Below are 57000 nucleotides of genomic sequence, written 5' to 3' on the forward strand. Positions count from 1 at the left end.
GGTTGATCAACGCGTCTGGACGGGTGTCGTCGAGCAGCTGCGTCAGGCTCGCGGCATCCCAGCCGTCTTGCGGTGGGCGGGGGGCGAGGAAGCCGATGTCTTCCTCCGCACCGAGGCGAATCAGCGCCTGCCCAAGGGCATTTCCGCCGCCCAGTAACATAAGGCGCATTCGCATAGAGTCAGCAGGCCCAGTCTGATTGAAACAATGGCTTTATCGACACCGCTCGCGGGCGATGCCGTCGATCGTTGCCGGAATCGTTGCATTTTGCGGGTTTAGTGCGCAACCGTCATCCGTAAAGTGTAGATACCTGAGTTCTGCGGCGCCTGTTCTGGCCCCTTCGCGAGCAAGCCCGCTCCCACATTGGATCTCCTGTGTACTCATAATTTGTGACCGACACCGTTCAAATGTGGGAGCGGGCTTGCTCGCGAAGGGGCCCTAAGGACCACCAGAAGTCTTGAGCGGTACTTGCAACTTCCCCGACTCGCCCGCATAAATCAGGGCATGAATCTGCCAATCCCGACGGACAGCGCCCTGGCAGGCTTCCACCCCGCCGTCAGCGCCTGGTTCAGCAGCACCTTCCCGACGGTCACCGCCGCCCAGGCCCGGGCGTGGCCGTTGATCCGCCAGCAGCGTTCGACCCTGGTCGCCGCACCCACGGGCTCCGGCAAGACCCTCACCGCGTTCCTCGCGGTCATCGACGACCTGGTCCACCGCGCAATGGCCAACGGCGGCCATCTGCCGGATGAAACCCTGGTGGTCTACGTTTCGCCGCTGAAGGCCTTGTCCAACGACATCCAGATCAACCTGCAAAACCCGCTGGCCGGCATCACCGAGCAATTACGCGCAATGGGCCTGCCCGAACTGCAGATCAACACCGCCGTGCGCACCGGCGATACGCCGCAAAAAGACCGCTCGGCGATGCGCAAGATCGCCCCACACATTCTGGTGACCACCCCGGAATCCCTTTACGTGCTGCTCGGCTCCGACTCCGGCCGGCTGATGCTCAGTACCGCCCGCACGGTGATCGTCGACGAAATCCACGCCATCGCCGCCAGCAAGCGCGGCAGTCACCTGGCCCTGAGCCTCGAGCGACTGCAAGCGCTGTGCGCGCAACCGCTGATGCGGATCGGCCTGTCTGCCACGCAAAAACCCATCGAAGCCGTCTCGCAGTTTCTGGTTGGCCGTGATCGCGCGTGCGAAATCATCGACATCGGCCACGCCCGTCCGCGAGATCTGGACATCGAGGTGCCGCCCGTGCCGTTGTCGGCGGTGATGGCCAACGACATCTGGGAACTGGTCTACGACCGACTCGCCGTCCTCGCCCGCGAACACCGCACCACGCTGATTTTCGTCAACACCCGACGCCTCGCCGAACGCCTGAGCCGTCACTTGAGCGAACGCCTCGGCAAGGACGCGGTGGCCGCCCACCACGGCAGTCTGGCCAAGGAGTTTCGTCTCGACGCCGAACAGCGCCTCAAGCGCGGAGAGCTGCAAGTGCTGATCGCCACGGCGTCCCTGGAACTGGGGATCGATATCGGTGACGTGGACCTGGTCTGCCAGATTGCCTCGCCACGCTCGATTGCCGGGTTCCTGCAACGGGTCGGCCGCTCCGGGCACCAGGTCGGCGGCACGCCCAAGGGCCGTTTGTTCGCCACCACCCGCGACGACCTGATCGAGTGCGCCGCCCTGCTCGACTGCGTGCGGCGCGGCGAACTCGACACCTTACTGATCCCCAAGGCACCGCTGGACGTGCTGGCGCAGCAGATCATCGCCGAGGTCAGTTGCCAGGAATGGCAGGAGCAGGCGCTGCTGGAGATGTTCCGCAACGCCTCGCCCTACAGCGAGCTCGACGACAAACATTATCAGGCGCTGCTGCACATGCTCGCCGAAGGCTACAACGGTCGCCTGGGCATCCGCAGCGCTTACCTGCACCGCGACGCCGTGACCCGCACCCTGCGTGGTCGGCGGGGCGCCAAGCTGACGGCCGTGACCAGCGGCGGAACGATCCCGGACAACGCCGACTACAGCGTTTTACTCGAACCCCAAGGGCTGAACATCGGCAGCGTCAACGAAGACTTTGCGGTGGAAAGCATCGCCGGGGATGTCTTCCAGTTGGGCAACACCTCCTACCGGATTCTGCGGGTCGAAACCGGCAAGGTCCGGGTGGAAGACGCTCAGGGCCAACCGCCGACCATTCCCTTCTGGCTCGGCGAAGCGCCGGGGCGCAGCGCTGAACTGTCGTTCGCGGTGGCGCGCCTGCAAGCGCAACTCGATGCGCTGCTCGGCGCCACCCCCGGTGACTTGCAGCCCGCGACTGACTGGCTGACCGACACCCTCGGTCTGAACCTGGCCAGTGCCGAACAATTAGTCGATTACCTGGCCCGCGCGCGCCTGACTCTCGGCGCCCTGCCGTCACAGGACACGCTGCTGATGGAGCGGTTTTTCGACGAGTCCGGCGGCACGCAATTGATCATCCACACGCCGTTCGGCAGCCGCATCAATCGCGCCTGGGGCCTGGCCCTGCGCAAGCGTTTTTGCCGCACCTTCAACTTCGAATTGCAGGCCGCCGCCAGCGAAGACGCCATCGTCCTGTCACTGTCCACCGGCCACAGTTTTGAACTCGATGATGTCTGGCGTTACCTGCACAGCAACAGCGCCGAGCACACCCTGATTCAAGCCGTACTCGAGGCCCCGCTGTTCGGTGTGCGCTGGCGCTGGAATGCCGGGGTCGCGCTGGCGCTGCCACGCTACAGTGGCGGGCGCAAAGTCCCGCCGCAGATCCAGCGAATGAAAAGCGAAGACCTGATCGCCAGCGTGTTTCCCGACCAGATTGCCTGCGTGGAAAACCTCGCCGGCGAACGGGAAATTCCCGACCATCCCCTGGTGGAACAAACCCTCGACGATTGCCTGCACGAAGCCATGGACAGCGAAGGCTGGCTGGCGTTGTTGCGGCGCATGGAACGCGGTGAGATCCGCCTGATCAGCCGCGACCTGCCGGCGCCCTCGCCGCTGGCAGCGGAAATTCTCAGTGCCCGCCCCTACACCTTTCTCGACGATGCGCCGTTGGAAGAGCGCCGCACTCAGGCAGTGCTCAACCGCCGCTGGAGCGATCCACAGTCCACCGACGACCTCGGTGCGCTGGATGCTGACGCGATTCAAGCCGTGCGCGAGGAAGCCTGGCCAACGCCGACGGGTGCCGATGAAATGCATGAAGCGTTGATGAGCCTTGCGTGCATCTCCGACGCCGAGGCCTTGGCTAATCCAGACTGGCTCGAATGGCTGAATGCCCTGGCCGACAGCGGTCGCGCCAGCCGCTTGCAAGTCAATGCCGGGCAAGCGCTGTGGTTGGCACTGGAGCGGCTGACCTGCCTGCAAGCGATTTATCCACAAGCGATTTTGCAGCCACCGTTGGAGGCGTTGCCCGGGTTCGATGAAGTCTGGTCGGCGGACGAAGCGGTGCTGGAAGTGATTCGTGCGCGGCTCAGTGCCTTTGGCCCATTGCCGCTGAGCGCGATTGCCGAACCGCTCGGTTTACCGACGACTCAAGTCACCCAGGCGTTGGCGCAACTGGAACGCGAAGGCTATGTGCTGCGCGGTCAATTCACCCCCGGCACGGCGGAGGAAGAATGGTGCGAACGGCATTTGCTGGCGCGGATTCACCGCTACACCGTCAAGCGTCTTCGGCGGGAAATCGAGCCCGTAGCGTTACAGGATTTCATGCGGTTCCTGTTCGATTGGCAGCATCTGTCTGCCGCGGGCCAAGGCCAGGGCAGCGCAGTATTGCCCGCGATAGTCGGTCAGTTCGAAGGCTACCCCGCCGCCGCTTCAGCCTGGGACAGCGATATTTTGCCGGCGCGAATAAAAGACTATTCAGCGAGTTGGCTGGATGACCTGTGTCGCAGCGGCAAACTGGTGTGGACGCGACTGACCGCGCGCAACAAGAGCGCCAGCACGGCGCTGCGCAGCACACCGATTCTGCTGCTGCCGCGCAGCCAGGTCGGGTTGTGGAGCGGATTGACCGAACAGACACCCGCCAGCGAGCTGTCGCCCAAGACGCAAAAAGTTTATGAAGCACTCAGCCAACACGGTGCGCTGTTTTTCGATGAGCTGACTCACGAGGCTCATCTGCTGCGCTCGGAACTGGAAATCGCCTTGCAGGAATTGGTCGGCGCCGGGTTGGTGAATGCCGACAGCTTCGCCGGGCTGCGTGCACTGATTACGCCGGCCAGCAAACGCCAGAATCGCAGCAGCCGACGCGGGCGCGGAGCGTTTGTCGGCGGCATGGACGATGCCGGACGCTGGGCCTTGCTGCGACGCGGCGCACAAGCTCCGGTTGTGGAGAATAAACGTCCGGCACCGACGCCGACCGACACCCTTGAACACATCGCCATGACCTTGCTCCGGCGTTACGGCGTGGTGTTCTGGCGCTTGCTGGAAAGGGAAGCGGATTGGTTGCCAAGCTGGCGGGAATTGCTGCGCACTTTCCATCGGCTGGAAGCTCGAGGCGAGATTCGCGGCGGAAGGTTTGTCAGTGGCTTGGCCGGTGAGCAGTTTGCGCTGCCCGAGGCCATACCATTGTTGCGCGAGGTGCGGCGACGGCCGCATGACGGGAGTTTGATTGCCGTGTGCGGAGTTGATCCACTGAACCTCGCCGGGACGCTTTTACCGGGCGCAAAAGTACCGGCATTGGCGAGTAATCGATTGGTGTATCGAGATGGGTTGCCCGCCGCTGCCGAGATTGCCGGAAAGCAGATTTTCTGGCTGGAGCTGGATCAGCAATCGACTGCCGAGCTGCACAACAAACTCACCCGACACTGATCGTTCCCACGCTCCGCGTGGGAATGCCTCAAGGGACGCTCCGCGTTCCAGCTCACGAAAGGGACGCAGAGCGTCCCGGGCTGCACTCCCACGCGGAGCGTGGGAACGATCAGCTGTGTGGGGCTATTGGGTGCGCGGCTGATCCGGCAGGAACACCGATGAATGCTCCGATGCAAGCTCATCGCCTTGCAGCGGCTCGACAGCTTGCCGGGGCATCAACACCTGCTGTGGATAAGTCTGCGCGAAATGCACCCACGGGCTGTTATCCACAAGCTTTTTCAAACGCTGGTTGAACGCTCGACTCACTGCGTATTGCCCTCCCGACACGGTGCGAAACTGTGCCGTCAGCACCACGCCGTTGAGGTCCATCTTGTCGACACCAAACACATCCAGCGGCCCTTGCAGGTTGTACTTGAGGAACGCATCGTCGCGGATGGAATCCCCGGCCTCGCGGATCAACTCGATAGCCTTGTCGACATCGGTGTCGTAAGTGAATTGCACCGAGAAGAACGCATAGGCGAATTGCCGCGATTGATTGGTCACGGCCTTGATCTGACCGAACGGCACCGAGTGCACAAAGCCCTTGCCGTCGCGCAAGCGCAAGGTGCGGATGGTCAGGCCTTCGACGGTGCCGGCGTGGCCAGAGTCGAGGACCACCCAATCGCCAATCGACAACGTGTCTTCAATGATGATGAACAAGCCGGTGATCACATCCTGCACCAGCTGCTGGGAACCGAAACCGATCGCCAGCCCCACGACACCGGCACCGGCCAAAAACGGTGCAACGTTGATCCCCAGGTTAGCCATGGTGGTGATCGCGCAGATCACCACCAGAATGATTTTGATCGCGTTGCGCAGCAGCGGCAGGATGGTTTTGATCCGGGTGCTGGGCTGGCGCGCCGAGCGTTTGCTGACGGGTGGCTTCAGGGCTTCTTGAATCGCCGTGTCCAACACCACCCAGACCATCCAGGTCACCAGGAAAATCAAACCGATGCGGCTCAGGGAATCACTGATCGCCCGGCCGACCGAATTGCTCACCGCAAATTCGAACAGCGACACCCCCCAGATGCGCCCCAGGACATCGATGAACACAATCGCCAGGGCGATGCGCAGCAACGCGTGGGAAAGGCTGAGAAAGCGTTCCTTGTAGGCACTGCTGCGACGCACTGCCAACTCACTGCGCGACTTGAACAAATGATGAAGCGACGTACTGAGAAACACCGTCGCAATCAGCAAGACAGTAGTAAACAGCGCGCAGCGAAGCACTTCCTGGTTGTCATCGCCGATGCCGATCAGGTTGATCACCGACACCAGCACCATCAACAGAATCGGCCAGTACCAGAGCCCGGAAAAGATCCGCAGCATTTCACGCAAGGCCGGCTGACTGAGGCGCTGGGCCAACGGCAAAATGCGGATCAGATGGGCGACCGGACGGCGCATCTTGATCACCAGAATGCCAAAGGTGACCGAGGCCGCCACCCCGGTGAACACCGCGACGCTGCTGGTGAGATTGCCGCCAAGCAGACGGGCGATCTGCGGGCTGGTCAAGCCGTCGCTCAGCGCCACGAGGAAGCCCATCAAAATCAGCGGTCGTGGGCTGTACTGATGAATAAGCTGCACCGCCCGGCGCTTGTGGCCAGCGTTGAACAGCACCACCAGCGACAACAGCAACGACGCGGCGAAGATGCCGCTGCTGGTGGCATAGGCGAAACACAATGCCAGCGCCCGGCCGGCGGACACTTGCAGGAAGTGGCTGACGTACAGCGTCAGCGGCAGGCTGATCAGCGCCGGAACCGTGTAGGGCAACACATAACCGAGTAACGCCTGACCGCGCTCGCGAGTCAGCAACAGGCGGTTCTGGCATAGACGTTTGGCGAGCAGACCGCCAAGCAACCAGAGCAGCGCGAAAACACCCACCCACACACCGGACAACAGCAGGAAATCCCCCGCCACGCTCCAGCTCGAACGGGACGATGGATGATTGACCAGTCGATCCACCTCAACCGCTGCCCGGTCTGCCCGCAGACGCCAGGCATCCAGCAGGTCCTCGTTGAGATCGAGTTTTCCCTGGACTTGATCAATGCTCGAACTGATCGCCCCCAGCAAACCACCCTGTACCAGCGGTTCGGGGTGGGCCAGTGGTGTCGCGGCGGTGGCCGGCACACCCGGCACTGCGGCGGCAGCCTCCAGCTCGTTGCTGCCCAGAATCGCCAATGCCCCCAGTAGTATCGCGGTCTTGAACTTGAACAAACGCGGTGCTCCTGCAAAAGGGTCTGTAAGGAACTGATCGGGGAATTGTAGGCAAGTTCGGTTTTGGCCGTGAGATTGCAAGCCAATGCGACTCCCTGTGGCGAGGGGGCTTGCCCCCGTTCGACTGCGAAGCAGGCGTAAACCCATTGTTCGCGGTGTATCTGGAGAATACCGATTGACGGGTTTTGGGGCCGCTCCGCAGCCCAACGGGGGCAAGCCCCCTCGCCACAGGTAATTTTCAGCCCGAGGTGATCTTTGCGCGCAAGGCAAATATCAAATGCCCATCCCCCTATTTTTCCGCATAACCCAAACCCCGACACTGCGCTCCATCAATCAATCCACCGGAGTTGCAGTCATGCCCATTGCCTTGCTCGCGCTGACCCTCAGCGCCTTCGCCATCGGGACGACCGAGTTCGTCATCGTTGGCCTGTTACCCACCATCGGCGCCGACCTTGGCGTCAGCCTGCCGTCCGCCGGCCTGCTGGTCAGTCTCTACGCATTGGGCGTTGCCATTGGCGCCCCGGTGCTGACCGCCCTCACCGGCAAAGTCCCGCGCAAACTGCTGCTGTTGTCGCTGATGGTGCTGTTCACCCTGGGTAACCTGCTGGCCTGGAAAGCGCCGAGTTACGAGTCACTGATCATTGCGCGGATCGTTACCGGTCTGGCCCACGGGGTGTTCTTTTCGATTGGCTCGACCATCGCCACCAGCCTCGTGCCGAAAGAGAAAGCCGCCAGCGCGATCGCCATCATGTTCACCGGCCTGACGGTGGCCTTGGTGACCGGCGTGCCACTAGGGACGTTCATTGGTCAGCATTTCGGCTGGCGTGAAACCTTCCTCGCGGTGTCTGCGCTGGGGGTGATTGCGTTCATCGGCAGCCTGCTTTACGTGCCGAAAAACATTGCCCACAGCAAACCCGCTTCACTGTTGCAGCAATTGCAGGTGCTCAAGCAACCCCGTCTGCTGCTGGTGTACGCCATGACCGCGGTCGGTTACGGCGGCTCATTCATCGCGTTCACCTTCCTGGCACCGATTCTTCAGGACATTTCCGGCTTCAGCGCCAGCACCGTCAGCTTGGTGTTGCTGGTCTACGGCATCTCGGTGGCCGTCGGTAACATCTGGGGCGGCAAGCTGGCGGACAAACGCGGCCCGATCAGCGCCCTGAAAATCATCTTCGCCCTGCTCGCTGCCGTGTTGTTCGTACTGACCTTTACCGCTGGCAGCCCATGGCTGGCCCTGGCCACCGTGCTGGTCTGGGGCGCGGTTGCATTCGGCAACGTGCCGGGCCTGCAGGTTTACGTGGTGCGTCAGGCCGAACATCACACCCCGCATGCGGTGGACGTAGCGTCGGGCCTGAACATCGCCGCGTTCAACCTCGGCATCGCCGGTGGCGCGTGGGGCGGTGGCTTGATCGTTGCTCACATGGGCTTGATCCACACCGCGTGGATCGGGGGTCTGGTGGTGTTGGTGGCGTTGGCGCTGACCGCGTGGAGCGGTCGTCTTGATCGATTAGGTCCGGCATATGCCGAATCGGTTGAAGGTTTAACCCGAGTAGTCACAGGCCACTGATGCCCCTGTGGGAGCGGGCTTGCCCGCGATGGCGGCGGCACATCCAGCGATGATGTGACTGACACACCGCTTTCGCGAGCAAGCCCGCTCCCACATTTGATCTGCGGTGTTTTGTCGAGCGTGTACCGTCCGTAGCCCCGTCGAAACTTTCTCGCCTGCCGCGCAGTCATCAAAAGACAGGGCGGTCCGAAGACCATTAGACGGGAGGCGACATGGCGGCGATCCACATCGGCATTTCAGGCTGGCGCTACACGCCCTGGCGGGGGGAGTTCTACCCGAAGGGGCTGACCCACAAGCGCGAATTGCAATTCGCCTCACGGGCGGTCAACAGCATCGAAATCAATGGATCGTTTTACGCCCTGCAACGGCCGGAACGGTATGCCCAGTGGTACGCCGAAACCCCAAGGGGCTTCGTTTTCAGCGTCAAAGCCCCGCGCTTCATCACCCACATCAGGCGACTGCGAGACATCCATAAACCCTTGGCGAATTTCTTTGCGTCGGGGGTGCTGGAGCTCAAGGAAAAACTCGGCCCGATCCTCTGGCAATTCCCGCCCAACTTCAAATTCAATGCCGAGTTGTTCGAGACCTTTCTGGAACAGTTGCCCCGCAACACCGAAGAGGCCGCCGCCCTCGCCCGCCAGCATGATTCGCACCTGAACGGTCACGCCAGCCTGAAGGCCTATGGAAAAAAGCCTTTGCGCCATGCCATAGAAATCAGAAACGAGAGCTTCGTCGACCCCGCCTTCATCCGCCTGCTCAAACGCCACAATGCTGCGCTGGTTATCGCTGACACCGCCGGTAAATGGCCGTACCGCGAGGACCTCACCAGCGACTTCGTTTACCTGCGCCTGCACGGTGCCGAAGAACTCTATGCCAGCGGTTACACCCCCGAAGCACTGAAACGCTGGGGCGACCGGATCGAGGCTTGGCACCACGGCCGGCAACCGCCCGACCCGCAGCTGATCGCCCCCCGGCAAAAGCCCAAGGCGCGCAAATCCCGTGAGGTGTTTTGCTACTTTGACAACGACATCAAAGTCCGCGCGCCCTTCGATGCCCGCCGCTTGCTGGAGCGCTTTCACCTGGATAAAGACCTCGCCACCCGCCCCGGTGAACGGGCCGCCGAAGGAGTGCTGTCATGAGCATTCCCGAACAGGTCGGCCCTCGCGATGAACAGCCCCCCATCATCACCGCCGTGCGCCGCTTCACGGTGCTGACGGTCAACACGCACAAGGGGTTCACCGCGCTCAACCGGCGCTTTATCCTGCCGGAACTGCGCGAAGCGGTGCGCAGCGTGTCCGCTGACGTGGTGTTTTTGCAGGAAGTCCACGGCACTCACGAGCATCACCCTCAGCGCTACACCAATTGGCCGGCGATGCCGCAATACGAGTTCCTCGCCGACACCCTATGGCCGCAGTTTGCCTATGGGCGCAACGCAGTCTATCCGGCGGGCGATCACGGCAATGCACTGCTGTCGAAATTCCAGATCATTCGCCATGACAACCTCGACGTGTCCATCAGCGGTCACGAAAACCGCGGCATCCTGCATTGCGTGCTGCGCCTGCCCGGTGACGGCCAGGAAGTGCATGCCATTTGTGTGCATCTGGGCCTTCGCGAAACCCACCGCACCGAACAGCTCAAGTTGCTGGCCCGGCGCCTCGAAGAACTGCCCAGCGATGCCCCGGTGATCGTTGCCGGTGACTTCAACGATTGGCGCCAGCGTGCCGACGCGCTGCTCAAACCCAGCGGTCTGCGGGAGGTTTTCGCCGAACTCCACGGCAAGCCGGCGCGCAGTTTTCCAGCGCGCTTGCCGGCGTTGCGCCTTGACCGCATCTACGTGCGCAACCTCAAGGCCAGTCGGCCGCAAGTGCTGGCCGCGCGGCCCTGGTCACACCTTTCCGACCATGCACCGCTATCGGTGGAGATCGAGCTATGAGCACCCCATCGATGGATAAAACCAACGTGGAACACTTATCCACAACTCCGCCGATCCGTGAGCCGGGTGTGGTCGACGTCGAATATGGCTGGCAAGGCAACAACCGCGTAGAGCTGCTGGAAAACGGCGAAGAATATTTCCCTCGGGTGTTCGAAGCCATGCGTCAGGCCAAGACTGAAATTCTCCTGGAAACCTTCATTGTGTTTGAGGACAAGGTCGGTAATGAGCTGCAGGAAGTGCTGATTGCCGCGGCTCAACGCGGTGTGCGAATCACCGCCAGTCTCGACGGTTTTGGCTGCGGTGAACTGAGCACGCAATACCTCAGTACCTTGAGCGAGGCGGGCGTACGCATCCAGATTTTCGACCCGGCGCCCAAACATCTGGGCATCCGCACCAACTGGTTCCGACGTCTGCACCGCAAGATCGTGGTGGTCGACGGCACGATTGCCTTCATCGGCGGTATCAACTTTTCGGCCGACCATTTGGCTGACTTCGGCCCTGAGGCCAAGCAGGATTATTCCGTTGAAGTGCAAGGCCCGGCGGTGGCCGACATCCATCACTTCGCCTTGCTGCAAAGCGGTCGCCCGGCTCGCGCCAAATACTGGTGGCAACGACGCCGGCAACGGCGCTCAGAGCTGGCGTTCACCGATCATGACGGCCAGGTTCGCCTGGTGTACCGCGACAACGGCGAGCATCCGACCGACATCGAAGAGGTTTACCGACAGGTGCTGCGCAGTGCCCAGCGTCGGGTGGTGATCGCCAATGCCTACTTCTTTCCGGGCTATCGCCTGCTGCGCGAGATCCGCAACGCGGCACGTCGTGGTGTCGATGTGCGGCTGATCCTGCAAGGCCAGCCCGATCTGCTGGCGGCCAAACTCGCCGCGCGCATGACCTATGACTACCTGCTCGAATCCGGCGTAAAGATTTACGAATATTGCGACCGTCCGCTGCACGGTAAAGTCGCGCTGGTGGATGAGGATTGGAGCACGGTCGGTTCGAGCAACCTCGACCCCCTGAGCCTGTCCTTGAACCTGGAAGCCAATGTGTTGATCCGCGATCGCACCTTCAACCGCGATCTGTACGAGCGCCTCGAATACCTGAGTAAAAACCATTGCAAGGTCATGTCCGCCGACAAGTCCCCTCGCGGGCGGCTCTGGCACATGACCGTCGGCTTTCTGGTGTTTCACTTCCTGCGGCACTTCCCGGCCTGGGCCGGTTGGCTGCCGGCGCACAAGCCGCGCCTGAAACCCTTTTCCCATTCCGCCGGGAGTGACACCTGATGAGCCACTCTGATACGCAACCGGCGACCCATGCCGAAACGCCGCGCAAATCCCGCTGGAGCCGCTGGAAACGGCCTCTGACCATGCTGTTTTTCCTGGCGCTGATCGTCCTGTTCACGATGCTTGCCCAGCGCATCGAATGGGATGAAGTGTTCCACAACCTCACCGAGTTCAAGGTGCGCACGCTGATCATCGCGTCCGCTCTGACCGTGGTGAGTTTTCTGGTCTACGCCTGTTTCGACCTGATCGGTCGTACCTACATTCGCCAGGACCTGACCTGGAAGCAGATCTTGCCGGTGGGGATTATCAGCTATGCCTTCAACCTCAATCTGAGCGCTTGGGTCGGCGGTGTTGCCATGCGTTATCGGCTGTATTCGCGACTCGGGGTGAGCAAGGGCAACATCGCGAAAATTCTCGGGTTGAGCCTCGCGACGAACTGGTTCGGTTACATGGTGATTGCCGGTGCCGTGTTCAGCAGCGGACTGGTGCGAATGCCGCCAGGCTGGAAGCTGAGCAGCGGTGCGTTGCAAGGTGTGGGCGTGTTGTTGCTGGTGTTGAGCGCGTGCTATCTGGCCGCGTGTCAGTTTTCCAGGCGGCGGGAGTGGGCGATACGCGGGGTGGAAATCAACCTGCCGTCGTTGCGCATGGCGGTGCTGCAACTGGCCCTCGGGGCGCTGAACTGGTCGCTGATGGCGGCGGTGATTTTCACCTTGCTGCCGAGCAAGCTCGATTACCCGCTGGTGCTTGGGGTGTTGCTGATCAGCGCGATTGCCGGGGTCATCACGCACATACCTGCCGGGCTCGGCGTGCTTGAGGCGGTGTTCGTGGCGCTGCTGCAACATGAAGCGTCCCGAGGCAGCCTGGTGGCCGGATTGCTGGCCTATCGAGCGATCTATTTCATCTTGCCGCTACTGATTACCCTGGTGATGTACCTGATCGTGGAAGCCAAGGCCAAGTCGTTGCGGATCGAGAAGAAGCCGGGATGACGCCATCGCGACCCGACTTGCCCGCGAAGAATCCACCGCCAAACTTACGTCGATTGGATAATGCTCAATCGCTCGCCCACCACCATCTCGGTGATCCAGCCCACCAAAATCGAGGTGTACGCCTGTTGCGAAACAGGCTCGCTCAAGGCGTGATCGGCGCCGTCGATAATCCGGTGGGTCAGCGAGTGAGTCTGCTGACAGGCCGCACGGTAACTCATGATGGTCGCGTGGGGCACATAGTCGTCGGTCTCGGATTCGACCAGCAGCACATCACCGGTAAATTGCGAACACGCGTGCAGCGCACGGTTGCTGTCGGCGCGCACTAGCGTGCTGCGGTAATCACGTAGATCGAGCTTGTCCAGTTCACGTTTGGGCGTGTGCCATTGATCATCGCGATACAGCGCCGGCACCCGTAGCGCCAACCAGCGCACCGGGCGCAATGAGGTCAGGATCGAGGCCAGGTAACCGCCATAACTGGTGCCGACCACGGCAATCGCCGAGGTGTCGAGCGCCGGGTGCGCGAGCAAGCGGTCATACGCCGCCAGCAGGTCGCGCAGATTGTCTTCGCGGGTGACTCGATTGAGCGCAATACCGGTCCCGCCGGCGTGCCCGCGCAAGTCGAACGTCAGGCACACGCAACCCAGACCGGCGATGCCTTTGGCCCGTTCCAGGTCCCGCTCCTGGCTGCCGCCCCAACCGTGTACAAAGAGCACGCCGGGCACTTTTGATTTGGGGCTGAGAAAAGTCCCGATCATCTGTTCATCGTCGATGTCGATCTGAATGGTTTCGCTTCTAGCCGTCATAGGATTTAACCGTTACGTACTTGAGGAGAAAGTCACTGTTTTGCGCCGGCCCGCGATACACCTCGATGGCGTCTGCCGGCAGCGGCTGATCGGTGTAGGTCTCGACCGATGACACGCGAATGGCGCGCATCCCGGGGTCGTTGAGGAAACTCTGCAAGGCGGCCACTTCAGCGCCGCTGGCACCGCCGATCCGCCAGGACTGCTCGAGCACACCGCTGCGCTGTTTGCCGTTACTGTCCACGCCTTGGGCAATGTCGTAGTTGCGCCGCGAAGCGTAGAAACGGGGAAAAGCCTCATCCGCGGCACGGTCGAACACTTGCGCCTGGTGGATCGCCAGCCGGACGTCGTCCGGCAGTTCCAGTTCGAGCAGATCATCGTAATGACCCCGCACTACCAGCAAGTTGGACCCTCCATAAACCTGCTCGCCCTGACCGTCTTCAGTCAAGTATTGATCACCGCAATAACTCAGCACCGTGTCGCCGATAAAACTCTGACCGACGCTGTGGGTGATCACGTGATCCAGGTCCTGCTCCAGCACCACACCTTCGGTGAACAGCGTTTTAGCATCGGGTCTGGCAAGGAAGGCATCGAACTGGTCGAGGCTTTTGATCACTTCCTGACCGCGCCCGGCGCAGGCATGAATAGGCTTGATGCGGATCGGGCCGGTGTAGAGCAGGTGCTCTGCCGCGGGCCGCGCATCGTCCATGGAAAACACACTGAGACCGTCGAGCACCACGCTGCGCACACGTTCGGAAAACAACGGTGACCAGCCTTGCGGAGCGTGAGCATTTTTGTTGCGCAACCCGTGACTGATGGCCTTGGTGCAGATGAAATCATGCTCGACGTAACCGCCCCACATATCCTCCGGCCCCTTGACGCCTAACTGCCGGGCGGCAGCAGCGCCAACAAGGGTCTGGGTCGGCAACAGATACAGCTCTCGCCCGTTGTGCAGTGCCGGGTCGTAACTGCCGCCGTATTGAAGCCCCAGGATCTGCGCCAGCCAACGGGCCAGCGCACGATTGGTTTCCACTTCGTGCAACGGAGCATCGGCGTGCACGGAATGGGCGACCACCAGTTTCTTGCGATTTGCTGGGGTCATGCGTCCCCCTTCAATCTGCGCTTGATGAATGTAGTTGAAGGGGTGCAGAGATCAGGCCAACGGGGGCTCAGGACAAACGTTTTCCAAATCAGCCAGTTGCGAAAAACATGATGGCACCCTGCCTGTTTGATTCTGCACGACAGCCTTCAACATTCCGGCATTTTGCACGACCGAAGCCGTACACATTTTTGATCTGTTGTGATCTGGCTACCGAGTTACGGCAGTCGGTGTCACCCCAAACCGTGTCCGGTAATCACTCGGCGCCAACCCGGTAATCTTCTTGAACGTCGCCCGAAACGCACTCGGATCCTGATACCCCACCGTCCAGGCAATGTGATCGATGGTGCCGTTGGTAAATTCGAGCATTTCCCGGGCTTTGCCGACCCGCAGGTGCTGGCAATACTCGGTGGGCTTGAGCCCGGTTGCCGCACGAAATCGACGCAGGAACGTGCGCTCTTCCAGCCCTGCCCGCTCGGCCATCGTTGCCAGCGACACATCGGTCGCTCCGGTGCTCTGCAGCCAATGCTGGACCTTGAGAATCGAAGCGTCGCCATGGCTGAGAATGGGTGAAAAATTGCTGCCGCACTCACTCGCGCTGTCGCTGTGTTCCACCACCAGAAACCGCGCGGTACCGGTGGCGATGCTCGGCCCCAGCAGGCGGTTGACCAGGCGCAAACCCAGTTCGGACCAAGCCATCAGCCCGGCGGTGGTGATCAGGTCGCCGTCGTCGACGATGGGCGTGTCGGCCTTGAGCTTGATCGCCGGATAACGCTCGGCGAAGGCCTTGGCCGAGGTCCAGTGAGTGGTGGCGCTGCGACCGTCGAGCAGGCCGCTCTCGGCCAACAGAATAGACCCCACACAAACCCCGCCGAGTGTCGCGCCATTGGCGTGTTGCTGACGCAGCCAGCGAACCAGCCCCTGCGGGGCCTGGCCTTCGGAAAAACCGCCGATCGACGGCGGGATCAGCACCGCCACCAACGCACCGCCCGCAGTGGGATGACTGTCGTAGACCCGCTCGGGCGCCTGATCGCCATCAACCTGCCAATGGCTGACCCGCAGCAACGGCAATTGCACCGCCTGATGCTCGGCGGCAATCCGGTTCGCCACCCCGAACAAGTCCGTCAACCCATGCACCGCCGCCATTTGCGCACCCGGATAGATCAGCACGCCCAACTCGGCGATTGGCCTTTGTGCATCCATTGTCAGTTTTCCCCCTTCTATTGTCGGTGCGGCCAATCCTCGGACAGCCTGCCAGACCCAATACTTCACTCCACACCCAACAAGCACTTCGAGGAAACAGTCATGGCCAAGCAAGCACTCATCGTAGTCGATATCCAAAATGACTACTTCCCCCAAGGCAAGTGGCCGCTGGTCGGCGCCGACGCTGCTGCGGACAACGCCGTTCGTCTGCTCAAAGCCTTTCGCGACGCCGGTGATTCGGTGGTGCACATCCGCCACGAATTCACCTCCGACGAAGCGCCCTTCTTCACTCCGGGCTCAGAAGGCGCGAAGCTGCACCCCAAAGTCCTCAACCGTGCCGACGAGCCGGTCGTGCTCAAACACTTCGTCAACTCGTTCCGCGAAACCGGTCTGAAATCGATCCTCGACGAGCAAGGCATCAAGGAACTGGTGATCGTCGGCAGCATGAGCCACATGTGTATCGATGGCATCACCCACGCCGCCGCCGACTTTGGCTACACCGTCACAGTGATCCACGACGCCTGCGCTACTCGTGACCTGGAGTTCAACGGCGTCACAGTTCCGGCAGCCCACGTGCACGCTGCCTTCATGTCAGCCCTTGGTTTTGCCTACGCCAGCGTAGTGTCCACTGATGAGTTCCTGGCGGCGCATCACTGATCAACGCTTGCAATCCGACATTCCCGAAACAAGGAAGGCCAGTCGCGTGCGCACGTGACTGGCCTTTTTTCTGAGACTTACGGCCGAAAAGCCGGATAATGGCGACCAAATCGTCTAGCCGTTATTCTGGTAATCCCCCATGGAAATCAAGGTCAACTTTCTCGACAACCTTCGACTTGAAGCCAAGTTCGACGACTTCACGGTGGTGGCCGATCAACCTATCCGCTACAAAGGCGATGGCTCGGCACCGGGTCCGTTCGACTACTTCCTGGCGTCGTCGGCGTTGTGTGCCGCCTACTTTGTGAAGTTGTATTGCAGCACGCGCAATATCCCCACCGAGAACATCCGCCTGTCGCAGAACAATATTGTTGACCCGGAAAACCGTTACAACCAGATTTTCAAGATCCAGGTCGAGCTACCGGCGGACATCTCCGACAAGGACCGCCAAGGCATCCTGCGGTCCATCGACCGTTGCACCGTGAAAAAAGTGGTGCAAGCCGGGCCTGAGTTTGTGATCGAAGAGGTGGAAAACCTCGACGCCGATGCCCAGGCGTTGCTGATGCCTGCGTCCAATTCAGAGGCGCACACCTATATCGCGGGCAAGGATCTGCCGCTGGAGCAAACCATCGCCAACATGTCGGCCATCCTGGCGGACCTGGGCATGAAGATTGAAATCGCTTCGTGGCGCAATATCGTGCCCAACGTGTGGTCGCTGCATATCCGCGACGCGCACTCGCCGATGTGCTTTACCAACGGCAAGGGTGCGACCAAGGAAGGCGCGTTGGCGTCGGCGTTGGGCGAGTTTATCGAGCGACTCAACTGCAACTTCTTCTACAACGACCAGTTCTGGGGCGAAGACATCGCCAACGCTGCGTTTGTGCACTACCCGGACGAACGCTGGTTCAAGCCTGGCCGTAAAGATGAGCTGCCGACTGAGATTCTCGACGAGTATTGCCTGAAGATTTACAACCGCGACGGCGAGCTGCGTGGCTCCCATCTGATCGATACCAACTCGGGCAATGAAGAGCGCGGCATCTGTTCGTTGCCGTACGTGCGCCAGTCGGACGGCGAAGTGGTGTACTTCCCGTCCAACCTGATTGAAAACCTGTTCCTGAGCAACGGCATGAGTGCCGGTAATACACTGGCCGAAGCCCAGGTGCAGTGCCTGTCGGAGATCTTCGAGCGCGCGGTAAAGCGCGAAATCATCGAAGGCGAATTCGCACTCCCGGATGTGCCGGCCAGCGTGCTGGCGAAGTACCCCGCCATACTGGCCGGTATTCAGGCACTGGAAGAGCAGGGATTCCCTGTGTTGGTGAAGGATGCGTCCCTGGGGGGTGAATTCCCGGTGATGTGCGTCACGTTGATGAACCCGCGTACCGGCGGTGTGTTCGCCTCGTTCGGCGCGCACCCGAGCCTGGAAGTGGCGCTGGAACGCAGCCTGACCGAATTGCTGCAGGGCCGCAGCTTCGAAGGCCTCAACGACCTGCCCCAGCCGACGTTTGAAGGCCATGCGGTGACCGAGCCGAACAACTTCGTCGAGCACTTTATCGACTCCAGCGGCGTGGTGTCGTGGCGCTTCTTCAGTGCCAAATCGGATTACGAATTCGTGGAGTGGGACTTCTCCGGCCAGGGTGAAAACTCGAATGCCGAGGAAGCCGCGACCTTGTTCGGCATTCTCGAAGGCATGGGCAAGGAAGTGTACATGGCGGTCTACGAGCATATCGGCGCCAAGGCCTGCCGCATCCTCGTACCGGACTATTCGGAAATCTATCCCGCGGATGATCTGATCTGGGACAACACCAACAAAGCGCTGTTCTTCCGTGCCGACATCCTCAACCTGCATCGCCTGGACGAAGAAGAACTGCAATCGCTGGTTGAACGTCTGGTGGAAAGTGAGCTGGACGACTACACCGACATCACCAGCCTGATCGGCATCGAATTTGACGACAATACGGCGTGGGGCCAGCTGACGATCCTGGAGTTGAAGCTGCTGATTTATCTCGCCTTGCAGCAATATGAAGAGGCGAAAGAGGCGGTAGAAATGTTCCTGCAGTACAACGACAACACGGTTGAACGCGGCTTGTTCTACCAAGCGGTCAATGTGGTGCTGGAGATGAAGCTGGACGAAGACCTGGAACTGGAAGACTACGAGGCCAATTTCCGCCGGATGTTTGGCAACGAGCGCACGGATGCAGCGATCGGATCGGTAGACGGCAGCGTGCGTTTCCATGGCTTGACGCCGACCAGCTTGAAACTGGAGGGGCTCGACAGGCACCTGCGGTTGATCGATAGCTATAAGAAACTGCACTCGGCACGGGCCAATGTGACCGCGTTATTCAGTTAATAGCGCCAACAAAAAAGCGAAGCCAGATGGCTTTGCTTTTTTGTTACTGACTGGAGAACTGCGCGTTTCGCCGAAGCGGCAAAGCGGATTTTCGATCTGTGCCATTTATCAGATATCTGATCCCACCGATTGAATAAGGGGTCAGTCTTTAAATTGCTTCCATTCGTCGATCCCTGCGAGATTGCGCCGCCGGTTTTCCTGTGCATCGATCCTCTGGGAAGGAAACTTGTCTGCACCGACTGCCCAACGTGCCGTCGCTCGCGCCACCCTACGTCCAAAGCGCTCCGCGCTAAGCCTGTCGCCTGGATGCGGAGCGTTCTCCGCCGTGCCCTCATTCAGGCTTTGAGTCATCAGGCCTAGCCATGATCCGTTGACGTTCACGTCGTTGAAACCGCCATCGGGATAGTTGCCACCCGGCAAATCCCCGGCGCTTACCCACATCATTCCCATTTGCGCCGCGAAGATCGACATCTGCTGCAGCGTTACGAGCTTGTCGCCGGAGCGCGCTCCAGAGTTTGTGAACCCGGCGGCGATCTTGTCCTTCCACTCCTGGCTACGCCAAGGCGCGATACCAGCCTCGAGGAACAGCTTGAACAATCCATGGGCCGACCCCATGTAGGTGGGCGCACCAAAGATTATGGCGTCAGCCTCCGCTAGCCGGCTCATGACAGCATCATCACGCCACCTGCCATCACTACCGATCTGAGCGGGCACAATCTCGATGAGTTCGGCACATGTTCCCGCAACCATTGCTGCGCCTTGCTGGACATGCTCCGCGACAGTCCGTGTGTGTCCTCGTCCGGATGAATACACAATTACGACGATAGTCATTTATTTCTCCTGATTAGGACTGCCACTGGATACGGGTTGGTGCCGTAACTCTAAGACAACAGGTCACTATTCGCGAGGGCTAAAACCGTTGAACACCCAGCCACCACCCGATCACGCAATGGCCGGGCCGGACTCAGCGATAGACCGGAAAACGACGGCACAGCGCGACAACCTGTTCGCGCACGTGGTGCTCGACCTTGTCGCTTTCACCGTTTTCCAGGGCGTCCAGTACGTCGCATAACCAGCCGGCCACTTGCTCGCAAGCCTCCACATCAAACCCGCGGGTGGTCACCGCCGGGGTGCCGATACGAAGGCCGGAGGTCACAAACGGTGAGCGCGGGTCATTCGGCACCGAGTTTTTGTTGGCGGTGATAAAGGCACTGCTCAGGGCCGCGTCGGCCTCCTTGCCGGTGTATGGCTTGTCGGACAGGTCGATCAGCATCATGTGGTTGTCGGTGCCGCCCGAGACGATCTTGTACCCGCGCTTTTGCAACACCCCGGCCATGGCCCGGGCGTTGATGACCACTTGGGTCTGGTAAATTCTAAACTCCGGCGCAAGCGCTTCCTTGAACGCCACGGCCTTGGCCGCGATCTGGTGCATCAGCGGCCCACCCTGTACGCCGGGAAACACAGCGGAGTCGAGCTTTTTGTAGAAAGCTTCATCCTGTCCCTTGGACAAAATCAAACCGCCGCGTGGCCCGCGCAGGGTTTTGTGCGTGGTGCTGGTGACCACATGCGCATGGGGAAGCGGGTCCGGGTATTCGCCCGCGGCGACCAGCCCGGCGACGTGGGCCATATCGACCCAGAAGATAGCCCCTACCTTGTCGGCAATGCTGCGCATGCGTGCCCAGTCCTTGTACCGCGAATACGCGGAAAAACCACCGATCAACATTTTTGGGCGTGTCTGCAGTGCGATGCGCTCCATCTCGTCATAGTCAAGAAAGCCGGTTTTCGGGTTCAGTCCGTAAGGCACGATGGTGTAGTGACGCCCCGAAAAGTTGGCCGGGTTGCCGTGGGTCAGGTGACCGCCCTGGGCCAGGTTCATGCCCATCACCGTGTCACCGGGGTTGATCAGTGCCAGGAAGACCGCCGCGTTGGCCTGGGCGCCCGCATGGGGTTGCACGTTGGCGTAGTCGCAGTCGAACAAGGCCTTGACCCGCTTGATGGCCAGCCGCTCGGCCACATCGACGTATTCGCAGCCGCTGTAATAGCGCTTGCCGGGGTAGCCTTCGGCGTACTTGTTGGTGAGCACCGTGCTCTGGGTTTTCATCACCAGCGGGCTGGCATAGTTTTCCGAGGCGATCAGCTCGATATGGTCTTCCTGGCGATGCTCTTCGTTGTGAATCGATTCATACAGCTCAGGGTCGAAAGCGTTGAGGGTCAGCGTCGAGTCGTACATGGGCAAAGTGTCCTTGGTCAAGAATTCAAGCGGAGGGTGACAGCAGGCGCGTGATGCGCGCGGCGATGTCGTCGATCTGTGCGTCATCGCAGATCAGCGGCGCCCGTGAAAACTGTTGTCCATCACCAACACTTGCGGCTGGGTCACCTGCTCCTGCCATGGGATACGAAACAGGTTGGTCGTGTGCAGCAACACCGTGGCGCCCTGGCCTCGGCTGAACGAAACCGGTTGTCGGGCGGAGGTGTGCATGAGGTAAGCGGGTGCGGCGGGCATTGCGGACCTTCCTGTAGAGGGGGATCAACGGCTGGGAGTGATCGACAACAACGTGTCTTCACTGAGGGGGCGGGCATCGGCGGTCGGCCAGTAGTAGGTATCCGGCATGGCTCGGGCGCCGAAGATCGCCTGTCCGACGCGCACCACGGTCGCGCCCTCTTCAATGGCGATTTCAAAGTCGCCCGACATGCCCATCGACAGCTCTTGCAGCGACACCCCATCAGGGGCGCAATGACGCAAGCGGTCGCGCAATTCACGCAGCCGGACGAAGCATGGGCGCACCCGCACCGCGTCGGCCGAGAACAGCGCCAGCGTCATCAACCCGCGAACCCGCAGTGTCGGGAACGCTGGCATAGTCTCCAGGAAAGCCGCCACGTCATCGGGCGCCAGCCCGTACTTGCTGGCTTCGCCTGAGGTATTGACCTGGACGAACACGTCCATCTGCCGACCTTCAATGCGCAGGCGACGGTCCAGCGCCTCGGCCACCCGCAGGCTGTCCAGGGCCTGGAACTCACTGGCGAAGCGTGCGACCTGCTTGGCCTTGTTGGTCTGCAAGTGGCCGATCACCGACCATTGCAGGTCTTGCAGGTCGGTCATGGCTTCCCACTTGCGCTGTGCTTCCTGCACCTTGTTCTCGCCCAGCAGGCGGCAACCGGCGGCATAGGCCAGACGCAGATGAGCTTCATCAAAGGTTTTGCTGACCGGCAGCAAGCGCACACCGGCCGGGTCCCGCCCTACCCGATGGCACGCCTCGACAATGCGTTGCTGCACGGCGGCCAGGTTGCGGCGAAAGTCTTCGACACTGTCGGCCTGTGGGTAACGACCATGGCGCGCATGCAGGATGTTGAGGTCTTCGGTTTGATCAGGCATCAGTTGGCCGCTCCTTTGGTGGGCACTGCAACCGGTTCGGCCTGTGGCACCACAGTCTTTTCACGACGCGGCAACTGCCCATTGAGCACGGCGTAGGCCGCCAGGCCGATGACCAGGCCCCAGAACGCGCCGCCGATGCCCAACAGGGTGATATTGGCCGCGCAGGCCAGAAAGGTGATCAGCGACGCTTCCCGCGATTTCACGTCCGCCATGGCATTGGCCAGGCTCGCGCCGAGGGTGCCCAACAGTGCCAGCCCGGCCAGGGTGGTGATGAAGGTCGCCGGGAAGGCCATGAACACCGCCGCCAGGGTCACGCCGAAAATCCCCACCAGGATGTAGAAGATGCCCGCGGCCACGCCTGCGATCCAGCGCTTGGACGGGGCTTCAGACGCTTCCTTGCCAGTGCAGATGGCAGCCGTGATGGCCGCGATGTTGAAGGCATGGGAACCGAACGGCGCCATCAGCAAAGAACCCAGCCCGGTCACGCTGAGGATCGGGTTGGCACTGGTGTTGAACCCGTCATTGCGCAGCACCAGCATGCCCGGCATGTACTGCCCCGTGAGGGTGATCAGAAACAGCGGCAACGCCACGCTCAACAACGCATTGACCGAGAACTCGGGGCGTGTGAACACCGGTGTCGCAAACTCCAGCGCCAGCCCCGTGAAATCCACGCGCCCCTGCATCAGCAGAAAGCCAAGCCCCAGCACCAGAATGCCGACCACCGCATAGCGCGCACTCAAGCGCTTGAACGCGATGTAGGCGCCGATCAACACCCCGACCAATAACGGGTCGACGCTCATGCTGGCGAACGCACCGATGCCGAACTGCAACAAGATGCCGCCCAACAAGCCCGCTGCCACACCGGGCGGGATCAGGCGAACGGCTTTTTCAAAGTAGCCGGACAAGCCCAGCAGCACGAACGCTGTAGCCGAAATCATGTACGCCCCGATGGCCTCGGCGTACGGTGTGGTCGCCAAGGCGACGATCAAGAAAGCCGCCGCCGGGGTCGACCAGGCGGTGATGATCGGCTCGCGGCTCACCCAACTGAGGAACAGCCCGGTCACCCCTACCCCGATCGACACTGACCAAACCCACGACGCCGTCAACTCAGGGCTGAGCCCTGCGACCTTGGCGGCCTGAAACACCAGGATGAAGGTGCCGCCGTAATTGACGATCACCGAAATCAGCCCGGCAACCACCGGGTGCAGCAGGTCCCGCAGACGCAGGGACGAAAGGAATTGAGTAGATGACATAGGTCTTGGCTCCTTGCTGGACGATGTAATCCGGCCGCTGGCAAGCGATCATTTATAGCCGTTGAATGGCAGGTTTACCCCTGCGCGGCCTGGGGTGGCGAGGGCCAGAGTCTACGGATAAACTGGCCTGCCTTTACCTGCCAATTCATGGAAAGAGAGCAGACCACATGGCGAAGACCTTCGAGCTGGAAACCCTGAAGATGCGCCTCAACGACGCTGAGTTTCAGCTGCTGGATTTGCACCAGCGGATCCAACGTGCATTGCGTGCGCTGATTCTCGATGGGGCCCTCGACCCCGGCTTGAAACTGCCCGCCACGCGGGTGCTGTCCAAGTCATTGGGCTGCGCCCGCGACACCGTTGAGAACGCCTATGTGCAGTTGCATCGGGACGGGTTTATCGTGCGCCGCGAAGGCGCCGGCAGTTACGTCTGCGACACGGTGGGCGTCGAATTGCGCGGTGCCGGCCGCCGACGCCTCAAGGCTCAGGAAGTCAGGAGCAGTGTCGCCGCACCGGGCGCCGAACTCAGCCAACGCGGGCGGATGATCTTCGACACCGGCGGCGTGCGCGATCAGCAAGTCATCAAGGCATTCGCCACCGGCCTGCCTGAAACCCGCAACTTCCCGACGGATGTCTGGGAGCGTTTGCAGCGCCAGGTCATGAAGGACTATCGCGCGAACGTGCTGCTGCATGGCGATCCGCAAGGGGCCGAGCCCCTGCGCAAAGCGATTGCCACCTACCTGAACCTCGAACGCGGTGCCAAATGCTCCCCCGACCAGGTGCTGGTATTGAGCAGTACGCGTCAGGCGTTGTATCTGTGCGCGCAGTTGCTGGTGGACGCCGGCAAGCCGATCCTGCTGGAAAACCCCGGCTATTACGGCGCCCGCAAGGCCTTCGAAATCGCCGAAACCAAGGTGCTGCCCATTGATGTCGATGAACGGGGCATCCGCACCGACCTGCTGTACGCCGACCGCAGCGGCGCCAATTGCGTGTACGTCACGCCCTCGCACCAATACCCCACCGGCGTGACGTTGCCGCTGGAGCGGCGTCTTGAGTTGATCAATTGGGCGGCGCAAAAAGGCAAGTGGATCATCGAGGATGACTACGACAGCGAGTTCCATTACGACGGGCAACCCACGGCGTGTGTGCAGGGCCTGGACAAGTATCAGCGCACGCTCTACATCGGCACGTTCAGCAAGACGCTCTACCCCGGCCTGCGCATGGGGTATATGGTGCTGCCCCCCGAGCTGGTCAAACCCTTTGCCTATGCGCGCAGCATGATGGACGGCCACACTCCGCAAATGCTGCAACTGACGCTGGCGCGCTTTATGGAAGACGGCCATTACAACGCGCATGTCCGGGCCATGCGCAAGTTGTATGCCGGACGCCGGTCGATCATGCACGATGCCATCGGCAAGTACTTGAGCGCGGTGGTCACAGCCGAACTGCCGCCGGGCGGGTTGCAAATCCCCTGCTTGCTGAAAACCGGATGGTCCGAGGAAAAAACCATCCGCCAGGCCGCCACTGCCGGCGTGCAACTGTCCGGCCTCAGCGGCTTGTACGCGGGTGACCCGAAGCAACAGGGCTGGCTGCTGGGCTACTCCTCCCTGACTGCGTATGAAATCGAAGCTGCCATGTTGCGCCTGGCCAACGCGCTGAAAATCTAATGGTCCAGCGCATAATTCATCAGCAGCTGCACAGGGGCGAGGGAGCAAATTGCAGGTCAGCTTTACACGTGGCGAAAAAAAACCCTCCTGGCTTTATAGCAAAGAGGGTTTTCATCTAACTCTAAAAGATTCAGCGCGTAAGGAGTCTTAGCTCCTAAAGCCCCCGCTTACCTTTACCACCAAATATTAGGTAGGAATCAGAACGGGATATCGTCATCAAAGCTGTCGAAATCCGGAGCCGGTTGCGGAGCAGCCTGCTGTGGAGCCGGAGCCTGACGCGACTGTTGCGGTGCTGCCGACTGCTGCGGACGCGGAGCCTGCTGGCGTGGAGCCGGGGCGGACTGCTGATAGTTATTGCCCCCGCCTTGTTGGTCGCCCTGTTGTGGACGGCCGCCCAGCAGCTGCATGGTGCCTTGCATGTCGACCACGATTTCAGTGGTGTAACGCTTGATACCGTCTTTTTCCCACTCGCGGGTCTGCAGCTTGCCTTCGATGTAGACCTGCGAACCTTTGCGCAGGTACTCGCCGGCGATTTCGGCCACTTTGCCGAACATCGACACACGGTGCCATTCGGTCTTCTCGACCTTCTGACCGGTTTGCTTGTCGGTCCACTGTTCGCTGGTCGCCAGACTCAGGTTGGTCACGGCGTTACCGTTAGGCAAGTAGCGAACTTCGGGATCCTGGCCGCAAGTGCCGACCAATATGACTTTGTTAACCCCACGGGCCATAACGTTCTCCTAGGCTACGCACGCTGCCCCGGCCGGGTTGTTCACCAGGCGCTCAAGGGTGGTGCGATCCAATAGTTCTGTGTCCAATTTGATGTAAATCGCTGCTTCATCAGCAACGATCACCGCATCTGTTACCCCTACGACGGCCTTCAGGCGCTCAACCAGACCCGCTTCGCGGATCGCCTCGGGCGACAACGGCAAGCGCAGGCTCGTGACATAGGGTGGTTCGCGCATGGTAACAGCAAAGGCCAGCCAGAGGGCAGCCAGGCCGGCGCATCCAAGGAATACAACCGACAAACCGCCATGCTGGAACAGCCAACCGCCGAGGATGCCACCGAGCGCCGAGCCAAGGAACTGGCTGGTGGAATAAACCCCCATGGCCGTGCCCTTGCCGCCTGCCGGTGAAACCTTGCTGATCAGCGATGGCAGAGAAGCTTCCAGCAAGTTGAACGCGGTAAAGAACACCACCGTCCCGATCACCAGAGCTCGCAAGCTATCGCCGAACTGCCAGAAGAATAGCTCAGTGAGCATCAGCGTCGCGACGGCGCCGAGTAAAACTCGTTTCATTTTGCGTTTCTTCTCGCCGTAGATAATGAACGGGATCATGGCGAAGAAGGAAATCAGCAGCGCAGTGAGGTAGACCCACCAGTGCTGCTCTTTGGGCAGCCCGGCTTTTTCGACCAGCGCCAAAGGCAATGCGACGAAGCTCGACATCAACATCGCGTGCAACACAAAAATGCCCAGGTCCAGGCGCAGCAGGTCGGGGTGCTTGAGCGTCGGTATCAGCGCCTGGCGCGCAACGCCGGACTCACGGTGCTGCAATGGCCCGGTCGAACGCGGCACCATGAACATCACGATCACGATGCCGAACAGCGCCATGCCGCCCGTAGCGAAGAACAATCCGGACAGGCCGAAGGCGCGGGTCACCAACGGTCCTACAACCATCGCGACAGCGAACGACAGACCGATCGTCATGCCGATCATGGCCATGGCTTTGGTCCGATGCTGTTCACGGGTCAGGTCTGACAGCAACGCCATCACCGCCGCAGAAATCGCCCCGGCGCCTTGCAGGATTCGTCCGGCAATCACGCCCCAGATCGAATCGGCATTGGCCGCCAGCACGCTACCGAGGGCAAAAATGATCAAACCCAGGTAAATCACCGGACGACGGCCGATGCGGTCGGAAATGAAGCCGAAAGGAATCTGGAAGATCGCCTGGGTCAGGCCGTAGGCGCCAATTGCCAGGCCGATGAGGGCCGGGGTCGCGCCTGCCAGATCCATCCCATAGGTCGCCAGTACCGGCAACACCATGAACATGCCAAGCATACGGAAGGCGAACACCAGGGCCAGACCGCTTGCCGCGCGTGTCTCACTGCCACTCATGCGTTCGCTGTGGGGATCGTGCATGGAAAAACCTCATGTGAACCGGCGGCGATTCTACCAGTCCCATCGATTGACGGGGTATATCGCGACGCTTTGACGCGCTCTGCTGACAGACTCTTCATGTAAGCCTGCAACCCGCTCATTCGATAGTGTGCATCCATCCAGTATTTGGCCGTATACTCCTACGTTTTCGACGCCCGCCGAGCGAGGCCACTTTGGACAAGATCCTGATTCGTGGGGCCCGAACCCACAACCTGAAGAACATCGACCTGACCCTGCCACGGGACAAACTGATCGTCATCACCGGCCTGTCCGGCTCCGGGAAATCATCCCTGGCATTCGACACGCTGTACGCCGAAGGCCAGCGCCGCTACGTCGAATCGCTGTCGGCCTATGCCCGGCAATTTTTGTCGATGATGGAAAAGCCTGACGTCGACACCATTGAAGGTCTGTCGCCAGCGATCTCCATCGAACAGAAGTCGACCTCGCACAACCCGCGTTCGACGGTCGGCACCATTACCGAAATCTACGACTACCTGCGCCTGCTTTACGCTCGCGTGGGTATTCCGCGTTGCCCGGATCACGATATTCCGCTGGAAGCGCAGACCGTCAGCCAAATGGTCGACCTGGTCCTCGCCCAACCGGAGGGCAGCAAACTCATGTTGCTGGCCCCGGTGATTCGCGAGCGTAAAGGCGAACACCTTTCGGTCTTCGAAGAACTGCGCGCCCAGGGCTTTGTGCGAGCCCGGGTCAACGGCCGGCTCTGTGAGCTGGACGAATTGCCGAAGTTGGATAAGCAGAAGAAGCACTCGATCGATGTGGTGGTCGACCGCTTCAAGGTCCGCGCAGACCTGCAGCAACGCCTGGCCGAATCGTTCGAAACCGCGCTGAAGCTGGCGGACGGCATCGCCCTGGTCGCGCCGATGGACGACGAGCCCGGCGAAGAAATCATCTTCTCCGCGCGCTTCGCCTGCCCGATCTGTGGCCATGCCATCAGCGAGCTGGAACCCAAGCTGTTCTCCTTCAACAACCCGGCTGGCGCTTGCCCGACTTGCGATGGCCTGGGGGTCAAGCAGTTCTTCGACATCAAGCGATTGGTCAATGGTGAACTGACGCTGGCCGAGGGTGCGATTCGCGGGTGGGATCGGCGCAACGTCTATTACTTCCAGATGCTCGGCTCGCTGGCTTCGCACTACAAGTTCAGCCTGGAAGTACCGTTCAACGAACTGTCGGCCGATCAGCAGAAGTTCATCCTCCACGGTAGCGGGTCGCAGAACGTCGACTTCAAATACCTGAACGACCGTGGCGACATCGTCAAACGCTCGCACCCGTTCGAAGGCATCGTGCCGAATCTGGAACGCCGCTACCGCGAAACCGAGTCCGCCTCGGTGCGTGAAGAGCTGGCCAAGTTCCTCAGCACCCAGCATTGCCCGGATTGCCGAGGCACTCGTCTGCGGCGCGAGGCGCGGCATGTGTGGGTGGGCGAGAAGACGCTGCCGGCGGTGACCAATCTGCCGATTGGCGATGCCTGTGAATATTTCGGCGGACTGAAACTCACTGGCCGTCGCGGTGAAATTGCCGACAAGATTCTCAAGGAAATTCGCGAGCGACTGCAGTTCCTGGTCAACGTCGGCCTGGACTATTTGTCGCTGGATCGCAGCGCCGACACGTTGTCCGGTGGTGAAGCGCAGCGTATCCGCCTAGCCAGCCAGATCGGCGCTGGCCTGGTGGGCGTTCTGTACATTCTCGACGAACCATCGATTGGTTTGCACCAGCGGGACAACGATCGACTGCTCGGCACCCTCAAGCATCTGCGTGATATCGGCAACACGGTGATCGTGGTCGAGCACGACGAAGATGCGATTCGCCTGGCTGACTACGTGGTGGATATCGGTCCGGGCGCAGGTGTACACGGCGGGCATATTGTCGCCGAAGGTACGCCCGCCGAAGTCATGGCTCACCCAGATTCGCTGACCGGCAAATACCTGTCGGGCCGGGTGAAGATTGCAGTCCCGGCCAAACGCACGCCGCGTAACAAGAAGTTGTCGCTGTCCCTCAAGGGCGCCCGTGGCAACAACTTGCGCAATGTCGATCTGGACATTCCAATCGGCCTGCTGACCTGTGTCACCGGCGTGTCCGGCTCGGGCAAGTCGACGCTGATCAACAACACCCTGTTCCCACTTAGCGCTACGGCATTGAACGGTGCGACGACGCTCGAAGCGGCCGCTCACGACAGCATCAAAGGTCTGGAGCATCTGGATAAGGTTGTCGATATCGACCAGAGCCCGATCGGTCGAACGCCACGCTCCAACCCCGCGACCTATACCGGGTTGTTCACACCGATCCGCGAACTGTTCGCCGGTGTCCCGGAGTCCCGCTCCCGCGGTTATGGTCCTGGACGTTTCTCCTTCAACGTGAAGGGCGGACGCTGCGAAGCGTGCCAGGGCGATGGCCTGATCAAAGTGGAAATGCACTTCCTGCCGGACATCTATGTCCCGTGCGACGTCTGCAAGAGCAAGCGCTACAACCGCGAAACCCTGGAAATCAAGTACAAAGGCAAGAGCATCCACGAAACCCTCGAAATGACGATCGAGGAAGCACGGGTGTTCTTCGACGCGGTTCCGGCCTTGGCGCGCAAGCTTCAGACACTGATGGATGTCGGCCTGTCGTACATCAAGCTCGGGCAATCAGCGACCACGCTGTCGGGGGGTGAAGCCCAGCGGGTGAAGCTGTCCCGTGAACTGTCCAAGCGCGATACCGGCAAGACGCTGTACATCCTCGATGAGCCGACGACCGGCCTGCACTTTGCGGATATCCAGCAACTGCTCGACGTTTTGCATCGATTGCGCGACCACGGCAACACTGTGGTGGTGATCGAACATAACCTTGATGTGATCAAGACGGCCGACTGGCTGGTGGATCTTGGGCCGGAAGGCGGTTCCAAGGGCGGACAGATCATCGCCGTCGGTACTCCAGAGGAAGTGTCGGAGATGAAACAGTCGCACACCGGCTTCTATCTCAAACCGCTGTTGGCACGCGACAAGGCCTGAATCGGGCCCACGAAAAAGCCCCTGTCACTTCATCGGTGACAGGGGCTTTTTTTGTATCGGTGCAATCAGGCGTGGGATTGCAGGTAGTTCTCAAGACCGATCAACTTGATCAGACCCATCTGCTTTTCAAGCCAGTAGGTGTGGTCTTCTTCGGTGTCATGCAATTGAACCCGCAGCATCTCGCGGCTGACATAGTCTTTGTGCTGCTCGCAGAGCTTGATGCCCTTGCAAAGCGCGGCGCGGACTTTGTATTCCAGTCGCAGGTCAGCGGCGAGCATGTCCGGTACGGTAGTGCCGACATCAAGGTCGTCCGGACGCATGCGTGGCGTGCCTTCGAGCATCAGAATTCGACGCATCAGGGCATCAGCGTGCCCGGCTTCTTCTTCCATCTCGTGGTTGATACGTTCGTAGAGCTTGGTGAAACCCCAGTCCTCATACATCCGCGAATGGACGAAATATTGATCACGGGCTGCCAGTTCGCCGGCCAGCAACGTGTTGAGGTAATCGATTACGTCTGGGTGGCCTTGCATCGCCCTACATCTCCCTGCTTGAAAGTCTGTAGTTTGAACCAAGCAGACTGTTTGGTCACTCTGCTTGCGCGATAAAAGCGAAGATATTCTGAGAAAAGTGGTTCAAATAACGCAAAAACCGCCCTAATGAGGGCGGTTCTGCTTCTCGTTTAGACTTCGTTAAGCTGTACGCCCAACGCCTTTGCGATTGCTTCTCCGTACGCCGGGTCAGCCTTGAAAAAGTGCTGCAGTTGACGATCGATCACGTCACCGGAAACGCCCGCCATGGCACCGGCAATGTTGTTAATCAGCAGCGATTTCTGCGCATCGCTCATCAGACGGAACAGCGCACCCGCATGACTGTAGTAGTCAGTATCTTCGCGATGATCGTAACGATCGGCCGCACCACTCAGCGCTAGCGCTGGCTCGACGTAGCGAGGCGCTTGTTTCGGCGACTCGATGTAGCTGTTCGGCTCGTAGTTAGGGGTCGCACCACCATTGCTGCCAAACGCCATCGATCCGTCGCGCTGATAGCTATTCACCGGACTACGAGGCGCGTTCACCGGCAGCTGCTGGTGGTTGGTGCCAACGCGGTAGCGGTGAGCATCGGCGTAAGCGAATACTCGACCTTGCAGCATGCGGTCAGGCGACAAGCCAACACCCGGCACCATGTTGCTCGGCCCGAACGCCGCTTGCTCGACTTCAGCAAAATAGTTCTGCGGGTTGCGGTTAAGCTCAAGTTCGCCCACTTCGATCAGCGGAAACTCTTTCTGCGACCAGGTCTTGGTCACGTCAAACGGGTTCTCGTAGTGTGCTGCGGCCTGAGCCTCGGTCATGATCTGGATGCACACGCGCCATTTCGGGAATTCACCGCGCTCGATCGCGCCGAACAGATCACGCTGTGCGTAATCTGGATCGGTACCCGCCAGGCGTGCTGCTTCTGCTGGTGCCAGGTTTTTAATCCCTTGCTTGGTCTTGTAGTGCCACTTCACCCAGTGACGCTCGCCATTTGCGTTGATCAGGCTGTAGGTGTGGCTGCCGAAGCCGTGCATGTGACGGTAGCCATCGGGGATGCCACGGTCCGAGAACAGAATGGTGACCTGGTGCAACGCCTCAGGTGAGTGCGACCAAAAGTCCCACATCATTTGTGCGCTTTTCAGATTGCTTTGCGACAGACGTTTTTGGGTATGAATAAAGTCCGGGAATTTCAAAGGATCGCGGATGAAGAACACTGGCGTGTTGTTGCCGACGATGTCCCAGTTGCCTTCTTCGGTGTAGAACTTCAGCGCGAAACCACGTGGATCGCGCTCGGTGTCGGCCGAACCACGCTCACCGCCCACGGTGGAAAAACGCAGAAAGGTTGGGGTTTGCTTGCCAACTGTTTCAAACAGTTTGGCGCTGGTGTACTCGGTGATGTCCCGAGTGACGGTGAACGTACCGTAAGCTCCCGAACCTTTGGCGTGTACGCGGCGCTCAGGGATGTTTTCGCGGTTGAAGTGAGCAAGCTTCTCGATCAGGTGAAAGTCGTCGAGCAGCAGCGGGCCACGAGGGCCGGCGGAACGAGAATTCTGGTTATCAGCGACAGGAGCGCCACTGGCGGTGGTAAGGGTTTTATTTGGGCTCATGCGATATCTTCCTTTGTCAGTCTTTCCTACTGCCGGCTAATCGGCTGAGAGGGAGTATTGATCATCAACATGACACCATCAAATTCATTAAATTGTGAGAATCGATAGATAAATACTAATTAGGCTTTATCGCTTTGTTTTTTCGATACTTTTTGAGCGCGCACAAAAAACCGGGCACTAGGCCCGGTTCTTCGTTTCAGACTGACGTCTTACTCAGCGGATACAGCTTCACCACCGGCAGGACGATCAACCAACTCGACGTACGCCATAGGCGCGTTGTCGCCAGTGCGGAAACCGCACTTGAGGATGCGCAGGTAGCCACCCTCACGGGTAGCGTAACGCTTGCCCAGGTCGTTGAAGAGCTTACCAACGATAGCTTTCGAACGAGTACGGTCGAAAGCCAGACGGCGGTTAGCCAGGCTGTCTGTCTTGGCCAAAGTGATCAGCGGCTCAGCAACGCGACGCAGTTCTTTAGCTTTCGGCAGTGTAGTTTTGATCAGCTCGTGCTCGAACAGCGACACTGCCATGTTTTGAAACATGGCCTTGCGGTGCGAGCTAGTGCGGCTCAGGTGACGACCACTTTTACGATGACGCATGGTTCATTCCTTACCAAACACGACGTTCGGTGATTACGACGATCAGGCAGTCGCCTTGTCGTCCTTCTTAAGACTTGCAGGCGGCCAGTTGTCGAGGCGCATGCCGAGGGACAGACCGCGGGAGGCCAGAACGTCCTTGATTTCAGTCAAGGATTTCTTGCCAAGGTTCGGAGTCTTCAACAGCTCTACTTCGGTACGCTGAATCAGGTCACCGATGTAGTAGATGTTTTCCGCCTTAAGGCAGTTAGCCGAACGTACAGTCAGTTCCAGATCGTCAACCGGGCGAAGCAGGATCGGATCGATCTCGTCTTCCTGCTCGACAACCACTGGCTCACTGTCACCTTTGAGGTCGACGAACGCAGCCAACTGCTGTTGCAGAATGGTTGCAGCGCGGCGAATAGCCTCTTCAGGATCCAGAGTACCGTTGGTTTCCAGATCAATAACCAGCTTGTCCAGGTTAGTACGCTGTTCGACACGGGCGTTTTCCACCACGTATGCGATACGGCGAACCGGGCTGAACGAAGAGTCAAGCTGCAAGCGACCGATGCTGCGGCTTTCGTCTTCATCGCTCTGACGCGAGTCTGCCGGTTCATAACCACGACCACGAGCTACGGTGAGCTTCATGTTCAGGGCGCCGTTAGACGCCAGGTTAGCGATTACGTGATCGGGGTTAACGATCTCGACATCATGATCCAGCTGAATATCGGCAGCGGTAACCACCCCCGAACCCTTCTTCGACAAGGTCAGCGTAACTTCGTCACGGCCGTGCAGCTTGATAGCCAGACCTTTAAGGTTCAACAGGATTTCAATTACGTCTTCCTGTACACCTTCGATGGCGCTGTACTCATGGAGCACACCGTCAATCTCGGCCTCGACTACTGCGCAGCCGGGCATTGAGGACAACAGGATGCGGCGCAGCGCGTTGCCCAGGGTGTGGCCAAAACCACGCTCGAGAGGCTCGAGAGTGATCTTGGCGCGGGTTGGACTGACAACCTGCACATCAATATGGCGGGGTGTCAGGAACTCATTTACCGAAATCTGCATGGATGCACCTATTTTCTAGCCCTTACTTGGAGTAGAGCTCGACAATCAGGCTTTCGTTGATGTCGGCGGACAGATCACTGCGAGCTGGAACGTTCTTGAAAACGCCCGACTTCTTCTCAGTGTCTACTTCTACCCATTCTACGCGGCCACGTTGGGCACACAGATCGAGAGCTTGGACAATGCGAAGTTGGTTCTTTGCTTTCTCGCGAATCGCGACCACGTCACCAGCACGAACCTGGTACGACGGCACGTTTACGGTCTGACCGTTAACGCTTACGGATTTGTGCGATACCAGCTGACGGGATTCGGCACGAGTAGAGCCAAAACCCATACGGTATACAACGTTGTCCAGACGGCATTCGAGCAGTTGCAACAGGTTTTCGCCAGTTGCACCTTTCTTGCCAGCAGCTTCTTTGTAGTAGCCGCTGAATTGACGCTCGAGAACGCCGTAGATACGACGGACCTTCTGCTTTTCACGCAGTTGGGTGCCGTAATCGGACTGGCGACCGCGGCGTTGGCCGTGGATACCAGGTGCTGCTTCAATGTTGCACTTCGATTCGATCGCGCGCACGCCGCTCTTCAAGAAGAGATCGGTGCCTTCGCGACGAGCGAGTTTGCATTTTGGACCAATGTAACGAGCCATTCTTTACAATCTCCTGGATTACACGCGGCGCTTCTTCGGCGGACGGCACCCGTTGTGCGGGATTGGCGTCACGTCGGTGATGCTGGCGATCTTGTAGCCACAGCCGTTCAAAGCGCGGACTGCAGATTCACGACCTGGGCCTGGACCTTTGACGTTGACGTCGAGGTTTTTCAGGCCGTATTCCAGCGCAGCTTGACCAGCACGTTCAGCAGCTACTTGAGCAGCAAACGGGGTGGACTTGCGGGAACCGCGGAAACCCGAACCACCGGAGGTAGCCCAGGAAAGAGCGTTACCTTGACGGTCGGTGATGGTCACGATTGTGTTGTTAAAAGACGCGTGGATGTGGGCGATGCCATCAACCACTGTCTTTTTGACTTTTTTACGAGGACGAGCAGCAGGTTTAGCCATGATTAATTTCCTGTCGATTCGCTGGGGCGATTACTTGCGGATCGGCTTACGCGGACCTTTACGGGTACGCGCGTTAGTCTTGGTACGCTGACCGCGCACTGGAAGACCACGACGATGACGCAGACCGCGATAGCAACCGAGGTCCATCAAACGCTTGATTTTCATGTTGATTTCGCGACGCAGGTCACCTTCAGTGGTGAACTTCGCCACTTCGCCACGCAGCTGTTCAATCTGCTCGTCGCTCAGATCTTTGATCTTTGCGGCTGGGTTTACCCCAGTCACTGCACAGATCTTCTGTGCAGTAGTGCGACCAACACCATAGATGTAGGTCAGCGAGATAACAGTATGCTTGTTATCTGGAATGTTAACGCCTGCAATACGGGCCATTCAGTGGGACTCCAATTGACAGCTACCTACGCCCCGGAAGCCAAGAAATAGGGCGCGAGATAATATCGCTGTAATAACAAATAATCAACCCGGTAGCGCACTAGCTACCGGGCTTGAAGCACAATCACACTCAGCCTTGGCGCTGTTTGTGACGCGGTTCCGCGCTGCAAATTACTCGAACAACACCTTCGCGGCGAATAATCTTGCAGTTACGGCACAGCTTTTTCACCGATGCACGAACTTTCATCACCAACTCCTCGAACCTTATGGGTACTCAGCGCAACATGCCGCTGCCGTAACCCTTCAGGTTGGCTTTCTTCATCAGGGATTCGTACTGGTGCGAAACGAGGTGCGATTGTACTTGGGACATGAAGTCCATCACAACCACGACGACGATCAGCAACGAGGTCCCGCCAAGGTAGAACGGAACGTTTGCCGCAACCACCAGGAACTGGGGCAACAGACACACGGCCGTCATATATAGAGCACCGAACAGGGTCAAACGAGTCAGAACGCCATCAATGTAGCGCGCAGACTGCTCACCTGGACGGATGCCCGGAATAAAGGCACCGGACTTCTTCAGGTTTTCCGCTACGTCTTTCGGATTGAACATCAACGCCGTATAGAAGAAGCAGAAGAAAATAATCCCTGCACTAAACAGCAGAATATTCAACGGCTGACCAGGAGCGATCGACTGCGAGATGTCCTGCAGCCAGCCCATACCTTCAGACTGACCGAACCAGGTACCCAACGAAGCCGGGAACAGCAAAATGCTGCTCGCGAAAATGGCCGGAATAACACCGGCCATATTCACCTTCAACGGCAAGTGGCTAGTCTGCGCGGCAAAGACCTTGCGGCCTTGCTGACGCTTGGCGTAATGAACAGCAATACGACGCTGACCACGCTCAATGAACACCACGAAACCGATAATCGCTACTGCCAGCAAACCGATGGCAACCAGGGCAAAAATGTTGATATCACCCTGACGCGCAGACTCGAAAGACTGCCCGATCGCTCTCGGAAGACCGGCGACGATACCTGCGAAAATCAACATCGAGATACCGTTGCCAACACCACGCTCAGTAATCTGCTCACCCAGCCACATCATGAACATCGCACCAGCCACAAACGTGGATACCGCGACGAAATGGAAGCCAAAGTCACCAGTGAACGCAACGCCCTGCCCTGCCAGACCAATGGACATGCCAATAGCCTGAACGAGAGCGAGGACGACAGTGCCGTAGCGGGTGTACTGAGCGATCTTGCGACGCCCAGCTTCACCTTCCTTCTTCAACTGCTCCAGCTGTGGGCTGACGGCGGTCATCAGCTGCATGATGATCGATGCCGAGATGTACGGCATGATCCCCAATGCAAAGATGCTCATCCGCTCCAGCGCACCGCCGGAAAACATGTTGAACAAGCTAAGAATGGTCCCCTCATTCTGTCGAAACAGGTCCGCGAGTCGGTCCGGGTTGATACCTGGAACCGGGATGTGTGCGCCTATTCGGTAGACGATAATCGCCAAGAATAGAAAACGCAGACGAGCCCAGAGTTCAGACATACCGCCTTTGCCGAGCGCAGAGAGAGCACCTTGCTTAGCCATTTATTCCTCGAACTTGCCGCCAGCTGCTTCGATAGCCGCACGCGCACCTTTGGTGGCGCCGATTCCCTTTCCGATGGTAACAGCGCGAGTAACTTCGCCGGACAGCATGATTTTCACACGCTGAACGTTGACGTTGATCACGTTGGCATCTTTCAGGGACTGCACGGTGACGATGTCGCCTTCCACTTTAGCCAGCTCGGACAAACGCACTTCTGCGCGATCCATGGCCTTCAGGGAAACGAAACCGAACTTCGGCAGGCGACGATGCAGCGGCTGTTGACCGCCTTCAAAGCCTGGAGCAATGGTGCCACCGGAGCGGGAGGACTGACCTTTGTGGCCACGGCCACCGGTCTTACCCAAACCACTACCGATACCACGGCCCGGACGATGCTTTTCGCGACGGGAACCCGGCGCTGGACTCAGATCATTGAGTTTCATCGATTAACCCTCGACACGCAGCATGTAGTAAGCCTTGTTGATCATCCCGCGATTCTCGGGAGTATCAAGTACTTCTACAGTGTGACCGATGCGACGCAGACCCAGACCCTTAACGCACAGTTTGTGGTTAGGGATGCGGCCGGTCATGCTTTTGATCAGCGTAACTTTAACGGTAGCCATGATCAGAAGATCTCCTTGACGCTTTTGCCACGCTTGGCGGCAATGGATTCAGGAGACTGCATAGCTTTCAAACCTTTGAAAGTGGCGTGAACCACGTTTACCGGGTTAGTCGAGCCGTAGCACTTGGCCAGAACGTTCTGAACGCCAGCAACTTCGAGAACAGCACGCATAGCGCCGCCAGCGATGATACCGGTACCTTCAGAAGCAGGCTGCATGTACACCTTCGAAGCGCCGTGACCGGACTTCATTGCGTACTGCAGAGTGGTGCCGTTCAGATCAACTTGGATCATGTTGCGGCGAGCAGCTTCCATTGCCTTCTGGATCGCAGCAGGCACTTCACGCGACTTGCCACGGCCGAAGCCAACACGCCCTTTACCATCACCAACCACGGTCAACGCGGTGAAAGTGAAGATACGGCCGCCTTTAACGGTTTTGGCTACGCGGTTAACTTGAACCAGCTTCTCGATGTAGCCTTCGTCGCGCTTTTGGTCGTTATTTGACATAACTTAGAACTCCAGCCCAGCTTCACGAGCAGCATCAGCCAGCGCCTTGACGCGGCCGTGATACTTGAAGCCAGAGCGGTCGAAAGCCACCTGCGAGACGCCAGCGGCTTTAGCACGCGTAGCGACCAGCTGGCCAACCTTAGTGGCCGCGTCGATGTTGCCAGTGGCGCCATCACGCAGTTCTTTATCCAAAGTCGAGGCAGATGCCAGGACTTTGTTGCCGTCGGCCGAAATGACCTGGGCGTAGATGTGCTGCGACGAGCGGAACACGCAGAGACGCACGACTTCGAGTTCGTGCATTTTCAGGCGTGCTTTGCGAGCGCGACGCAGTCGAGTAACTTTTTTGTCGGTCATTTGCTATGCCCTACTTCTTCTTGGCTTCTTTACGACGGACGACTTCGTCCGCGTAGCGCACACCTTTGCCTTTGTACGGCTCTGGTGGACGGAAGTCGCGGATCTCGGCGGCCACTTGACCTACCAGCTGCTTATCGATGCCCTTGATCAGGATATCGGTCTGGCTAGGAGTCTCAGCGGTGATGCCTTCCGGCAGTTCATAATCCACTGGGTGCGAGAAGCCAAGAGCCAGGTTCAGCACTGTGCCTTTTGCTTGCGCTTTGTAACCAACACCGACCAGCTGGAGCTTGCGCTCGAAGCCTTGGCTTACGCCTTGGACCATGTTGTTTACCAACGCACGAGTGGTACCAGCCATTGCGCGAGTTTGTTGATCGCCATTGCGAGCAGCGAAACGCAGCTCACCAGCTTCTTCAACGATCTCAACGGACGAATGGATGTTCAGTTCGAGAGTACCCTTGGCACCCTTCACCGAAAGCTGTTGGCCTGCGAATTTGACTTCGACACCGGCTGGCAGCTTAACGGGGTTCTTAGCGACGCGTGACATGCTTATCCCCCCTTAGAACACAGTGCAAAGAACTTCGCCGCCGACACCGGCAGCGCGCGCAGCACGATCCGTCATCACACCTTTGTTGGTGGAGACGATAGACACACCGAGACCGCCACGAACTTTTGGCAGATCATCGACGGACTTGTACTGACGCAGGCCTGGACGGCTAACGCGCTTCACTTCCTCGATGACCGGACGGCCTTCGAAGTACTTCAGCTCGATGGACAGCAGTGGTTTGATTTCGCTGCTGATCTGATAACCCGCAATGTAACCTTCGTCCTTCAGGACTTTGGCAACAGCTACCTTCAAAGTAGAAGATGGCATGCTTACGACGGACTTTTCAGCCATCTGGGCATTACGGATTCGAGTTAGCATGTCCGCTAACGGGTCCTGCATACTCATGGGCTAGACGCTCCTAATACAAAAAAATTAGCCTTGCGGCTACTACTTGTCGCCGAGCTCATCCATGCGGAAAAAGCACGGGCTCAGGCGAGCCGGGTATTCTAGACACACCCCACAAATGAATCAAGCCCCAAAAGGGGCTTGATTCAAGTTCAAGGTCACCGGCGGTCAGGATCTTGCGATCCCGAACACCGAGACTTTGATAGTGCTTACCAGCTGGCTTTAACCAGACCAGGTACGTCACCACGCATTGCAGCTTCACGCAGTTTGTTACGGCCGAGGCCGAACTTGCGGTAAACGCCGTGTGGACGACCGGTCAGGCGGCAGCGGTTACGCATGCGCGAAGCGCTTGCGTCACGTGGCTGCTTCTGCAGAGCGACCGTAGCTTCCCAACGTGCTTCTGGACTTGCGTTCAGATCGACGATGATAGCTTTCAGTGCTGCACGCTTTTTGGCGTACTTGGCAACCGTGAGCTGACGCTTCAGCTCGCGGTTTTTCATGCTCATCTTGGCCATTTTCCTACTCCAATCAGTTGCGGAACGGGAATTTGAAAGCACGCAACAGGGCGCGACCTTCATCATCGTTCTTGGCAGTGGTGGTCAGGGTAATGTCCAGACCGCGGAGAGCATCGATCTTGTCGTAGTCGATTTCCGGGAAGATGATCTGCTCTTTAACACCCATGCTGTAGTTACCACGACCATCGAAGGACTTGGCATTCAGGCCGCGGAAGTCGCGAACCCGAGGCAGGGAGATCGACAGCAGACGATCCAGGAACTCGTACATACGCTCACGGCGCAGGGTCACTTTGACGCCGATCGGCCAACCTTCACGGACTTTAAAGCCAGCGATGGATTTCCGAGCGTAGGTCACAACGACTTTCTGGCCGGTGATCTTTTCCAGGTCGGCAACAGCGTGCTCGATGACTTTTTTGTCACCGACCGCTTCGCCCAGACCCATGTTCAGGGTGATTTTGGTAACGCGTGGAACTTCCATCACGTTCGAAAGCTTAAGTTCTTCCTTAAGCTTCGGTGCGATTTCCTTCCAGTAAATCTCTTTTAGTCGTGCCATGGTCTTCTACCTAGCAGTGTTCAAGCATCAACCGCTTTTTGGGTCGACTTGAAGACACGAATTTTCTTGCCGTCTTCTACTTTGAAACCAACGCGGTCAGCCTTGTTGGTTTCGCCGTTGAAAATGGCGACGTTAGAAGCGTCCAGTGGAGCTTCTTTTTCGACGATACCGCCTTGTACGCCCGACGCCGGGTTAGGCTTGGTATGACGCTTAACCAGGTTCAGACCACCAATAACCAGACGGTTATTAGCGAGAACCTTAAGCACCTTACCGCGCTTACCTTTGTCTTTGCCGGCGATCACGATGATCTCGTCGTCACGACGAATCTTTTGCATGTCGGATCTCCTTACAGCACTTCTGGGGCGAGCGAGACGATCTTCATGAACTTCTCAGTACGAAGTTCACGGGTCACTGGCCCAAAGATACGGGTGCCGATCGGCTCTTGCTTGTTGTTCAGAAGAACAGCAGCGTTGCCATCAAAGCGGATAATGGAGCCATCAGCACGGCGTACGCCGTGACGAGTGCGGACTACAACAGCAGTCATCACTTGGCCTTTTTTCACTTTACCGCGAGGAATTGCTTCCTTGACGGTAACTTTGATGATGTCACCGATACCAGCGTAACGACGATGGGAGCCACCCAGCACCTTGATGCACATAACACGGCGAGCGCCGCTGTTATCGGCCACATCGAGCATGGATTGAGTCTGAATCATATAATTTCTCCGACCCCTAGTCCTTAGACTTCCACAGCGCGTTCGAGAACATCAACCAATGCCCAAGACTTGGTCTTGGCCAGCGGACGAGTTTCACGAATAGTGACTTTGTCGCCGATGTGGCACTGATTGGTTTCGTCGTGCGCGTGCAGCTTAGTCGAACGCTTAACGTATTTACCGTAGATCGGGTGCTTAACGCGACGCTCGATCAGAACGGTGATGGTTTTGTCCATCTTGTCGCTGACAACACGGCCAGTCAGCGTACGGACAGTTTTTTCGGCTTCAGCCATGATTACTTACCTGCCTGCTGGTTAAGCACAGTCTTCACGCGAGCGATGTCACGTTTAACTTGCGAGAGCAGATGAGACTGCCCCAACTGGCCAGTTGCTTTCTGCATACGCAGATTGAACTGGTCGCGCAGCAGGCCGAGCAGTTGCTCGTTCAGCTGCTGTGCGGATTTTTCACGAAGTTCATTCGCTTTCATCACATCACCGTCCGTTTAACAAAGGCGGTGGCGAGCGGCAGCTTTGCAGCAGCCAGGGCAAAAGCCTCACGCGCCAGCTCTTCAGTAACACCCTCGATTTCATACAGGACTTTGCCTGGCTGAATCTGGGCAACCCAGTACTCCACACTACCCTTACCTTTACCCATCCGAACTTCGAGTGGCTTTTTGGAAATAGGCTTGTCCGGGAATACACGGATCCAGATCTTGCCGCCACGTTTAACGTGACGGGTCAGAGCACGACGCGCTGACTCGATCTGACGAGCGGTGAGACGACCACGAGCTACAGACTTCAGCGCGAACTCGCCGAAGCTGACTTTGCTACCGCGCTGTGCCAGACCACGGTTGTGGCCTGTCATCTGCTTGCGGAACTTCGTACGCTTTGGTTGCAACATTTGGCGTACCCCTTACTTAGCAGCTTTTTTACGAGGCGCTGGTGCTTGTGGTTTCAGTTCTTCTTGGCGACCACCAATTACTTCGCCTTTGAAGATCCAAACCTTTACACCGATCACACCGTAAGTGGTGTGAGCTTCGTAGTTGGCATAGTCGATGTCGGCACGCAGGGTGTGCAGTGGCACACGACCTTCGCGATACCATTCAGTACGTGCGATTTCAGCACCGCCGAGACGACCGCTCACTTGGATTTTGATGCCTTTGGCACCAATGCGCATGGCGTTCTGAACAGCGCGCTTCATAGCGCGACGGAACATTACACGACGCTCCAGCTGCTGAGCTACGCTCTGCGCAACCAGCATACCGTCGAGCTCCGGCTTGCGGATCTCTTCGATATTGATGTGCACAGGCACACCCATTTGCTTGGTCAGGTCCTGACGCAGTTTCTCAACATCTTCACCTTTCTTCCCGATAACGATACCTGGACGAGCGGTGTGGATGGTGATACGTGCAGTCTGAGCCGGACGATGGATATCGATACGGCTTACGGACGCGCTTTTTAGTTTGTCTTGGAGATACTCGCGCACCTTCAGATCAGCGAACAAATAGTCCGCATAAGTCCGACCGTCTGCGTACCAGACGGAGGTGTGCTCCTTGACGATTCCCAGGCGAATGCCAATGGGATGTACTTTCTGACCCATCTCTTCGACTCCGTTACTTGTCAGCAACCTTGACAGTGATATGGCAAGACCGCTTGACGATGCGATCAGCACGGCCTTTGGCACGTGGCATGATTCGCTTCAGCGAACGCCCTTCGTTGACGAAAACGGTGCTGACTTTAAGGTCATCAACGTCTGCGCCTTCGTTATGCTCGGCGTTGGCTACGGCCGACTCCAGCACTTTTTTCATGATCTCGGCGGCTTTCTTACTGCTGAAAGCCAACAGGTTGAGCGCTTCGCCCACCTTCTTCCCGCGGATCTGGTCGGCGACCAAGCGGGCTTTCTGGGCGGAGATTCGAGCGCCCGACAACTTAGCGGCTACTTCCATCGTTCCTTACCCCTTAACGCTTGGCTTTCTTGTCTGCCACGTGCCCACGATATGTGCGGGTACCGGCAAACTCGCCCAGTTTGTGGCCGACCATGTCTTCGTTCACGAGAACTGGAACATGTTGACGACCGTTATGCACTGCAATGGTCAAACCGACCATTTGTGGCAGGATCATCGAACGACGCGACCAGGTCTTAACTGGTTTGCGATCGTTCTTTTCCGCCGCCACTTCGATCTTCTTCAGTAGGTGAAGATCAATAAAAGGACCTTTTTTCAGAGAACGTGGCACTGTCGTATCCCTCTATTTACTTGCGACGACGGACGATCATTTTGTCGGTACGCTTATTACCACGAGTCTTCGCGCCCTTAGTCGGGAAGCCCCATGGCGATACCGGATGACGACCACCAGAGGTACGACCTTCACCACCACCATGTGGGTGGTCAACCGGGTTCATGGCAACACCACGAACGGTTGGGCGAACGCCACGCCAGCGTTTGGCACCAGCTTTACCCAGCGAACGCAGGCTGTGCTCGGAGTTCGAGACTTCGCCCAAGGTCGCGCGGCATTCAGCCAGCACTTTACGCATCTCACCAGAACGCAGACGCAGGGTCACGTAGACACCTTCACGAGCGATCAGCTGAGCCGAAGCACCAGCGGAACGAGCGATTTGCGCGCCTTTACCTGGCTTCAATTCGATGCCGTGTACGGTGCTACCAACTGGAATGTTACGCAGTTGCAGAGCGTTGCCCGGCTTGATCGGCGCCAGAGCACCTGCGATCAGCTGGTCGCCAGCACTCACGCCTTTAGGGGCGATGATGTAGCGACGCTCGCCATCTGCGTACAGCAGCAGAGCGATGTGAGCAGTACGGTTTGGATCGTATTCAATACGCTCGACAGTGGCAGAGATGCCATCTTTGTCGTTGCGACGGAAATCGACCAGACGATAATGCTGCTTATGGCCACCACCGATGTGACGAGTGGTAATGCGACCATTGTTGTTACGACCACCAGTCTTCGATTTTTTCTCGAGCAGCGGTGCGTGAGGAGCGCCTTTATGCAGCTCCTGGTTGACCACCTTGACCACAAAACGGCGGCCAGGGGAAGTCGGTTTGCATTTAACGATTGCCATGATGCACCCCTTCCTTACTCAGCACTGCTGCTGAAATCGAGATCTTGGCCTGGCTGAAGGGAGATAACTGCCTTCTTCCAGTCATTACGCTTGCCCAGACCGCGAGCAGTGCGCTTGCTCTTACCCAGAACATTCAGGGTAGTAACACGCTCTACTTTCACGCTGAACAGGCTTTCGACGGCCTTCTTGATTTCCAGCTTGGTTGCGTCAGTTGCAACCTTGAAAACGAACTGGCCTTTCTTGTCAGCCAGAACCGTAGCCTTCTCGGAAACGTGCGGGCCAAGCAGAACTTTAAATACGCGTTCCTGGTTCATCCCAGCAGCTCCTCGAATTTCTTCACGGCCGACACGGTGATCAACACCTTGTCGTATGCGATCAGACTAACTGGATCGGAACCTTGCACGTCACGTACATCAACGTGTGGCAGGTTACGAGCAGCCAGGTACAGGTTCTGATCAACCACTTCAGACACGATCAAGACGTCAGTCAGGCCCATGCCGGTCAGTTTGTTCAGCAGATCTTTGGTCTTCGGTGCATCAACAGCGAAGTCCTGAACCACAACCAGACGATCAGTACGCACCAGCTCAGCAAGGATGGAACGCATTGCTGCGCGATACATCTTCTTGTTCAGCTTCTGGGTGTGATCCTGAGGACGAGCTGCGAAAGTGGTACCGCCGCCACGCCAGATTGGGCTACGGATAGTACCGGCACGAGCACGGCCAGTACCTTTCTGACGCCATGGGCGCTTACCGCCACCACGAACGTCGGAACGGGTCTTTTGCTGCTTGCTACCTTGACGGCCGCCGGCCATGTAGGCCACGACTGCTTGGTGAACCAGCGTCTCGTTGAATTCGCCGCCAAATGTCAGTTCGGAAACTTCGATCGCTTGAGCGTCATTTACATTTAATTGCATGTCAGCTTCCCCTTAACCGCGAGCCTTGGCTGCTGGACGTACAACCAAGTTGCCGCCAGTAGCGCCAGGAACAGCGCCCTTGACCAACAACAGATTGCGTTCAGCGTCCACGCGCACTACTTCGAGGGACTGCACGGTCACGCGCTCAGCGCCCATATGACCGGACATTTTTTTGCCCTTGAATACACGACCAGGAGTCTGGCACTGGCCGATAGAGCCTGGAACGCGGTGGGATACGGAGTTACCGTGGGTATTATCTTGCCCGCGGAAATTCCAACGCTTGATCGTACCCTGGAAGCCTTTACCTTTGGACTGACCGGTTACATCAACCAGTTGACCAGCAGCGAAGATTTCAGCGTTGATCAGATCGCCGGCCTGGTACTCGCCTTCTTCAAGACGGAATTCCATTACGGTACGACCAGCGGCAACGTTCGCTTTAGCGAAGTGGCCAGCTTGAGCAGCTGTAACACGCGAAGCACGACGCTCGCCTACAGTGACTTGCACTGCACGATAGCCATCGGTCTCTTCAGTTTTGAACTGGGTGACGCGATTCGGTTCGATCTCAATGACCGTGACCGGAATGGAGACACCTTCTTCGGTGAAAATACGGGTCATACCGCATTTACGACCGACTACACCAATAGTCATGTTGTAAACCTCATGAGTGTACGGGGCTTTCACCCGCTATGGCCGCCCATTTCAGAGCGTTACACGACTAAGACCGAGTCTTAGCCGAGGCTGATCTGCACTTCCACACCGGCCGCAAGATCAAGCTTCATAAGAGCATCAACGGTTTTATCCGTTGGCTGGACGATGTCCAGAACGCGCTTATGAGTACGGATCTCATACTGGTCACGCGCGTCTTTGTTGACGTGCGGGGAGACCAGAACGGTGAACCGCTCTTTACGGGTAGGCAGTGGAATTGGACCACGCACTTGAGCACCAGTACGTTTCGCGGTTTCCACGATTTCCTGGGTGGATTGGTCGATCAGGCGATGGTCAAAAGCCTTCAACCTGATACGGATTTGCTGATTTTGCATTGGATTTCAGACTCCGGCTGCTATTCCCACCGAGCGCAATACGCCCGTTAAAAGGAGGCGCAATTCTATAGACGGGCTACTACAGTGTCAACCCAATAAAAAAGCCCCCGCTAGGCGGGGGCTTTTTCAAGTCATCACTTATTAAGCGATGATTTTGGCTACGACGCCAGCGCCGACGGTACGACCGCCTTCACGAATAGCGAAACGCAGACCATCTTCCATTGCGATGGTTTTGATCAGGGTGACAACCATTTTGATGTTGTCGCCTGGCATTACCATTTCAACGCCTTCCGGCAGTTCGCAGTTACCGGTCACGTCAGTGGTCCGGAAGTAGAACTGTGGACGGTAGCCTTTGAAGAACGGAGTGTGGCGACCGCCTTCTTCTTTGCTCAACACGTACACTTCGGCTTCGAAGGTAGTGTGCGGCTTAACCGAACCTGGCTTGACCAGAACCTGGCCACGCTCAACGTCGTCACGCTTGGTGCCGCGCAGCAGCACGCCGCAGTTCTCGCCAGCACGACCTTCGTCGAGCAGCTTACGGAACATTTCAACACCGGTGCAGGTGGTGACGGTAGTGTCACGCAGACCAACGATTTCCAGTGGATCCTGAACCTTGACGATACCGCGCTCGATACGGCCAGTTACAACAGTACCGCGACCGGAGATCGAGAATACGTCTTCGATTGGCATCAGGAACGGCTTGTCGATAACACGGACTGGATCTGGAATGTAGCTGTCCAGAGTCTCAACCAGTTTACGAACGGCAGTGGTGCCCATTTCGTTGTCGTCTTGGCCGTTCAGAGCCATCAGAGCCGAACCAATGATGATCGGAGTGTCGTCACCTGGGAAGTCGTAAGTGCTCAGCAGATCGCGCACTTCCATCTCAACCAGTTCCAGCAGCTCAGCGTCGTCAACCATGTCAGCCTTGTTCAGGAAGACAACGATGTACGGAACGCCAACCTGACGAGACAGCAGGATGTGCTCACGGGTTTGTGGCATCGGACCATCAGCGGCCGAGCAAACCAGGATCGCGCCGTCCATCTGAGCAGCACCGGTGATCATGTTCTTCACATAGTCAGCGTGACCTGGGCAGTCAACGTGAGCGTAGTGACGGATCAGCGAGTTGTATTCAACGTGCGCGGTGTTGATGGTGATACCACGAGCCTTCTCTTCTGGAGCGCTGTCGATTTTATCGAAAGCAACAACAGCCGAACCGAAAACTTCGGAGCAGACACGAGTCAGAGCAGCGGTCAGCGTGGTTTTACCGTGGTCGACGTGACCGATGGTGCCAACGTTGACGTGCGGGAGGGTACGGTCAAATTTTTCTTTAGCCACGACAATTAACTCCTAGCCTAAAGGGGCTGAATCAGCCTTGTTTTTTGGTTACGGTTTCGACGATGTGCGACGGAGCCGTATTGTATTTTTTGAATTCCATAGAGTAGCTTGCGCGACCTTGGGACATGGAGCGTACGTCGGTTGCGTAACCGAACATCTCACCCAGCGGAACTTCGGCGCGAATCACTTTGCCGGAGACCGTGTCTTCCATACCCAGGATCATGCCGCGACGACGGTTAAGGTCGCCCATCACGTCACCCATATAGTCTTCAGGCGTAACAACCTCTACCGCCATGATCGGCTCAAGCAACTCACCACCGCCCTTCTGGGCCAGTTGCTTGGTCGCCATGGAAGCAGCCACCTTAAACGCCATCTCGTTGGAGTCGACGTCGTGGTAGGAACCATCAAACACGGTAGCCTTCAGGCCGATCAGCGGATAGCCGGCTACAACGCCGTTCTTCATCTGCTCTTCGATACCCTTCTGGATAGCCGGGATGTATTCCTTAGGAACCACACCACCCACTACTTCGTTCAGGAATTGCAGACCTTCCTGACCTTCGTCAGCAGGAGCAAAACGAATCCAGCAGTGACCGAACTGGCCACGACCGCCGGACTGGCGAACGAACTTGCCTTCAATTTCGCAGCTCTTCGTGATGCGCTCACGGTACGAAACTTGAGGCTTACCGATGTTGGCTTCGACGTTGAACTCACGGCGCATCCGGTCAACCAGGATGTCCAGGTGCAACTCGCCCATGCCGGAGATGATCGTTTGACCAGTCTCTTCATCAGTCTTGACGCGGAAAGACGGGTCTTCCTGAGCAAGTTTGCCCAGAGCGATACCCATTTTTTCCTGGTCGTCCTTGGTCTTAGGCTCTACGGCAACCGAAATAACCGGCTCCGGGAAGTCCATGCGAACCAGGATGATTGGCTTGTCAGCGTTGCACAAAGTTTCGCCAGTGGTGACGTCCTTCATGCCGATCAAGGCCGCGATGTCACCAGCGCGTACTTCCTTGATTTCTTCACGGGCGTTTGCGTGCATTTGCACCATACGACCCACGCGCTCTTTCTTGCCTTTAACCGAGTTGATCACGCCGTCGCCGGAGGCCAACACGCCCGAGTAAACTCGAACGAAGGTCAAGGTACCCACGAATGGGTCGGTAGCGATCTTGAACGCCAGAGCCGAGAACGGCTCGCTGTCGTCTGCGTGACGCTCCATTTCCTTGGTCTCGTCATCCGGGTCAGTACCCTTGATGGCAGGAATGTCGGTAGGAGCCGGCAGGTAGTCGATAACGGCGTCGAGAACCAGGGGAACACCCTTGTTCTTGAAGGAAGAACCACAAACAGCCAGAACGATCTCACCAGCGATAGTACGCTGACGCAGAGCGGCCTTGATTTCCACGTTGGTGAGTTCTTCACCTTCGAGATACTTGTTCATCAGCTCTTCGCTGGCTTCGGCCGCAGCCTCAACCATGTTGCCGCGCCATTCGTCAGCCAGTTCCTGCAGCTCAGCAGGGATTGGCTTGCGAACTGGAACCATGCCTTTGTCAGAGTCATTCCAGTAAACAGCTTCCATGGCGATCAGATCGATCTGACCCTGGAAGTTATCTTCGGAACCGATAGCCAACTGAATTGGCACCGGAGTGTGACCCAGACGCTGCTTGATCTGACCGATCACGCGCAGGAAGTTTGCACCAGCACGGTCCATCTTGTTTACGTAAACAAGACGTGGAACGCCGTATTTGTTGGCTTGACGCCATACGGTTTCCGACTGAGGCTCAACACCCGAGGTACCGCAGAACACAACGACCGCGCCATCGAGTACACGCAGGGAACGCTCAACTTCAATAGTGAAGTCAACGTGGCCCGGGGTATCAATAACGTTGAAGCGGTATTGGTCCTTGTGCTGCTTCTCGGAACCCTGCCAGAAGGCGGTAATAGCAGCAGAAGTAATGGTAATACCACGCTCCTGCTCCTGCACCATCCAGTCTGTGGTCGCGGCGCCGTCATGCACCTCGCCCATTTTGTGACTTTTGCCAGTGTAAAAAAGGACGCGCTCGGTGGTGGTGGTTTTACCAGCATCCACGTGAGCAACGATACCAATGTTACGGTAGCGGTTAATCGGTGTAGTACGAGCCATAAAGCCCTCGCAAAATTAGTGACGCTAAAATTAGAAGCGGTAGTGCGAGAAAGCTTTGTTAGCTTCAGCCATACGGTGCACGTCTTCACGCTTCTTAACTGCAGCACCTTTACCTTCGGCAGCGTCCAACAGTTCGCCAGCCAAACGCAGAGCCATAGACTTCTCGCCGCGCTTGCGGGCGAAGTCTACCAACCAGCGCATTGCCAGGGCGTTACGACGGGACGGACGAACTTCAACCGGAACCTGGTAAGTAGCACCGCCTACACGGCGCGACTTTACTTCGACCAGCGGAGCGATGGCGTCGAGAGCTTTCTCGAAGATTTCCAGGGGGTCGCTGTTCTTGCGTTCTTTAACCTTCTCCAGCGCGCCATAAACGATACGCTCGGCAACGGCTTTCTTGCCGCTTTCCATTACGTGGTTCATGAACTTGGCCAGGATTTGGCTTCCGTATTTTGGATCGTCAAGCACTTCGCGCTTGGCTGCTACGCGTCTTCTTGGCATGGATAAGCCCTCAAACGGTCTTCAGGTTCGCTCGGAATCGGTGCCCTTTCGGGACGCCTCCGACCTTACTCTTATCGACTCAGAAAAATAGAAAATCAGTTTTTACAAAAAGCCGTTACTACTTAGGCTTCTTGGTACCGTACTTCGAGCGACCCTGGTTACGACCTTTAACGCCGGAAGTATCCAAAGAACCGCGTACGGTGTGGTAACGAACACCTGGCAAGTCTTTTACACGACCGCCGCGGATCAGTACCACGCTGTGCTCTTGCAGGTTGTGGCCTTCACCGCCGATGTACGAGGAAACCTCGAAACCGTTGGTCAGACGCACACGGCATACTTTACGCAGTGCCGAGTTAGGTTTTTTCGGCGTGGTGGTATACACACGGGTGCATACGCCACGACGTTGCGGGCAGTTCTGCAGCGCAGGCACGTCGGATTTCTCGACGATACGCTTACGCGGCTGACGTACCAGCTGGTTGATAGTTGCCATCTACTAGCTCCACTGTTGTCTTGCGACGCTATTGTCTTGCAAGAAAAGCAAAATGGCAGGAACGAATTCCCGCCAAATTTAGGGGTACAAGAGTCTAAAGAGGATCTTGCCCCCAGTCAAGGCAAGGCCCCGACCTCCCCGCTCATCCAACCTCGACAAATTGTCTCGATTCGATGAACGGAATGGCCAGGGCCTTACGCTCATTTACCGCAGAACTCAGTTACCGCTCGAGTTCAGCGCTTCGGTCAGTGCAGCTTCCACTTCACTGGCGCTTACGCGCAACGGTTTGTCAGCATCACGGCGGCGCTTGCGCTCGCTGTGATAAGCCAGACCGGTACCAGCCGGGATCAGACGACCCACGACCACGTTTTCTTTCAGGCCGCGCAAGTAATCGCGCTTGCCGGTTACCGCCGCCTCGGTCAGTACGCGAGTGGTTTCCTGGAAGGAAGCCGCCGAGATGAACGATTCGGTGGACAACGACGCCTTGGTGATACCCAACAGCACACGAGTGAACTTGGAAACGAATTTCTCGTCGCCAGCCAGACGCTCGTTCTCTACCAGTACGTGAGTCAATTCCATCTGGTCGCCCTTGATGAAACTGGAATCGCCGGATTCAGCGATTTCAACTTTACGCAGCATCTGACGCAGGATGGTCTCGATGTGCTTGTCGTTGATCTTCACGCCTTGCAGACGATAAACGTCCTGGATCTCGTTCACGATGTACTTGGCCAGCGCACTCACACCCAGCAGACGCAGGATGTCGTGTGGATCGCTCGGGCCGTCGGAGATAACTTCGCCGCGGTTTACCTGTTCGCCTTCGAAGACGTTCAGGTGACGCCACTTCGGAATCAGCTCTTCGTACGGATCGCTACCGTCGTTCGGGGTAATGACCAGACGGCGCTTGCCTTTGGTCTCTTTACCGAACGCGATGGTGCCGCTGACTTCAGCCAGAATCGAGGCTTCTTTCGGACGACGGGCTTCGAACAAGTCGGCAACACGCGGCAGACCACCGGTGATGTCACGGGTCTTCGAAGTCTCTTGCGGAATACGAGCGATAACATCACCGATCGCGATTTTCGCACCGTCCGCTACACCGACCAGGGCGTTAGCAGGCAGGAAGTACTGAGCAATTACGTCGGTACCCGGCAGCAAGAGATCCTTGCCGTTGTCATCAACCATCTTCACAGCAGGACGGATATCTTTACCGGCAGCTGGACGGTCTTTGGCGTCGAGTACTTCAATGTTGGTCATACCGGTCAATTCGTCAGTCTGACGCTTGATCGTGATGCCTTCTTCCATGCCCACGTAGGTCACGGTACCTTTCATTTCGGTAACGATTGGGTGAGTGTGCGGATCCCACTTGGCCACGATTGCGCCAGCGTCGACCTTGTCACCTTCTTTAACCGAAATCACAGCACCGTACGGCAGCTTGTAACGCTCGCGCTCACGACCGAAGTCATCAGCGATCGCCAGCTCACCGGAACGGGACACAGCAACCAGGCAACCATCCACTCGCTCAACATGCTTCAGGTTATGCAGACGGACGGTACCGCCATTCTTCACCTGAACGCTGTCGGCTGCGGAGGTCCGGCTTGCCGCACCACCGATGTGGAACGTACGCATGGTCAGCTGGGTACCCGGCTCACCGATGGACTGGGCAGCGATAACGCCGACCGCTTCACCGATGTTCACCTGGTGACCACGAGCCAAGTCACGGCCGTAGCACTTGGCACAAATGCCGTAGCGGGTTTCGCAGCTGATCGGCGAACGCACGATCACTTCGTCGATGCTGTTCAGCTCGATGAACTCGACCCACTTCTCGTCTACCAGCGTGCCGGCAGGAACGATGATTTCTTCGGTACCTGGCTTGAACACGTCACGGGCAATAACACGACCCAATACGCGCTCACCCAGCGGCTCAACAACGTCACCGCCTTCAATGTGCGGAGTCATTACCAAACCATGTTCGGTGCCGCAATCGATCTCGGTCACAACCAGATCCTGCGCCACGTCTACCAGACGACGAGTCAGGTAACCGGAGTTCGCAGTTTTCAACGCGGTATCCGCCAAACCTTTACGAGCACCGTGAGTGGAGATGAAGTACTGAAGTACGCTCAAACCTTCACGGAAGTTCGCAGTAATCGGCGTTTCAATGATGGAACCGTCCGGCTTGGCCATCAGGCCACGCATACCGGCGAGCTGACGGATCTGCGCAGCAGAACCCCGTGCGCCCGAGTCGGCCATCATGTACATCGAGTTGAAGGACTCCTGGTCGACTTCGACGCCATGACGGTCGATGACTTTCTCTTTCGAGAGGTTGGCCATCATCGCCTTGGAAACTTCGTCGTTCGCCTTGGACCAAAGGTCGATCACTTTGTTGTACTTCTCGCCCTGGGTTACCAGGCCGGAGGCGTACTGACTTTCGATCTCTTTCACTTCGTCGGTAGCAGCACCGATGATGCGGGCTTTTTCATCCGGGATAACGAAGTCGTTAACACCGATGGAAACGCCGGAAATGGTCGAATAGGCAAAACCGGTGTACATCAACTGGTCAGCGAAGATCACGGTCTCTTTCAAACCAACCACGCGGTAGCACTGGTTGATCAGCTTGGAGATCGCCTTTTTCTTCATCGGCTGGTTGACGACGTCGTACGACAGGCCAGGTGGAACAACCTGGAACAACAGCGCACGGCCGACAGTGGTGTCGACGATACGGGTGTTCTTGACGCTGCCACCATCACGATCGTTGACGGTTTCGTTGATCCGCACTTTGACCTTGGCGTGCAGTGCGGCTTCGCCGGCACGGAACACACGGTCAACTTCTTGCAGATCCGCGAACACACGACCTTCGCCCTTGGCGTTGATCGCTTCACGAGTCATGTAGTACAGACCCAATACAACGTCCTGCGACGGAACGATGATTGGCTCACCGTTGGCTGGCGACAGAATGTTGTTGGTCGACATCATCAACGCACGCGCTTCCAACTGGGCTTCCAGTGTCAGCGGTACGTGCACGGCCATTTGGTCGCCGTCGAAGTCGGCGTTGTACGCAGCACAGACCAGTGGGTGCAGCTGGATAGCCTTACCTTCGATCAGTACCGGTTCAAACGCCTGGATACCCAGACGGTGAAGGGTCGGTGCACGGTTGAGAAGAACCGGGTGTTCGCGAATCACTTCAGCGAGAACGTCCCATACCTCTGGCAGTTCGCGCTCGACCATCTTCTTGGCAGCTTTGATGGTGGTAGCAAGACCACGCATTTCCAGCTTGCCGAAAATGAACGGCTTGAACAGCTCGAGAGCCATCTTCTTCGGCAGACCGCACTGGTGCAGACGCAGGGTCGGACCTACGGTAATTACCGAACGACCGGAGTAGTCAACACGCTTACCGAGCAAGTTCTGACGGAAACGACCCTGCTTACCCTTGATCATGTCAGCCAGGGATTTCAGAGGTCGCTTGTTGGAACCAGTGATAGCGCGGCCACGACGACCGTTGTCGAGCAGTGCATCGACGGCCTCCTGCAACATACGCTTTTCGTTGCGCACAATGATGTCCGGAGCGGACAGATCGAGCAGACGCTTCAAACGGTTGTTACGGTTGATCACTCGACGATACAGATCGTTGAGGTCGGAAGTCGCGAAACGACCGCCATCCAGCGGGACCAGTGGACGCAGATCTGGCGGCAGAACCGGCAGAACGGTCAGCACCATCCATTCTGGAAGGTTGCCGGAACCCTGGAAGGCTTCCATCAACTTCAGACGCTTGGACAGCTTCTTGATTTTGGTTTCGGAGTTGGTTTGCGGAATTTCTTCACGCAGGCGGCCAATCTCGTGCTCCAGGTCGATAGCGTGCAGCAGCTCACGGACAGCTTCGGCACCCATGCGGGCATCGAAATCGTCGCCGAACTCTTCCAGCGCTTCGAAGTACTGCTCATCATTGAGCAGCTGACCTTTTTCAAGGGTGGTCATGCCTGGATCGATAACGACATAGCTCTCGAAGTAGAGAACGCGTTCGATATCACGCAGGGTCATGTCCATCAGCAAGCCGATACGCGACGGCAGCGACTTCAGGAACCAGATGTGGGCAACCGGGGAAGCCAGTTCAATGTGCGCCATGCGCTCACGACGAACTTTGGCCAGCGCGACTTCAACGCCGCACTTCTCGCAGATCACACCGCGGTGCTTCAAGCGCTTGTACTTACCGCACAGGCACTCGTAATCCTTTACCGGGCCAAAGATCTTGGCGCAGAACAGGCCGTCACGCTCAGGTTTGAACGTACGGTAGTTGATGGTTTCCGGCTTTTTAACTTCACCGAACGACCACGAACGGATCATCTCAGGCGATGCCAATCCAATACGGATGGCGTCGAACTCTTCGACTTGACCCTGGTTTTTCAGCAAATTCAGTAGGTCTTTCAAGGCCTTTCCTCCTGGCGGAGCAGAGAGCGGGCAATCCTGCCCCGCTCTCGATTCGCGTCACGTGTTATTCGGTTTCCAGATCGATATCGATGCCGAGGGAACGAATTTCCTTGATCAACACGTTGAAAGACTCGGGCATGCCCGGCTCCATACGGTGATCGCCATCCACGATGTTTTTGTACATCTTGGTACGGCCGTTCACATCGTCCGACTTCACTGTGAGCATTTCTTGCAGAGTGTAAGCAGCACCGTATGCTTCCAGTGCCCAGACCTCCATCTCCCCGAAACGCTGACCACCGAACTGCGCCTTACCACCCAGCGGCTGCTGGGTAACCAGGCTGTACGAACCGGTAGAACGAGCGTGCATCTTGTCGTCTACCAAGTGGTTCAGCTTCAGCATGTACATGTAGCCAACAGTAACCGGGCGCTCGAACTTGTTGCCGGTACGGCCGTCGGTCAGCTGCATCTGGCCGCTTTCTGGCAGGTCTGCCAGTTTCAGCATGGCCTTGATTTCGCTTTCCTTGGCGCCGTCGAACACTGGAGTGGCCATTGGAACGCCGCCACGCAGGTTCTTCGCCAGGTCCAGGATTTCCTGGTCGGAGAAGCTATCCAGATCTTCGTTACGACCGCCGATCTGGTTGTAGATCTCGTCGAGGAATTTACGAAGCTCAGCGACTTTGCGCTGCTCTTCGATCATCCGGTTGATCTTCTCGCCCAGACCTTTGGCCGCGAGGCCCAGGTGGGTTTCAAGGATCTGACCAACGTTCATACGCGAAGGTACGCCCAACGGGTTGAGGACGACGTCGACCGGGGTGCCATTGGCATCGTGCGGCATGTCTTCAACCGGCATGATCACGGAGACCACACCTTTGTTACCGTGACGACCGGCCATCTTGTCGCCCGGCTGGATGCGGCGACGGATTGCCAGGTAAACCTTGACGATTTTCAGCACGCCTGGAGCCAGGTCATCGCCCTGCTGCAGTTTGCGCTTCTTGTCTTCGAACTTGTCGTCCAGCAGACGGCGGCGATCAACGATGTAGGCCTGAGCCTTCTCGAGCTGCTCGTTCAGAGCATCTTCAGCCATGCGCAGTTTGAACCACTGACCATGCTCAAGACCGTCGAGAATTTCGTCGGTGATGTCCTGACCTTTCTTCAGACCAGCGCCGCCTTCGGCTTTGTGGCCGACCAGAGCGGAACGCAGACGTTCGAAAGTGGCGCCTTCAACGATACGGAACTCTTCGTTCAGATCCTTGCGGATCTCGTCGAGTTGAGTCTTCTCGATCGACAGTGCACGCGCATCACGCTCAACGCCGTCGCGGGTGAAGACTTGTACGTCGATGACGGTACCCTTGGTGCCGGTAGGCACGCGCAGGGAGGTGTCTTTAACGTCGCTGGCTTTTTCACCGAAGATGGCACGCAGCAGTTTTTCTTCCGGAGTCAGTTGGGTCTCGCCTTTCGGAGTGACCTTGCCTACCAGGATGTCGCCTGCGCCAACTTCAGCACCTACGTAAACGATACCGGCTTCGTCCAGCTTGTTCAGTGCAGCTTCACCCACGTTCGGGATGTCCGCAGTGATTTCCTCTGGCCCAAGCTTGGTGTCACGTGCCACACAGGTCAGTTCCTGAATGTGGATCGTGGTAAAGCGGTCTTCTTGAACAACTCGTTCCGACAGGCAGATGGAGTCT

58 protein-coding genes (2 of these 58 cut by a window edge) are annotated in these 57000 nt (G+C 58.0%); 10 read left to right on the plus strand and 48 right to left on the minus strand.

The features are described from left to right. Window positions 1-175, minus strand: partial view of a sugar nucleotide-binding protein gene (locus AC3WP4_RS06635; RefSeq protein ID WP_046047341.1) — the 5' portion only. The gene continues 710 nt to the left of window position 1, outside the view; only the first 175 of its 885 coding nucleotides appear in the window; its start codon is at window positions 173-175; the stop codon falls past the left edge of the window. A gap of 327 nt (window positions 176-502) precedes the next feature. Here AC3WP4_RS06635 and AC3WP4_RS06640 point away from each other — a divergent pair, with 327 nt between their 5' ends. After that, window positions 503-4819 (plus strand): Lhr family helicase, encoded by a 4317-nt coding sequence (locus tag AC3WP4_RS06640; protein WP_102615740.1) that lies wholly within the window; start codon window positions 503-505, stop codon window positions 4817-4819. Window positions 4820-4942: 123 nt separating this feature from the next. Here the strand turns inward: AC3WP4_RS06640 and AC3WP4_RS06645 are convergent, their stop codons facing one another. Then, window positions 4943-7069, minus strand: coding sequence for a mechanosensitive ion channel family protein (locus AC3WP4_RS06645; protein ID WP_102615739.1), 2127 nt, complete (start codon window positions 7067-7069; stop codon window positions 4943-4945). A gap of 355 nt (window positions 7070-7424) precedes the next feature. On the opposite strand from AC3WP4_RS06645, the gene AC3WP4_RS06650 reads away from it, so the two are divergent. From AC3WP4_RS06650 to AC3WP4_RS06670, 5 genes are all read left to right on the plus strand, one after another. Then, on the plus strand, window positions 7425-8636 hold the full coding sequence (locus AC3WP4_RS06650) for an MFS transporter (protein ID WP_074871301.1): 1212 nt from the start codon (window positions 7425-7427) through the stop codon (window positions 8634-8636). 212 nt (window positions 8637-8848) lie between these two features. Then, complete coding sequence (locus AC3WP4_RS06655) at window positions 8849-9775, plus strand: DUF72 domain-containing protein (RefSeq protein WP_074871303.1); 927 nt, start codon at window positions 8849-8851, stop codon at window positions 9773-9775. Then, a complete protein-coding gene (locus AC3WP4_RS06660; protein WP_074871304.1) occupies window positions 9772-10569 on the plus strand; it encodes an endonuclease/exonuclease/phosphatase family protein in 798 nt (265 codons plus the stop codon). The genes AC3WP4_RS06655 and AC3WP4_RS06660 overlap by 4 nt, the downstream gene beginning before the upstream one ends. Then, entirely contained in the window at window positions 10566-11849 is a 1284-nt protein-coding gene (clsB, locus tag AC3WP4_RS06665; RefSeq protein ID WP_076029579.1) for a cardiolipin synthase ClsB, read from the plus strand. The genes AC3WP4_RS06660 and clsB overlap by 4 nt, the downstream gene beginning before the upstream one ends. Continuing rightward, window positions 11849-12835, plus strand: coding sequence for a lysylphosphatidylglycerol synthase domain-containing protein (locus AC3WP4_RS06670; protein WP_102615738.1), 987 nt, complete (start codon window positions 11849-11851; stop codon window positions 12833-12835). Before clsB ends, AC3WP4_RS06670 begins: the two co-directional genes overlap by 1 nt. Window positions 12836-12879: 44 nt before the next feature. Here AC3WP4_RS06670 and AC3WP4_RS06675 read toward each other — a convergent pair whose 3' ends face one another. From AC3WP4_RS06675 to AC3WP4_RS06685, 3 genes are all read right to left on the minus strand, one after another. Next, window positions 12880-13638 (minus strand): alpha/beta hydrolase family protein, encoded by a 759-nt coding sequence (locus AC3WP4_RS06675; RefSeq protein ID WP_074871310.1) that lies wholly within the window; start codon window positions 13636-13638, stop codon window positions 12880-12882. Further along, a complete protein-coding gene (locus AC3WP4_RS06680) occupies window positions 13628-14737 on the minus strand; it encodes a DUF3182 family protein (protein ID WP_076029577.1) in 1110 nt (369 codons plus the stop codon). The genes AC3WP4_RS06675 and AC3WP4_RS06680 overlap by 11 nt, the downstream gene beginning before the upstream one ends. A 207-nt stretch (window positions 14738-14944) precedes the next feature. Then, window positions 14945-15937 (minus strand): GlxA family transcriptional regulator, encoded by a 993-nt coding sequence (locus AC3WP4_RS06685; RefSeq protein ID WP_102615737.1) that lies wholly within the window; start codon window positions 15935-15937, stop codon window positions 14945-14947. A gap of 102 nt (window positions 15938-16039) precedes the next feature. Here AC3WP4_RS06685 and AC3WP4_RS06690 point away from each other — a divergent pair, with 102 nt between their 5' ends. Next, on the plus strand, window positions 16040-16594 hold the full coding sequence (locus AC3WP4_RS06690; protein ID WP_102615736.1) for a cysteine hydrolase family protein: 555 nt from the start codon (window positions 16040-16042) through the stop codon (window positions 16592-16594). 139 nt (window positions 16595-16733) lie between these two features. Beyond that, window positions 16734-18938: an OsmC domain/YcaO domain-containing protein gene (locus AC3WP4_RS06695; RefSeq protein WP_074871316.1), complete on the plus strand. Its 2205-nt coding sequence runs from the start codon at window positions 16734-16736 to the stop codon at window positions 18936-18938. Between the two features lie 141 nt (window positions 18939-19079). Here the strand turns inward: AC3WP4_RS06695 and AC3WP4_RS06700 are convergent, their stop codons facing one another. The 5 genes from AC3WP4_RS06700 to AC3WP4_RS06720 form a co-directional block, all read right to left on the minus strand. Beyond that, window positions 19080-19769 carry a flavodoxin family protein gene (locus tag AC3WP4_RS06700; RefSeq protein ID WP_102615735.1) on the minus strand — a complete coding sequence of 230 codons (690 nt, stop codon included), beginning with the start codon at window positions 19767-19769 and terminating at the stop codon, window positions 19080-19082. Between the two features lie 133 nt (window positions 19770-19902). Further along, window positions 19903-21168 (minus strand): serine hydroxymethyltransferase, encoded by a 1266-nt coding sequence (gene glyA, locus AC3WP4_RS06705; protein ID WP_102615734.1) that lies wholly within the window; start codon window positions 21166-21168, stop codon window positions 19903-19905. 93 nt (window positions 21169-21261) lie between these two features. Further along, a complete protein-coding gene (locus tag AC3WP4_RS06710; protein WP_256581187.1) occupies window positions 21262-21441 on the minus strand; it encodes a hypothetical protein in 180 nt (59 codons plus the stop codon). 24 nt (window positions 21442-21465) lie between these two features. Then, a complete protein-coding gene (locus tag AC3WP4_RS06715) occupies window positions 21466-22311 on the minus strand; it encodes a YggS family pyridoxal phosphate-dependent enzyme (RefSeq protein ID WP_102615733.1) in 846 nt (281 codons plus the stop codon). Further along, complete coding sequence (locus AC3WP4_RS06720) at window positions 22311-23564, minus strand: benzoate/H(+) symporter BenE family transporter (protein WP_102615732.1); 1254 nt, start codon at window positions 23562-23564, stop codon at window positions 22311-22313. The genes AC3WP4_RS06715 and AC3WP4_RS06720 overlap by 1 nt, the downstream gene beginning before the upstream one ends. Window positions 23565-23731: 167 nt before the next feature. Here AC3WP4_RS06720 and pdxR point away from each other — a divergent pair, with 167 nt between their 5' ends. Beyond that, a complete protein-coding gene (gene pdxR, locus AC3WP4_RS06725) occupies window positions 23732-25228 on the plus strand; it encodes a MocR-like pyridoxine biosynthesis transcription factor PdxR (RefSeq protein WP_102615731.1) in 1497 nt (498 codons plus the stop codon). 197 nt (window positions 25229-25425) lie between these two features. Here the strand turns inward: pdxR and AC3WP4_RS06730 are convergent, their stop codons facing one another. Beyond that, window positions 25426-25956, minus strand: a complete 531-nt coding sequence (locus AC3WP4_RS06730) for a single-stranded DNA-binding protein (protein ID WP_008145505.1) — start codon at window positions 25954-25956, stop codon at window positions 25426-25428. A 9-nt stretch (window positions 25957-25965) separates the two neighbouring features. After that, window positions 25966-27363 (minus strand): MFS transporter, encoded by a 1398-nt coding sequence (locus AC3WP4_RS06735; RefSeq protein WP_074871329.1) that lies wholly within the window; start codon window positions 27361-27363, stop codon window positions 25966-25968. A gap of 191 nt (window positions 27364-27554) precedes the next feature. On the opposite strand from AC3WP4_RS06735, the gene uvrA reads away from it, so the two are divergent. Continuing rightward, window positions 27555-30389, plus strand: coding sequence for an excinuclease ABC subunit UvrA (uvrA, locus tag AC3WP4_RS06740; RefSeq protein ID WP_074871331.1), 2835 nt, complete (start codon window positions 27555-27557; stop codon window positions 30387-30389). Window positions 30390-30454: 65 nt separating this feature from the next. On the opposite strand, the gene bfr is transcribed toward uvrA, so the two are convergent. From bfr to rpoB, 36 genes are all read right to left on the minus strand, one after another. Further along, a complete protein-coding gene (gene bfr / locus AC3WP4_RS06745) occupies window positions 30455-30919 on the minus strand; it encodes a bacterioferritin (protein WP_102615730.1) in 465 nt (154 codons plus the stop codon). 149 nt (window positions 30920-31068) lie between these two features. Beyond that, on the minus strand, window positions 31069-32523 hold the full coding sequence (locus AC3WP4_RS06750) for a catalase (protein ID WP_102615729.1): 1455 nt from the start codon (window positions 32521-32523) through the stop codon (window positions 31069-31071). A 209-nt stretch (window positions 32524-32732) separates the two neighbouring features. Beyond that, window positions 32733-33119 (minus strand): 50S ribosomal protein L17, encoded by a 387-nt coding sequence (gene rplQ, locus AC3WP4_RS06755; RefSeq protein ID WP_008145500.1) that lies wholly within the window; start codon window positions 33117-33119, stop codon window positions 32733-32735. A gap of 42 nt (window positions 33120-33161) precedes the next feature. After that, complete coding sequence (locus AC3WP4_RS06760; protein ID WP_003186012.1) at window positions 33162-34163, minus strand: DNA-directed RNA polymerase subunit alpha; 1002 nt, start codon at window positions 34161-34163, stop codon at window positions 33162-33164. Between the two features lie 22 nt (window positions 34164-34185). Further along, window positions 34186-34806 (minus strand): 30S ribosomal protein S4, encoded by a 621-nt coding sequence (gene rpsD, locus AC3WP4_RS06765; RefSeq protein ID WP_003210056.1) that lies wholly within the window; start codon window positions 34804-34806, stop codon window positions 34186-34188. 18 nt (window positions 34807-34824) lie between these two features. Further along, window positions 34825-35214, minus strand: a complete 390-nt coding sequence (rpsK, locus tag AC3WP4_RS06770; RefSeq protein ID WP_002555466.1) for a 30S ribosomal protein S11 — start codon at window positions 35212-35214, stop codon at window positions 34825-34827. Between the two features lie 30 nt (window positions 35215-35244). Next, a complete protein-coding gene (gene rpsM / locus AC3WP4_RS06775) occupies window positions 35245-35601 on the minus strand; it encodes a 30S ribosomal protein S13 (protein ID WP_003186020.1) in 357 nt (118 codons plus the stop codon). A 130-nt stretch (window positions 35602-35731) separates the two neighbouring features. After that, window positions 35732-35848 carry a 50S ribosomal protein L36 gene (gene rpmJ / locus AC3WP4_RS06780; protein ID WP_002555468.1) on the minus strand — a complete coding sequence of 39 codons (117 nt, stop codon included), beginning with the start codon at window positions 35846-35848 and terminating at the stop codon, window positions 35732-35734. 27 nt (window positions 35849-35875) lie between these two features. Next, window positions 35876-37204, minus strand: coding sequence for a preprotein translocase subunit SecY (gene secY, locus AC3WP4_RS06785; protein ID WP_007896784.1), 1329 nt, complete (start codon window positions 37202-37204; stop codon window positions 35876-35878). Beyond that, a complete protein-coding gene (gene rplO, locus AC3WP4_RS06790) occupies window positions 37205-37642 on the minus strand; it encodes a 50S ribosomal protein L15 (protein WP_007896782.1) in 438 nt (145 codons plus the stop codon). A gap of 3 nt (window positions 37643-37645) precedes the next feature. Beyond that, window positions 37646-37822 (minus strand): 50S ribosomal protein L30, encoded by a 177-nt coding sequence (gene rpmD / locus AC3WP4_RS06795; protein ID WP_003186033.1) that lies wholly within the window; start codon window positions 37820-37822, stop codon window positions 37646-37648. 2 nt (window positions 37823-37824) lie between these two features. Continuing rightward, window positions 37825-38325, minus strand: coding sequence for a 30S ribosomal protein S5 (gene rpsE / locus AC3WP4_RS06800; protein ID WP_007943782.1), 501 nt, complete (start codon window positions 38323-38325; stop codon window positions 37825-37827). Window positions 38326-38328: 3 nt separating this feature from the next. Continuing rightward, a complete protein-coding gene (gene rplR, locus AC3WP4_RS06805; protein WP_003186037.1) occupies window positions 38329-38679 on the minus strand; it encodes a 50S ribosomal protein L18 in 351 nt (116 codons plus the stop codon). 10 nt (window positions 38680-38689) lie between these two features. After that, window positions 38690-39223 carry a 50S ribosomal protein L6 gene (gene rplF, locus AC3WP4_RS06810; RefSeq protein WP_003176412.1) on the minus strand — a complete coding sequence of 178 codons (534 nt, stop codon included), beginning with the start codon at window positions 39221-39223 and terminating at the stop codon, window positions 38690-38692. Window positions 39224-39235: 12 nt separating this feature from the next. Continuing rightward, window positions 39236-39628 carry a 30S ribosomal protein S8 gene (gene rpsH, locus AC3WP4_RS06815; RefSeq protein WP_003186040.1) on the minus strand — a complete coding sequence of 131 codons (393 nt, stop codon included), beginning with the start codon at window positions 39626-39628 and terminating at the stop codon, window positions 39236-39238. Between the two features lie 209 nt (window positions 39629-39837). After that, window positions 39838-40143, minus strand: coding sequence for a 30S ribosomal protein S14 (gene rpsN, locus AC3WP4_RS06820; RefSeq protein WP_003176414.1), 306 nt, complete (start codon window positions 40141-40143; stop codon window positions 39838-39840). Window positions 40144-40156: 13 nt separating this feature from the next. Then, entirely contained in the window at window positions 40157-40696 is a 540-nt protein-coding gene (rplE, locus tag AC3WP4_RS06825) for a 50S ribosomal protein L5 (RefSeq protein ID WP_003176415.1), read from the minus strand. A gap of 20 nt (window positions 40697-40716) precedes the next feature. Beyond that, window positions 40717-41031, minus strand: a complete 315-nt coding sequence (gene rplX / locus AC3WP4_RS06830; RefSeq protein ID WP_008145498.1) for a 50S ribosomal protein L24 — start codon at window positions 41029-41031, stop codon at window positions 40717-40719. Between the two features lie 11 nt (window positions 41032-41042). After that, window positions 41043-41411, minus strand: a complete 369-nt coding sequence (gene rplN, locus AC3WP4_RS06835) for a 50S ribosomal protein L14 (protein ID WP_002555479.1) — start codon at window positions 41409-41411, stop codon at window positions 41043-41045. Between the two features lie 23 nt (window positions 41412-41434). After that, window positions 41435-41701 carry a 30S ribosomal protein S17 gene (rpsQ, locus tag AC3WP4_RS06840; RefSeq protein ID WP_003176419.1) on the minus strand — a complete coding sequence of 89 codons (267 nt, stop codon included), beginning with the start codon at window positions 41699-41701 and terminating at the stop codon, window positions 41435-41437. Between the two features lie 2 nt (window positions 41702-41703). Continuing rightward, complete coding sequence (gene rpmC / locus AC3WP4_RS06845; protein WP_002555481.1) at window positions 41704-41895, minus strand: 50S ribosomal protein L29; 192 nt, start codon at window positions 41893-41895, stop codon at window positions 41704-41706. Continuing rightward, on the minus strand, window positions 41895-42308 hold the full coding sequence (rplP, locus tag AC3WP4_RS06850) for a 50S ribosomal protein L16 (protein ID WP_008145497.1): 414 nt from the start codon (window positions 42306-42308) through the stop codon (window positions 41895-41897). The genes rpmC and rplP overlap by 1 nt, the downstream gene beginning before the upstream one ends. Window positions 42309-42320: 12 nt before the next feature. Next, window positions 42321-43007 (minus strand): 30S ribosomal protein S3, encoded by a 687-nt coding sequence (rpsC, locus tag AC3WP4_RS06855; RefSeq protein ID WP_003176422.1) that lies wholly within the window; start codon window positions 43005-43007, stop codon window positions 42321-42323. A 13-nt stretch (window positions 43008-43020) separates the two neighbouring features. Then, window positions 43021-43353 carry a 50S ribosomal protein L22 gene (gene rplV / locus AC3WP4_RS06860; RefSeq protein WP_003103908.1) on the minus strand — a complete coding sequence of 111 codons (333 nt, stop codon included), beginning with the start codon at window positions 43351-43353 and terminating at the stop codon, window positions 43021-43023. A gap of 13 nt (window positions 43354-43366) precedes the next feature. Then, on the minus strand, window positions 43367-43642 hold the full coding sequence (gene rpsS / locus AC3WP4_RS06865) for a 30S ribosomal protein S19 (RefSeq protein ID WP_002555486.1): 276 nt from the start codon (window positions 43640-43642) through the stop codon (window positions 43367-43369). Window positions 43643-43658: 16 nt separating this feature from the next. Continuing rightward, window positions 43659-44483, minus strand: a complete 825-nt coding sequence (gene rplB / locus AC3WP4_RS06870) for a 50S ribosomal protein L2 (RefSeq protein WP_003176423.1) — start codon at window positions 44481-44483, stop codon at window positions 43659-43661. A gap of 14 nt (window positions 44484-44497) precedes the next feature. Next, complete coding sequence (rplW, locus tag AC3WP4_RS06875; protein ID WP_002555488.1) at window positions 44498-44797, minus strand: 50S ribosomal protein L23; 300 nt, start codon at window positions 44795-44797, stop codon at window positions 44498-44500. Further along, window positions 44794-45396 carry a 50S ribosomal protein L4 gene (gene rplD / locus AC3WP4_RS06880; RefSeq protein ID WP_007896707.1) on the minus strand — a complete coding sequence of 201 codons (603 nt, stop codon included), beginning with the start codon at window positions 45394-45396 and terminating at the stop codon, window positions 44794-44796. The genes rplW and rplD overlap by 4 nt, the downstream gene beginning before the upstream one ends. A gap of 12 nt (window positions 45397-45408) precedes the next feature. After that, entirely contained in the window at window positions 45409-46044 is a 636-nt protein-coding gene (rplC, locus tag AC3WP4_RS06885; protein ID WP_003186059.1) for a 50S ribosomal protein L3, read from the minus strand. 80 nt (window positions 46045-46124) lie between these two features. After that, window positions 46125-46436, minus strand: a complete 312-nt coding sequence (rpsJ, locus tag AC3WP4_RS06890) for a 30S ribosomal protein S10 (protein WP_003186070.1) — start codon at window positions 46434-46436, stop codon at window positions 46125-46127. A gap of 141 nt (window positions 46437-46577) precedes the next feature. Next, window positions 46578-47771: an elongation factor Tu gene (tuf, locus tag AC3WP4_RS06895; RefSeq protein ID WP_008145495.1), complete on the minus strand. Its 1194-nt coding sequence runs from the start codon at window positions 47769-47771 to the stop codon at window positions 46578-46580. 31 nt (window positions 47772-47802) lie between these two features. Then, window positions 47803-49908 (minus strand): elongation factor G, encoded by a 2106-nt coding sequence (gene fusA, locus AC3WP4_RS06900; protein WP_074871335.1) that lies wholly within the window; start codon window positions 49906-49908, stop codon window positions 47803-47805. A 30-nt stretch (window positions 49909-49938) separates the two neighbouring features. Next, window positions 49939-50409 carry a 30S ribosomal protein S7 gene (gene rpsG / locus AC3WP4_RS06905; RefSeq protein ID WP_002555493.1) on the minus strand — a complete coding sequence of 157 codons (471 nt, stop codon included), beginning with the start codon at window positions 50407-50409 and terminating at the stop codon, window positions 49939-49941. A gap of 118 nt (window positions 50410-50527) precedes the next feature. Then, window positions 50528-50899, minus strand: coding sequence for a 30S ribosomal protein S12 (rpsL, locus tag AC3WP4_RS06910; protein WP_002555494.1), 372 nt, complete (start codon window positions 50897-50899; stop codon window positions 50528-50530). Window positions 50900-51115: 216 nt separating this feature from the next. Next, window positions 51116-55315, minus strand: a complete 4200-nt coding sequence (gene rpoC / locus AC3WP4_RS06915) for a DNA-directed RNA polymerase subunit beta' (RefSeq protein ID WP_007896632.1) — start codon at window positions 55313-55315, stop codon at window positions 51116-51118. 64 nt (window positions 55316-55379) lie between these two features. After that, window positions 55380-57000: the end of a DNA-directed RNA polymerase subunit beta gene (gene rpoB / locus AC3WP4_RS06920; RefSeq protein ID WP_033059467.1), read on the minus strand. Its footprint extends 2453 nt past the window's final position; only the last 1621 of its 4074 coding nucleotides appear in the window; the start codon falls outside the window, past its right edge; it ends in the stop codon at window positions 55380-55382.

The organism is Pseudomonas sp. FW305-20 (assembly GCF_058788075.1).

What these genes read in the sequence shown, in the direction of transcription:
- AC3WP4_RS06640 (WP_102615740.1), top strand. Translation starts at nt 503, where the DNA reads ATGAATCTGCCAATCCCGACGGACAGCGCCCTGGCAGGCTTCCACCCC.
- AC3WP4_RS06650 (WP_074871301.1), top strand. Translation starts at nt 7,425, where the DNA reads ATGCCCATTGCCTTGCTCGCGCTGACCCTCAGCGCCTTCGCCATCGGG.
- AC3WP4_RS06655 (WP_074871303.1), top strand. Translation starts at nt 8,849, where the DNA reads ATGGCGGCGATCCACATCGGCATTTCAGGCTGGCGCTACACGCCCTGG.
- AC3WP4_RS06660 (WP_074871304.1), top strand. Translation starts at nt 9,772, where the DNA reads ATGAGCATTCCCGAACAGGTCGGCCCTCGCGATGAACAGCCCCCCATC.
- clsB (WP_076029579.1), top strand. Translation starts at nt 10,566, where the DNA reads ATGAGCACCCCATCGATGGATAAAACCAACGTGGAACACTTATCCACA.
- AC3WP4_RS06670 (WP_102615738.1), top strand. Translation starts at nt 11,849, where the DNA reads ATGAGCCACTCTGATACGCAACCGGCGACCCATGCCGAAACGCCGCGC.
- AC3WP4_RS06675 (WP_074871310.1), bottom strand. Translation starts at nt 13,638, where the DNA reads ATGACGGCTAGAAGCGAAACCATTCAGATCGACATCGACGATGAACAG.
- AC3WP4_RS06680 (WP_076029577.1), bottom strand. Translation starts at nt 14,737, where the DNA reads ATGACCCCAGCAAATCGCAAGAAACTGGTGGTCGCCCATTCCGTGCAC.
- AC3WP4_RS06685 (WP_102615737.1), bottom strand. Translation starts at nt 15,937, where the DNA reads ATGGATGCACAAAGGCCAATCGCCGAGTTGGGCGTGCTGATCTATCCG.
- AC3WP4_RS06690 (WP_102615736.1), top strand. Translation starts at nt 16,040, where the DNA reads ATGGCCAAGCAAGCACTCATCGTAGTCGATATCCAAAATGACTACTTC.
- AC3WP4_RS06695 (WP_074871316.1), top strand. Translation starts at nt 16,734, where the DNA reads ATGGAAATCAAGGTCAACTTTCTCGACAACCTTCGACTTGAAGCCAAG.
- AC3WP4_RS06700 (WP_102615735.1), bottom strand. Translation starts at nt 19,769, where the DNA reads ATGACTATCGTCGTAATTGTGTATTCATCCGGACGAGGACACACACGG.
- glyA (WP_102615734.1), bottom strand. Translation starts at nt 21,168, where the DNA reads ATGTACGACTCGACGCTGACCCTCAACGCTTTCGACCCTGAGCTGTAT.
- AC3WP4_RS06710 (WP_256581187.1), bottom strand. Translation starts at nt 21,441, where the DNA reads ATGCCCGCCGCACCCGCTTACCTCATGCACACCTCCGCCCGACAACCG.
- AC3WP4_RS06715 (WP_102615733.1), bottom strand. Translation starts at nt 22,311, where the DNA reads ATGCCTGATCAAACCGAAGACCTCAACATCCTGCATGCGCGCCATGGT.
- AC3WP4_RS06720 (WP_102615732.1), bottom strand. Translation starts at nt 23,564, where the DNA reads ATGTCATCTACTCAATTCCTTTCGTCCCTGCGTCTGCGGGACCTGCTG.
- pdxR (WP_102615731.1), top strand. Translation starts at nt 23,732, where the DNA reads ATGGCGAAGACCTTCGAGCTGGAAACCCTGAAGATGCGCCTCAACGAC.
- AC3WP4_RS06730 (WP_008145505.1), bottom strand. Translation starts at nt 25,956, where the DNA reads ATGGCCCGTGGGGTTAACAAAGTCATATTGGTCGGCACTTGCGGCCAG.
- AC3WP4_RS06735 (WP_074871329.1), bottom strand. Translation starts at nt 27,363, where the DNA reads ATGCACGATCCCCACAGCGAACGCATGAGTGGCAGTGAGACACGCGCG.
- bfr (WP_102615730.1), bottom strand. Translation starts at nt 30,919, where the DNA reads ATGCAAGGCCACCCAGACGTAATCGATTACCTCAACACGTTGCTGGCC.
- AC3WP4_RS06750 (WP_102615729.1), bottom strand. Translation starts at nt 32,523, where the DNA reads ATGAGCCCAAATAAAACCCTTACCACCGCCAGTGGCGCTCCTGTCGCT.
- rplQ (WP_008145500.1), bottom strand. Translation starts at nt 33,119, where the DNA reads ATGCGTCATCGTAAAAGTGGTCGTCACCTGAGCCGCACTAGCTCGCAC.
- AC3WP4_RS06760 (WP_003186012.1), bottom strand. Translation starts at nt 34,163, where the DNA reads ATGCAGATTTCGGTAAATGAGTTCCTGACACCCCGCCATATTGATGTG.
- rpsD (WP_003210056.1), bottom strand. Translation starts at nt 34,806, where the DNA reads ATGGCTCGTTACATTGGTCCAAAATGCAAACTCGCTCGTCGCGAAGGC.
- rpsK (WP_002555466.1), bottom strand. Translation starts at nt 35,214, where the DNA reads ATGGCTAAACCTGCTGCTCGTCCTCGTAAAAAAGTCAAAAAGACAGTG.
- rpsM (WP_003186020.1), bottom strand. Translation starts at nt 35,601, where the DNA reads ATGGCCCGTATTGCAGGCGTTAACATTCCAGATAACAAGCATACTGTT.
- rpmJ (WP_002555468.1), bottom strand. Translation starts at nt 35,848, where the DNA reads ATGAAAGTTCGTGCATCGGTGAAAAAGCTGTGCCGTAACTGCAAGATT.
- secY (WP_007896784.1), bottom strand. Translation starts at nt 37,204, where the DNA reads ATGGCTAAGCAAGGTGCTCTCTCTGCGCTCGGCAAAGGCGGTATGTCT.
- rplO (WP_007896782.1), bottom strand. Translation starts at nt 37,642, where the DNA reads ATGAAACTCAATGATCTGAGTCCAGCGCCGGGTTCCCGTCGCGAAAAG.
- rpmD (WP_003186033.1), bottom strand. Translation starts at nt 37,822, where the DNA reads ATGGCTACCGTTAAAGTTACGCTGATCAAAAGCATGACCGGCCGCATC.
- rpsE (WP_007943782.1), bottom strand. Translation starts at nt 38,325, where the DNA reads ATGTCAAATAACGACCAAAAGCGCGACGAAGGCTACATCGAGAAGCTG.
- rplR (WP_003186037.1), bottom strand. Translation starts at nt 38,679, where the DNA reads ATGACCGACAAAAAAGTTACTCGACTGCGTCGCGCTCGCAAAGCACGC.
- rplF (WP_003176412.1), bottom strand. Translation starts at nt 39,223, where the DNA reads ATGTCACGCGTCGCTAAGAACCCCGTTAAGCTGCCAGCCGGTGTCGAA.
- rpsH (WP_003186040.1), bottom strand. Translation starts at nt 39,628, where the DNA reads ATGAGTATGCAGGACCCGTTAGCGGACATGCTAACTCGAATCCGTAAT.
- rpsN (WP_003176414.1), bottom strand. Translation starts at nt 40,143, where the DNA reads ATGGCCAAGATGAGCATGAAAAACCGCGAGCTGAAGCGTCAGCTCACG.
- rplE (WP_003176415.1), bottom strand. Translation starts at nt 40,696, where the DNA reads ATGGCACGACTAAAAGAGATTTACTGGAAGGAAATCGCACCGAAGCTT.
- rplX (WP_008145498.1), bottom strand. Translation starts at nt 41,031, where the DNA reads ATGCAAAAGATTCGTCGTGACGACGAGATCATCGTGATCGCCGGCAAA.
- rplN (WP_002555479.1), bottom strand. Translation starts at nt 41,411, where the DNA reads ATGATTCAGACTCAATCCATGCTCGATGTGGCCGATAACAGCGGCGCT.
- rpsQ (WP_003176419.1), bottom strand. Translation starts at nt 41,701, where the DNA reads ATGGCTGAAGCCGAAAAAACTGTCCGTACGCTGACTGGCCGTGTTGTC.
- rpmC (WP_002555481.1), bottom strand. Translation starts at nt 41,895, where the DNA reads ATGAAAGCGAATGAACTTCGTGAAAAATCCGCACAGCAGCTGAACGAG.
- rplP (WP_008145497.1), bottom strand. Translation starts at nt 42,308, where the DNA reads ATGTTGCAACCAAAGCGTACGAAGTTCCGCAAGCAGATGACAGGCCAC.
- rpsC (WP_003176422.1), bottom strand. Translation starts at nt 43,007, where the DNA reads ATGGGTCAGAAAGTACATCCCATTGGCATTCGCCTGGGAATCGTCAAG.
- rplV (WP_003103908.1), bottom strand. Translation starts at nt 43,353, where the DNA reads ATGGAAGTAGCCGCTAAGTTGTCGGGCGCTCGAATCTCCGCCCAGAAA.
- rplB (WP_003176423.1), bottom strand. Translation starts at nt 44,483, where the DNA reads ATGGCAATCGTTAAATGCAAACCGACTTCCCCTGGCCGCCGTTTTGTG.
- rplW (WP_002555488.1), bottom strand. Translation starts at nt 44,797, where the DNA reads ATGAACCAGGAACGCGTATTTAAAGTTCTGCTTGGCCCGCACGTTTCC.
- rplD (WP_007896707.1), bottom strand. Translation starts at nt 45,396, where the DNA reads ATGCAATTAAATGTAAATGACGCTCAAGCGATCGAAGTTTCCGAACTG.
- rplC (WP_003186059.1), bottom strand. Translation starts at nt 46,044, where the DNA reads ATGACTATTGGTGTAGTCGGTCGTAAATGCGGTATGACCCGTATTTTC.
- rpsJ (WP_003186070.1), bottom strand. Translation starts at nt 46,436, where the DNA reads ATGCAAAATCAGCAAATCCGTATCAGGTTGAAGGCTTTTGACCATCGC.
- fusA (WP_074871335.1), bottom strand. Translation starts at nt 49,908, where the DNA reads ATGGCTCGTACTACACCGATTAACCGCTACCGTAACATTGGTATCGTT.
- rpsG (WP_002555493.1), bottom strand. Translation starts at nt 50,409, where the DNA reads ATGCCAAGAAGACGCGTAGCAGCCAAGCGCGAAGTGCTTGACGATCCA.
- rpsL (WP_002555494.1), bottom strand. Translation starts at nt 50,899, where the DNA reads ATGGCAACTATCAACCAGCTGGTACGTCAGCCGCGTAAGCGTATCGTC.